Genomic DNA, 57671 nt, shown 5'->3' on the forward strand with positions numbered 1-57671 from the left:
TGGAAACGTCCTTGTCGACCATGACCCCATCGTCGTCGTGTCTATGTCCCCGGGTGAAGAGTCTGGCGGGGAAATTTATGTGAGGCACGACCCTTGGCTACGCGGGGACTATCTATGAGTCTCGTCGTTCCCGTGCGGATGGAGCCGCCCGGCGGTAAGCTGGGCATGTGCGACGGCAGCGATCTTGTCGGCGAGAGGGGCTTCGATCGCGAGTGGCACGTAGATGGCACGAGCGGCCATTGGAGTTGGAGGATCCGCAGGATTTCCGCCTCTCATCAGGGAGGACGAGGACTGGGCATCCCGAGAGAACAAGAACTGGGACTTCTGATTTGAAGACCGCGACTTCTCTCCTGGTTCGCATCTGATCCAGGCTGAGATGCGAAAGAGCGCCCCGTCTGAACTTATAGGTACTGACGGGGCGCTCTTTCGTGCTCGGAAGTCTGCGGGTCTCTCTGAGGTTCTCGCGGACGTTCGTTACGCAGTGCCGTTCAGCGGCAGGTGACTCGTGGCAATAGGCCTATTGCGCTCAGCTCGACTCGCGCGCCTCTCGTGCGGAGGCGACGTCGTCGACGATCGCGGAAATATGCTGCATGCTCGCGATCAGCGAACCGTAGAGAGCCCAAGAGTGCTCGGGCAGACCGTCATCGTCGGCCATGTTCACAGACAGCTGTTCGAGCCGCTTGAAGATCGGTTCGACTTCCGCATCGGGGTCGGCAATCGATCGACCTGCGTCCCGGACGATGGACGTCCACTGTTCGCGAAAGCGGGTGTCCCATTCGCCGTCTTCATAAGATCCCTCGCGCAGAGTCCGAGTCAGATGGCGCAGATGGGAGATGCCTTCATCCACCCGCTGCAGGATGTTCTCGTAGCTGGCATCCTTTGGCGATATCTGAGTATCCCGAGTTTCGCCCGATGGAGTTCGCTTCCGGCGCAGACGATCACGTGGATTTGCCCGTTGGCTCTCACGGGCGAACTTGACCGACTGCCACGCCGAGTTCAACTCTTGGCTCATCGATTCGGTCTGTTGGAACCAGTCATCGGCATTGGCAGTGTCCCACTCCTCGTCCAGTTCATCTGCCATGTCGACCAACATGTCGCCCATGCGCCTGTTGATACTGTCGACGTACCGTGCTGCCTGCTGATCCCGCAGGGGTGGAATCACAAGGAGGTTGACCACGATGCCGACGGCAATGCCCAAGCAGAGTTCCAAGATGCGTTCCCCAAGCAGAGGCTGTTGACTGTCGAAGCCACTGCCGAGGACGAAGATTCCTGTAGTCGCAATCGCCACGCCTTCATCGCGTATCCAGGGCAGACGCGCAGCGGCGAGCCCGACTAGCAGCGCGAGAGCAAACGTCGGGATGCTCACTCCCAGGTAGTTGCCGATGACGAAGGACAAGGCAACACCGAGAGTTGAGGCGATCGTCGACTGTGCTCCGCGAGACAGTGAGCGGTGGACGGTGGCATGTACTGTCAGCAGCGCCGCCCACGGCGCCAGGAATGGCATCGGCGAGTTCAGGACAGTATCCGACAGCCACCAAGCGGCGGTTGCCGCGATGACGGTCTTGACGATCTGAAGCAGATCGGTCACAAAATCAGGACGCTTGGCCAACAGCGGAACCTTCTGCTGAGTATCTTCCGGCATGGGTCCTCCCCTTCGAACCGAGTGCATGAAGCCCCAACCCTACAAGAAACGAAGAAGCAACCAACCTGTCGTTGTTCGTACGGGAAGTGTTGTTCGTACAGGAGCGGTAGACCTGAAAGAGATGCGGAAACGGGAGAGGTCGACACGGGTGATCGAGGAATCTCAGCGCCCAGCAGATCGAGATCGGGGACTGCGTGAGTATGGCCAACTGTGGGATCTGCTCGACCGAGTGGAGGACCAGCGGCGAACCGCCGTCGACGTCGACGAGCTGACTTCGGAGGTGGAAGGGGTTCTTCGAAACACTGGAGGCCCACTACGACACAGAGAGGGTCCCTCTCCGGCGGGCGGCACGATTCTCGAGGACCGCCTCGGCGAGGAGATCTTCGGGAACATGAAATCGCCCGACATTCCGACAGGATGGACCTGTGAAATGTCGGGCAGGAGTCTGACCTCAGCGATTCTCGCTCTGCTTAAAACCCAGCAGAGAAGAGAATCAGCCGAACGGTCTGAAGCGTCTCCAGACGGCTGTTGCGCTCAGGCAGCAGCCAGCGGCGTGATCTCACGCAGCGATGAACCGGTGAACAGCACGACGCGGCCGGTGATATCACTGATCGTGATCTTTCCGTTGCGGGTGCTGATCTTTGGATCGATCAGTCCTGCATGCTCAATGGCACGCTGGACCCATTGTGGGAACTGAGTCATCGTTCCCTCCCTTCTTGCTTACTTCGTCGAACGGCATGCATCAACGCACGTCATTCTCATTGTTTTCCTGGTGGCGACGGGGTAGTCGCCGAGGTGCAGGCAGCCACCCGAGAAAGTCGGATACGGACCTGCTGAGATGTCACCGTGGTGTGGGTTGATCCTTCACGGTGGGGGATCTGCGATTCGAAGTGAGACAGTGTCCGTGGCGAATCATTTGCAATGTCGAACCTGGATCTGAGCTGTCATCATGAGCGAAGTGTCATCGTGCTCAGTGGATCAGATGGTTCAATGAAGCCGGACGACTTCGAACGCAAGATATTAGCTTAACCGCATCCGGAATGAGAAGTCAAAACGGTGGTGTGGAAAGCCGAAACCGTGTGCAGCAGCACGACGCCAACCGTGTGCAGCAGCACGACGCCAACCGTGTGCAGGAGCACGACGCCAGGAGAAGCCGGGCTGGGGAGCGACGCAGTCTGAGTCTGTCGGGTGAGGGCGTTCAGCGGGAGGACTTGCCCCGGCGCCACCTGATCATGATGATGAGCGCGGTGAGCAGCAGCGCTGCCGCAACCGTCAGCATGCCGGCGGGGAGCAGCTTCTCATTCGAGACGCCGAAGGTCTCTGCCGAAGCCTTGGAACCGGATGCCTCTGCACCTTCGCGCGAGTCCATATCGGTGCCGACGGAGGCAGTGTCTCCGGATGCGGCACCGCCGGCATCGCTGTTGCTTTCCGAGGCCGTCGGAGCAGGACTCGGCGTGATGGTCTGACCAATCGGGATCGTCTGGAGCGACTTGGGATCCTTCTGGGCGAAGTCCCATTCGAGCAGGTCGACCGCGGCTTGGCGGGAGTTGTTGTCGATGCCCAGCAGCGTCGCGACCACACGGTGGCCGTCGCGTTCGGCAACGGCGATATAGGCACCCTTGGCATGTCGGGTGAATCCGTTCTTCAGGCCGAGCCCACCGTTGACCTCGCCGACGATCTTGGTGTGGTTCTGAATCTCATAGCCCTTGAACTTCTTCTTAGTGACCGGGTTCTTGCCACCTGGGAATTTGAAGGTTTCGGTGTCGATGATGCCCATCAGGTAGTCGTCCTCGCACACCGCCCACGCCAGCTTCATCATGTCTGAGACCGTCATGTATTGGTTCTTGTCGTCGAGACCCGAGGTGTTCGCTGCGTGAGTGTTCGTCATCCCCAGCTCCGCGGCCTTCTCGTTCATCAGCGCCACGGCCTTCTCCTGGCCACCGGCGGCCCGGCCGAGCGCGTTCGCGGCATCATTGGCGCTCGACATCAGCATCGCATGGAAGAGCAGATCGACGCTGTACTTGTTCTTCTGCATGAGACCGACCTTGGTGCCGTCGATCTCCATGTCCTCGAACTCTGCCTCGACCTTCTGCTTGGGATCGTCGAGCACGTCGACAAGAGCAAGAGCGGTCAGGAGCTTGATCGTCGAGGCAGGTGCGTGCTTCTTATCGATCTCGTGCGCGGCTTGGATTTCACCCGTGTCGAGGTCTCCCACCAGCCACGCTGTGCCCACCGGTGTCGGCGGCTTCGCTCCATCGCCGAGGTCGGCCGGAGTTTCGTAGACCTTCTCCTGCTTCTCATCCGGTTTGTGATCAGCTTGTGAGGCCCCGGGGGAGAGGACCAGCTGAGCGCCGATGAGCAGAAGCGCGAGGCCGGCGCTGACGATGAAACGCATTCCCGTGCCGAACGAACGCGGGGCAGCTGTCGGCAGTGACACAGAGGAAGGGCGGGTAGAACGCATGCGCACCAGTCTACGACTGCCGGGAAATCGATATCTTCAGGATCGACTGTGCGAAGACGCACTGCCCAGCCGGGAACGCGAAAGGCGGCCGTACACGTAAAGTGCACGACCGCCTCGGCGATTCAGATGATCAGATCAGAATGCGCGCTGCAGGACTGCCTGCTTCACCTCGGCGATGGCCTTGGTGATTTCGATGCCACGAGGGCAGGCCTCGGTGCAGTTGAAGGTGGTGCGGCAACGCCACACGCCTTCCTTGTCGTTGAGGATCTCCAGGCGCATGTCTCCGCCTTCGTCGCGCGAATCGAAGATGAAACGGTGCGCGTTGACGATGGCTGCTGGGCCGAAGTACTGGCCATCGGTCCAGAACACAGGGCACGACGAGGTGCACGCGGCGCAGAGGATGCACTTGGTGGTGTCGTCGAAGGCCTCACGTTCCTCGGCCGACTGCAGACGCTCACGCGTCGGCTCGTGGCCGGAGGTGATGAGGAAGGGCATGACCTCACGGTAGGACTGGAAGAAGGGCTCCATGTCGACGATGAGGTCCTTCTCCAGAGGCAGACCCTTGATCGCTTCGATGGTGATCGTCTTGGACGTGTCAAGATCCTTGAGCAGGGTCTTGCAGGCCAGACGGTTGCGGCCGTTGATGCGCATGGCATCGGAGCCGCACACGCCGTGGGCACATGAGCGGCGGAAGGACAGCGAACCGTCGGTCTCCCACTTGATCTTGTGCAAGGCGTCCAGGACACGGTCGGTGCCGTACATGGTGACCTTGTACTCCTCCCAATGCGCCTCTTCGTCCTGTTCGGGATCGAAGCGTGCGATCTGGAAGGTGCAGTCGAACGACGGGATCGAACCGCTGTCACCGGCCACGTGGTCGGGCAGGTCGATCTTCGAGGCCGGCTCCGGGGTTTCGGTTGAGGTATCGGTGCTCATCAGTACTTACGCTCCATCGGCTGGTAACGGGTGACGATGACGGGCTTCGTCTCCAGACGCATGCCCTTGATGCCGTCGGTCTCGGAATCAGGATCGAGGTACGTCATCGTGTGATGCATGAATCCTTCGTCGTCACGATCCGGGAAGTCCTCCCGGAAGTGCCCACCGCGTGATTCCTTACGGTGGATGGCGGCGACGGAGATGACCTCGGCGAGTTCGAGCAGGAAGTTCAGCTCGACAGCCTCAAGGAGGTCCAGGTTGAAGCGCTTGCCACGGTCCTGGATGCCGACGTTGCTGTAACGTTCACGCAGTTTCGCGATCTCGTCGAGTGCTTCGCGCAGGGTCTCATCGGTGCGGAAGACCTGGACATTGGCGTCCATGAGCTCCTGCAGATCCTTGCGAATGGCACCAATGCGTTCGGTGCCGTCCGAGGTCCGCATCTTCTCGAGCAGTGCGACGGTGTCGTTCTCGGCAGCCTCTGGCAGCTCGACGAAGTCAGCGGTCTTCGAATACTCCGCGGCGGCGATGCCGGCGCGCTTGCCGAAGACGTTGATGTCAAGCAGCGAGTTCGTGCCCAGGCGGTTCGAGCCGTGCACGGACACGCAGGCGACCTCACCGGCGGCGAAGAGGCCGGGGATGACGTTGTCGTTGTCAGCCAGCACCTCGGCGCCGATGTTGGTCGGAATGCCGCCCATGGCGTAGTGCGCGGTCGGGAAGACCGGCACGGGCTCCGTGTAGGGCTCCACACCGAGGTAGGTGCGGGCGAACTCGGTGATGTCAGGCAGCTTCGCATCGATGTGCGCGGGCTCGAGGTGAGTGAGGTCGAGCAGGACATAGTCCTTGTTCGGGCCACAGCCGCGACCTTCGCGCACCTCGTTGGCCATGGAACGAGCCACAATGTCACGAGGAGCAAGGTCCTTGATCGTCGGGGCGTAGCGCTCCATGAAGCGCTCACCCTCGGAGTTGCGCAGGATCGCACCTTCACCGCGGGCGGCCTCGGAGAGCAGGATGCCCAGACCGGCCAGACCGGTCGGGTGGAACTGGAAGAACTCCATGTCCTCGAGCGGGATGCCCCGGTTGTAGGCCACGGCCATGCCGTCACCGGTCAGGGTGTGCGCGTTCGAGGTGGTCTTGAAGACCTTGCCCACGCCGCCGGTGGCAAAGACGACCGACTTGGCCTGGAACAGGTGGATCTCGCCAGTTGCCAGTTCGTAGGCGACGACACCCGCCGGACGCCGGACCCCGTCGACCTCGGTCATGGCCAGGTCGAGGACGTAGAACTCGTTGTAGAACTCGACGCCGTGCTTGACGCAGTTCTGGTAGAGAGTCTGGAGGATCATGTGACCGGTGCGGTCAGCCGCGTAGCAGGAGCGACGGACCGGGGACTTGCCGTGGTCACGGGTGTGACCACCGAAGCGACGCTGATCGATCTTGCCTTCGGGGGTCCTGTTGAAGGGCAGCCCCATCTTCTCAAGATCGAGGACGGCGTCGATGGCTTCCTTGGCCATCACCTCGGCGGCGTCCTGGTCAACCAGGTAGTCACCGCCCTTGACGGTGTCGAAGGTGTGCCATTCCCAGTTGTCCTCTTCCACGTTCGCCAGTGCGGCGCACATGCCGCCCTGGGCCGCACCGGTGTGCGAGCGGGTGGGGTAGAGCTTGGTCAGGACTGCGGTTCGGGCGCGCTGGCCCGATTCGATCGCTGCACGCATCCCGGCGCCACCGGCACCGACGATGATGACGTCGTATTGATGTACCTGCATGTTTCTCCTTCTATGCGGCCGAGCAGAACGACGCCAGCAATGCGGGGTCGGCTCCGGCCGGGCAGGGATCGAATGTGAAGATGACGAGCGTGCCGAGCACGATGACGATGACCGAGGCGAGGTAGAGGATCACCTGGAGAGCCATCCTGGTGCCGGGCTTCTCGGCATAGTCCATGATGATGGTGCGCAGGCCGTTGGTGCCGTGCAGCATTGCCAGCCACAGCATCAGCAGATCCCAGATCTGCCAGAACGGGCTGGCCCATTTGCCGGCCACGAACCCGAAGTCAATGGCCTGGACGCCTTCTCCGACCCACAGGTTCACGAAGAGGTGACCGAAGATGAGGATGACGAGGACGACGCCGGAGATGCGCATGAACAGCCACGCGAACATCTCGAACTTCGAACGTGTTGATTTGTGGCGCGAGTAGCCGGTGCGCGGAGCCGGGATCGATGTTGTGCTCATGTCATCCTCCGAACGTGTGCATCAGCTGGCGGGGGATGAAGGCGATCATGATGATGAGCCATACGACGATGACTCCCCAGAACAGCTTCTTCTGATTTTTCGGTCCACTCTTGGAGAAGTCGACGAGAATGACGCGAAGGCCGTTGAACGCATGGAATGCGATTGCGGCAACGAGTGCGATCTCGCCGATGGCCATGAACGGGGTCTTGTAAGTTCCGATCACGGCATTGTAGGCCTCGGGTGAGACGCGAACGAGTGCAGTATCGAGCACGTGGACCAACAGAAAGAAGAAGATTCCGACGCCTGTGACGCGATGCGCGACCCAGGACCACATTCCTTCATTTCCTCGGTACAGAGTGCCCGTAGACGCTTTGGCCACGGAGCATCCTCCATCTTGGATTAATCGACTGTGTACATCAAGAAACTACGCCGAACGCCGCCTGGTTGCCAGTCGAGCCACATCTGAGCGCGGTGGATCACATTAAGTTTCTGGCAGTTCCCTCACCGCCGTCATTCTCGGATGCGGCGGAGTTCAATTACATCATAAGCGTATGTGGTAATTTTTCGCTCTGCCGGGCCGAACTGGTGAGTCGGGATCGTGGCCGAAGGTGGCCGGCTTTCCTCCGGTTCTCCTCACCCCGACACGGCGGACAACATCGGTCAGTCGGTGCCCGAACTTTGAGACACTGATGATGTGAACACACACTTCCACGCCATCATCCCCGCCGGCGGATCCGGAACCCGGCTCTGGCCGCTCTCACGCAAGGCAACGCCGAAGTTCCTCCACGACGTGCTGGGTACGGGCCGGAGCCTGATCCAGTCCACCTGGGATCGTGTCGCACCGCTCGTCGGACCCGGGAACGTGTGGGTCGTGACAGGCGAGAGCCACCGCGACCAGGTCGCCGAACAGCTTCCCGAGATGCCGGTGCACAAGATCCTTGCCGAACCGTCCCCGAAGGACTCTGCGGCCGCGATCGGCCTCGCGACCATGCTCATCGCCAAGGAGGACCCGGACGCGATCGTCGGTTCCTTCTCCGCGGACCATTCGATCACCAACGTCGACGAATTCCGGCTCGTCATCGATCAGGCCTGCATCGCCGCCGAGACCGGCGACATCGTCACCATCGGCATCATGCCCCGCAATCCCGCCACCGCCTACGGCTATATCGAGACCGGTGACCTGCTGGGTCTCGACGGCGCACCGACCGCGCGACGTGCCATGGCCTTTGCCGAAAAGCCGGCTGCGAGCACGGCACGTGCCTACGTCAACTCAGGTCGTTACCGCTGGAACGCCGGCATGTTCATCGCCAGGGCCTCGGCTCTCCTCGAGGTCCTCGAAACCGAGGATCCGACCTTGTATGCGGGTCTGTCGCGCATCGCCGAGGCCTGGGGAACCGATGCTCAGTCAGAGGTGCTCGCCGAGGTGTGGCCCGGCTTGGAGAAGCGCGCCATCGATTACGTCGTCGCAGAGCCCGCTGCCGCGGACGGTCGTGTCATCGTCATCCCCGGCGACTTCGGTTGGGATGACGTCGGCGACTTCGACTCGGTGGCCCGCCTGCGCCAGCCTGTGCCCGGAGAGCCCGCTGGGGTCATCTCGATCGGTCGAAACTGCGACCTCCTCGAAATCGACGCCTCAGGGGTCGTCTTCTCCGAATCCGAGCACCCGCGCACGGTGGCGATCGTCGGTCTCGATGACCTCGTCGTCGTCGACACCGAAGACGTCCTGCTCATCACCTCCCGCTCCCACGCACAGGATGTGAAGAAGGCCGTCTCGGCCGCCGGGGAACGCGGCCTCGACGACCTGCTGTAGGCAGGCGGTGAATTCGGTCTCCGCGCCGGGAGCTCATGCGATCCCCGAAACTTCAGTCCCCGGCGGAGTGTGTCGAATTTGGTCGCAGTGTGCCCACACGTGACGCTGAGTGTTTAACATTGCAGTCAATGTCTCAGATATCCGAACCGCGCCCCGACGGTGTCGCGCTCCCAAAAGGACCAGACGTGATCAGCTCGAGAATTGCAGAGATCGGTGCAGAACTCATCGATTTCCGCCGCGACATCCACGCGCACCCGGAACTGTCCTTCCAGGAGTTCGACACCACGGACAAGATCGTCCGACGCCTTGAGACAGCCGGCCTGACACCTCGGCGTCTCGACGGCACCGGTGTTGTCTGCGAGGTCGGTGACGGTCCCATCGCGCTGGGCCTGCGTGCCGACATCGACGCTCTGCCCATCGACGACCTCATCGACGCGGACTTCGCCTCGAGCGTGCCCGGCGTGGCCCACGCCTGCGGCCACGATGTGCACCTGACCGGACTCATCGGCGCCGGCATCGCTCTGCAGAGACTCCACGAATCCACTCCCGGCGGGCTCGGAGGGCGGGTGCGACTGATCTTCCAGCCCGGCGAGGAAGTCACCCCAGGCGGGGCGCTGCGCGTCATCTCCCAGGGCGTGCTCGACGACGTGCCTGAGGTCTACGCCGTCCACTGCGACCCCAACGTCGACGTCGGGCGGATCGGATCCCGCATCGGCGCCATCACCGCGGCCGGCGACACCGTCATCATCCGTCTGTCCGGTCACGGCGGACATACCTCTCGACCCCACCTGACCGAGGACCTCGTCTACGCGCTGGGCAAACTGGCCACCGATCTGCCCTCGACGCTGGGCCGACTCATCGACCCGCGCCACGCGATCTCCCTCGTGTGGGGCGAGATCAGCGCCGGTCACGCGGCAAACGTGGTGCCCAGCGAGGGGATCCTGCGCGGAACCCTGCGCTGCCTCGACGTCGACGGTTGGAACCAGGTCGCCGAGGTGCTCCCCGCGTTGGTCGAGAGGATCGCCGGCCCGTACGGGGTCGAGGTCGACCTCGACCATCGCCGAGGTGTTCCGCCGGTGGTCAACACCGAAGACCAGGTCGCGCTCATCGAATCCGCAGTCCGTGGCGAACTCGGTGAGAACTCCGTCCAGCTGACCCCGCAGTCCATGGGCGGGGAGGACTTCGCCTGGTACCTCACACACTGTCCCGGAGCACTGGTGCGCATGGGCACCCGCACACCCGGGGGAAAGACGTACGACATCCACCAGGGCGACCTGCTCATCGACGAAGACAGCGTCGGGATCGCTGCCCGCATCTTCACCGCAACCGCGCTGAAGGTTCTGCAGCGAAACTAGCCTCGAACACAACCAGCAGGGCGGGAGCGCAGCCACCGCACCGGAGACTCAGACAGAACCGATAATCTTGGAGACATGAGAGTGAAGGTCATGAGCACGGTGCTGGGCGCCGGCTTCAGCGCATTGAGCCTGGTAGCACTGAGCGCCTGCTCGGTGACGGCTCCCGAGCCCGTCGAAGACGCCACACTCGGGTGCATGATCTCGGCGCCCGCAGGATTCGACGACCACTCGGCCGGGGCGCTCACCCTGGCGGAGACGGAATTGGCGCGTTCGGCGGGACTGTTCTCCGCGACCTCGAGTCAACGAGTCTCGAACTCATCGGCCACCTCGGCGGCACTGACGAGGATGAGCGATCAGGACTGCGCACTGACCACGGTGCTCGGCCCCGGCGGAGCCGACGAACTCGCAGACCACGCCAAGAGCAATCCTGACGAGATCTACCTGGGGGTCGCAAGCGGGCACACAGACTTCCCGGACAATGTCCTCACCATCGACTTCGACCTCGTGCCTCCGGCCTTCATCGCCGGCTACATCGCAGCGACCGCGAGCGAAACCGGCGAAGTCGGGGCGCTCGTGTCGCAGGGGTTCCCGCAGGCGGAGAAGATCCTCGCCGCGTTCGACGCCGGAGTCGACCTCTACAACGACGAAGCCGACGAGGACGTCGACGAGGTGAAGTCCTTCCGCGAGTCCGCGGTCGATGGCCGAACCGTGGCAGACACCAGTGAGGACGGACAGGCATTCTTCGCATCGGCCCATGACTCCGACGTCGATGTCGTCGTGCCCTTCGGATCGGCGGCGGCGATGGGCGTGGTCACTGCCGCGACCGACGAACTGGCGTCGCTGCGCACGCACGAGTCCAAAGATGAGGGCGACGAGGAGAAGGTCCTGCCGAAGATCATCTGGTACGGAGCGTCCGGGGCATTTCGCAACACGATCATTGCCACGATCGAGCCGAACATCCGCCGAGGCCTGCGCAGCATGTTTGCCGAATGGCCGCAGAGCAAGAACCCCGATGAGGTCGCCAAGGCGTCGAAGGATGATCCCGTCGACAGGGGCGGGTTCCTCGTCACCGACCGTCACTACAAGGGCACGATCGACAACGGCGGGGTGGGAATCGCTGCCGAAGACGGGTTCCTCAGCCGCGTCTCCGATGCGGGCCGCAGCATCACCGATCTGCGCGAGCGGATCAAGAGCGGTGAGGTCGATCCGAAGAATTCCTGAATCGTCGGAATGCGACATCGCTGGTGCGAACCGATTCATTCATCGTTCTTCCACGCTGATCCGATAAGCTGTGCAGGTGTTGAATAATCCCGCCGGAGTCGCAGCAGACGACCCGATCCTGCAGTTGCCCAAAGTCTCCCTCCACGATCACCTCGACGGTGGCCTGCGCCCCGCCACGCTGATCGAACTGGCCGCCTCGATCGGCCACGAACTGCCTGCCACCGAACCGGATGCGCTGGCCCAGTGGTACCACGACTCCGCGAGCTCCGGTGATCTGGTCCGCTACCTCGAGACGTTCTCGCACACGGTTGCCGTGATGCAGAGCCGTGAGGGCCTGATGCGGGTGGCCAAGGAATGGGTCCTCGACCAGGTGGCCGATGGCGTGTTCTACGCCGAGGCCCGCTGGGCTCCGGAGCAGCACCTGGAAGGCGGACTCGAACTCGACGAGGTCGTCGAAGCTGTCCAGGAGGGACTCGAAGCCGGAGTGATCGAAGCATCCTCAGACGGCAAGTTCATCCGCGTCGGCCAGATCATCACCGCCATGCGCCAAGCAGACAACTCGCTGGCCATCGCGGAACTGGCGATCAGGCACCGTGAGAAGGGGTCCGAATCCGGAGTCGTCGGCTTCGACATCGCCGGTCCGGAGAACGGATTTCCGCCGTCTGCGCACCTCTCCGCGTTCAATGCACTCCACCAGGCCTACGTGCCCGTCACGATTCACGCTGGCGAGGCGGCCGGTAAGAACTCGATCCACGAGGCCCTCACCATCTGCCATGCCCAGCGCATCGGTCACGGCGCTCGCATCGTCGAGGACATGGACATCGTCGACGGTGAGGGCCAGCTGGGCAGTCTGGCCGCCTGGGTTCTCGATCAGCAGATCCCTCTCGAACTCTGTCCCAGCTCGAATCTGCAGACCGACATCGGCGGCACCATCGCCTCCCACCCCATCACCGGGCTCAAGGACTTGGGCTTCGCCGTCACCATCAACCCGGACAATCGGCTGATGTCAGCGACCTCGGTCACGCGTGAGATGCGTCTGCTCGTCGATGAGGCCGGCTGGACTCAGACCGACCTCGAATGGGCGACCGTCAACGCCGTCACCGCAGCGTTCCTGCCCCTGGACGTGCGTGAGCGCATGCTTGATGAGATTCTCATTCCAGGGTTCACTCGGGTCGACATTTGAGTTCACGGGACAAACACTCGAGGCCACCCGGCGGCTCTGCGCCCTCGGGTGGTTCGGCGATTCCAGGTGGGTCGTCGACGTCAGGTGGGTCTGCGAAACCTGCCGGTCACAGTGTTCCCACCCCACGGGCGATGCTGCTGGTCGTCGTGGTTCTCGGGGTTCAGGTGCTGGCCCTCCTCGGGACCGCTCTGTCGTTCGTCCTCACTGCGTTCAGCGCCGGGCCTCTCGCAGGTTCCCTGCTGGGCCTGGCCGTCATGTTCCTCATCTTCGCCGCCGGCGTAGCCGCTGCTGCACGGGGATCGTGGAAGCTGCATCGCTGGGCCCGGCCCGCAGCGATCGCCTTCGAACTGCTCGTCATCGTCTTCGCCTTCAGCGTCATCGGCGGATCCCTGTGGCTCGGCCTGGCCTGCCTGGTCACGGCGATTGCTGTGCTCCTGGGATATTTCCTGCCTCCGGTCGTCGACGCGTACAACCGGGCACTCGAGGGCTGAGGCCCTTAGCACTCGAGCCGGAGGCCTGCGGGTCAGACCTCCGGTGGATCCCATCTCTGCACACTGGCTGCCTGCGCGGCCGTGAGCCGCGGTGGCACTGCGGCGAAGATCGCATCACGAAGTCCCGCCAGCAGTGGAGACCGCATCTGAAAGACTGCACCGAGCAGACGTGACTTCGCGGCGATCGACTGACTGCGTTTCCTCCGCAGCCGGTCGTAGCGGCGCAGCGCTGCGTCGAGAGCTGCCGCGGAGCCGGTCGAGCTCGCGATCACCGGCGCCAGCAGCGCGGTCAGAGTGGCGGCGTCCTCGAGGGCCTGGCCGCCGCCCTGGCCCAGGTTCGGGGTCATCGCATGAGCGGCATCGCCGAGGAGGACGATGCGTCCCCGATGATAGGTCGACAGGGGAGTGGCGAGGTCCGAAATCGCGGTGCGCCGGATACGCTCGGTCGGTGTCGCCGCGATGAGTTCAGCGATCGGTGCGTGCCAACCGGAGAACAGATCCCGCACGGTCGCGTACTCATCGGCAAAGCTCGCGTGCTGGGGCATGTTGGCAACCGCGAACCAGTACACGCGTTTGTCCATGAGCGGGGCGATGCCGAAGCGCAGGCCCCTGCCCACGCTCTCACCAGCGGCTGAGTGCAGGTCGACCGGTCGTTCGGTGATCCCGCGCCAACATGAATAGCCCGAATAGCGAGGTCCGATTCCCGGCTCGACGGTTTCCCTCACCTGGCTGTTGAGACCATCGGCTCCGATGACGAGATCGAAACCTTCCAGTAGGTCCGCTTCTGCCCCAGACTCGATCGTCACCGTTCCATCGATGCTCACCGAGGTGACCAGGGCGTTGGTGCGCACCGTTCCCTCATCGAGGGCATCGAGCAGAACTCGGTGAAGGTCGGCTCGGTCGACGATCCGCAGCTGCCCGACACTGTCGCTGGGAATCTGCGCGATCCAGCGTCCGTCGGGTCGTCGTTGGCCCGCGGCGAAGGACTCGATCTGCTTGTCCGTGATCACTGCGAACTGAGGACCGAGCCCCAGCGATTCGAGGGCTCTGAGCCCATTGGCGAAGACGGACAGACCCGAACCGCCGGCGCGCACCTCGGCGGACCGTTCGAACACGGTGACCCGTGCCCCGGCTCGCTGCAGGCCTGCAGCGGCTGACAGTCCGCCGATGCCGGCTCCAACGATCGCAATCCTCATCGGGTGTCGGCCTCTCGTGCGAGATTCGAGGTGCGTGGCTTACTGCTGCAGGTACTCACCGCAGGCCTCGGTGAGGAAGTCTCCAGCGACGCCGCCCTCCTGGTTGAGACTGATTGCCGTCTTCTGGATGCCCCACCAGACCTGGGGAGAGGCACCCCACTGCTGACGGAAGTCCTCACGCTTATCGGGATCATCGGCCAGGTCCTGGGCGGCCAGCGAGATCCGGTCCTGAGCGTCATCGGCCGTGCACCGAGCCTCATCATCGGGGCCCTTCGGGTCGAGCTCCGCAATCTCATCAGAGTTCTCCGTCGTCAGGGTGTATGCGGACCCGCCGATCTCCTCAACGGTGAAGGTTCCCTGGATGAGCAGGAAGGGTGACTTCTCGGTGTCGACGTTCTTCGCCTCGACGGTGACACTGACACTGTCCGGGGTGTCGGCGGTGACGGTGGCTTCGCCCGTATCGGGAACGTCGGGGTTGCCGGTGTGGACGTAGACCTTGAGGTAGGCCTCGGACTTGTTCGCGGCCGCCTCGGCGAGGCCCTGCCACAGGGGATCGGCGTCCTTCGCGCCTCCGGGGGAGGAATCGACGATGGAGACCTCCGGAGCGTCGTCAGGGGTCTCAATCGGAGTGACCTCCTCCTCGCTGACGGAGGGGCGCGGTTCGGGGCGGGTCTCCTCCGAGGTGGCAACGCAGGCTGTCATCGTGGCCAGCACTGCGGCGGTGGTCAGGAGGGCAAGAGAGCGAATTCGCATGGTTCCTCGAGATGTGGTCGTCGTGGCGGTGCCGGGCCCGGGGCCCAGTCTCGCCTTCCAGCCTAATCCGAGAGGCCGCGGTCGACCCGGTGGACGCGCTGAGCCGGGCACGATTGCCCGGTTCGCATCGGGCTCTTGTGCGCTGTCTGCTGCGACCTGGCTACTGTGCGCGGGCCGGCATGAGATCGCTCAGGCTGACCTTCTGCGCCCCGGAGCCGTCGAAGTTGTCCTCATCGAGCCACTGCACGAAGGCGGCGCGGAGGCTGGGCCATTCGGTGTCGATGATGGAAAACCATGCGGTGTCGCGGTTGAGGCCCTTGATGACGAGGTGCTGTCGGAACAGACCTTCGAAGGTGAAGCCGAAGCGTGTCGCTGCCTGCTTCGACGGGACGTTGTCATCATCGCACTTCCATTCGAACCGCCTATAGCCGCTGGCAAAGGCAAGGTCGGCGAAGAGGAAGAGCGCCTCGGTGGCTCCACGAGTGCGTGACAGAGCCGGTCCCCACAGAATGTTGCCGATCTCGATGACGCCGTTGTTCGCATCGATGCGCATCAGCGCCTGTCTTCCCTCGGCCCGCCCGGTGCTGCGGTCGACCACGGCGAAGAACAGCGGGTCCGCTGTTTCAGACGCTGTGGCCATCCATTCGTCGAAGTCTGCACGCGCGGTCTGAGGTGTCTGCGGCAGGTACCGGAAACGGTCGTCAGCGCCGCCCGCTGAGGCGGCTGCGAAGAGCGAGTCCGAATGCCGCCTCGGCTCGAGGGGCTCGAGGTCGACATAGCGACCGTGGATCTTCTCCCGCCGAGGTGGTTGGACCCCGGCCCAATCGGTGAGGTTCGCATCGGTCACAGCGTCTCCTTCGTCATCCTTCGTCGGCGTCGAATCCGGTCGAGAGCTGCCGCAGCAGTGAGGCGAGTTTACGCCGACCAGCCGGAGTCAGGTCGCCGAGGATCTCGCGCTCCTTGACCAGCAGATCGGCCAGAGCAGAATCGACCGTGGCACGGCCGCCAGCAGTCAGACGCACGAGCACACCCCGACGATCGCCGGGGTCGGGACGTCGTTCGACCCAGCCGGCAGTGACCAGGCGGTCGATGCGGTTGGTCATCGTGCCGCTGGTGACCAGCGTCTCCTGCAGCAGAGTCGAGGGAGATAGCTGGTAGGGCTCACCCGAGCGGCGCAGAGCCGAGAGCACGTCGAAGGCCCAGCCCTCGATGCCGTAGTCGCTGAAGCTTGATTTCCGTGCCAAATCCAGTTGGCGGGCCAGGCGGGAGACGCGAGAGAGTATCTCCATCGGAGATACGTCGAGGTCCGGGCGCTCATGGCGCCACGCCGCGACTATCCGATCTACCTCGTCCATAATCTGATTTTACGTCCAGATCAAGATTCTCTGGGCCAAAGATACTTTTTCACGAGATATTTCTTACTCATTGGCGGATTTGGCCTGCACGTTTGGATGGACGGGGTCACTTGGGAATAAAGTGGTCATGGTTGTTGCATCCGTCAACGCACCTGCGGGGCCAAAAGACCCGGCAGTAGAAACGAAGGAATACACGTGGATCTTTTCGAGTATCAAGCACGTGACCTGTTCGAGAAGCACGGAGTGCCCGTGCTCAAGGCCCAGGTCGCGACGACACCAGAAGAAGCGAAGAAGGCAGCCGAAGAACTTGGCGGCGGAGTAGTCGTCGTCAAGTCTCAGGTCAAGATCGGCGGCCGCGGCAAGGCCGGCGGCGTCAAGGTTGCGAAGAACCCTGATGAGGCCGAAGCTCGCGCCAAGGACATCCTGGGCCTCGATATCAAGGGCCACATCACCGACAAGGTGATGATCGCCGAAGGCGCAGACATCGCTGAAGAATACTACTTCTCGGTTCTCCTCGACCGGTCCAACCGCACCTACTTGGCCATGTGCTCCAAGGAAGGCGGAGTGGAGATCGAGCAGCTCGCCGTGGAACGTCCGGAGGCGCTCGCCAAGATTCCAGTCTCTGCCATCGACGGAATCGATGCGGCCAAGGCCGAAGAGATCGCCAAGGAAGCAGGATTCGACGCGGAGACCGCTGCGAAGATCGCTCCTGTGCTGTCCTCGCTGTGGACCGTCTTCGAGAAGGAAGATGCCACCCTGGTGGAGGTCAACCCGCTGGTCAAGACCGGTGCCGGAGACATCATTGCCCTTGACGGCAAGGTGTCCCTGGATGAGAACGCTGACTTCCGTCAGCCTGACCACGAAGAACTGGTTGACGTCAGCGCGGAGAACCCCCTCGAGCTCAAGGCCAAGAAGCTGGGCCTTAACTACGTCAAGCTCGACGGCGAAGTCGGAATCATCGGAAACGGTGCCGGCTTGGTCATGTCGACCCTCGACGTCGTCGCCTACGCCGGTGAGAAGCACAGCAACGTGAAGCCTGCCAACTTCCTCGACATCGGAGGCGGCGCTTCCGCAGAGGTGATGGCCAACGGACTCGACGTCATCCTCGGCGATGACCAGGTCAAGTCCGTCTTCGTCAACGTCTTCGGCGGAATCACCGCCTGTGACGCAGTGGCCGACGGCATCGTCAAGGCTCTCGAGATCCTCGGCGATCAGGCAACCAAGCCGCTCGTCGTCCGCCTCGACGGAAACAACGTCGAAGAGGGACGTGCGATCCTCAAGGAAGCCGCGAACCCACTTGTCACTCTGACCGACACCATGGACGGTGGAGCCGACAAGGCCGCCGAACTGGCTGCTGCCAAGTAAGGAAAGGTCTTTACACACATGTCTATCTTCCTGAATTCCGATTCGAAGATCATCGTCCAGGGCATCACTGGCGGCGAAGGAACCAAGCACACTGCGCGCATGCTCGCCGCAGGATCCAACGTCGTCGGCGGTGTCAACGCCCGCAAGGCCGGAACCACTGTCAAGCACAACGGCAAGGACGGCAACGAAGTTGAGCTGCCCGTTTTCGGATCGGTCGCCGAGGCGATGGAATCCACCGGCGCTGACGTCTCCGTGGCCTTCGTGCCGCCAGCATTCTCCAAGGATGCGGCCATCGAAGCCATCGACGCTAAGATCGGCCTGCTCGTCATCATCACCGAGGGCATCCCGGTCCAGGACGCAGCCGAGGTCTGGGCTCGTGCGCAGGCTGCAGGCAATGCGACCCGCATCATCGGACCCAACTGCCCCGGCATCATCTCGCCAGAGGCATCGCTGGCAGGCATCATCCCGTCCAACATCACCAAGAAGGGCAAGCTCGGACTGGTCTCCAAGTCCGGCACGCTGACCTACCAGATGATGTACGAACTGCGTGACCTCGGCTTCTCCACCGCCATCGGAATCGGTGGCGACCCGGTCATCGGCACCACTCACATCGATGCCCTCGAGGCCTTCGAGAATGACCCCGAGACCGAAGCCATCGTCATGATCGGCGAGATCGGCGGAGACGCTGAAGAGCGTGCCGCTGCCTACATCAAGGACAACGTGACGAAGCCGGTCGTCGGCTACGTGGCAGGCTTCACTGCTCCCGAGGGCAAGACCATGGGCCATGCCGGCGCCATTGTCTCCGGCTCCTCAGGAACTGCTGCTGCCAAGAAGGAAGCACTTGAGGCTGCGGGCGTGAAGGTTGGCAAGACCCCGACCGAAACCGCCGACCTCATGCGCGAACTCCTCGCCTGAGTCGTTCCACTCAACAACAGCGCGGTCACTGTGCGACCGCTCAGCGCACATGCTGGGCAACTGCACCTTGGCCGCGCTGTTGTGTGTCCGCAGGACGTGCGGTGGACTGAAAGGGTGTCGCGTGTAGCTGAAGCGTCATGCGTCACGCATCACGCACCGGGAGCATCGATTCACACCCGTAGTCGCTAGTCCCCCAGTCCGTTCGACAAGGACTCCCGTCGGCATCAAATCACCCCGGTGCAACGGGTGGTTTTGGAACCAACTGTGCGTGATGATCGCGGGACGCTAATCTGAACATGTGAATGACCAGACACCGCTGTCCCAGAACCCACCGGCCGAACAGGCAACGACCCTCGACCTGCCGCCCGTTGACACCTCCCCGGCCGTCCATCCGCGTAACTTCGGCTCCGATAACTGGGCCGGCGCCCATGCCGAAGTCATTGCAGCCATCGCCGAGGCCAACGTCGGCCACACTCCCGGCTACGGCGGTGATCCTTGGACCGCGCGCTTCAGTGATGTCATGAAAGGACATTTCGGTCCGAACGCTCAAGCGTTCCCTGTCTTCAACGGCACCGGGGCCAACGTCCTCGCATTGCAGTCCGCACTGCCCCGGTGGGCTGCCGTGATCACCGCAGCCTCCGCCCACATCAACTACGACGAGACCGGCGCTCCGGAGAAGGTCGGCGGACTCAAGGTCATCGGCGCCCCGACTCCGGACGGAAAACTGACCCCCGAGATCATCGAAGGCGCGGTCCTCGGCCGCGGCAATGAACACAATGCTCAGCCCCTGGCAGTGAGCATCTCGCAATCGACCGAATGGGGCACGACGTACACAGCCGAAGAGGTCCGGGCGGTCGCGGAGACCTCGCACGGGCTCGACATGATCCTCCACGTCGACGGTTCCCGATTGGGCAATGCTGCGGCCTACCTCGGTACTGACCTTCGCGCCATCACCGCTGACGTCGGCGTTGACATCATCAGCCTGGGCGGGACGAAGAACGGGCTCCTCGGCGCCGAAGCGATCGTCGTCCTCAACCCCGAGATCGGGCAGGGGATGAAGTTCCTGCGAAAGATGAACCTGCAGCTGTCATCGAAGATGCGATTCCTCTCCGCTCAGCTCAACGCCCTCTACGATGGCGAGCTGTGGCGCACCTCCGCGAATCATGCCAACACCATGGCCAAACGATTGGCAGATGGCCTCGCCGAGGCGGTCTCGACAGGCCGTGCACCCGATATCTCGATCGTGGCTGAGACCGAATCCAACGTCGTCTTCGTGCACATGCCCGATGAGGTCGCAGCACGAGCACGGCAGAAGTTCGCCTTCGCCAACTGGCCCATGGCGAAAAATGTCGTGCGCCTCATGTGCGCCTTCGACACCACCGCCGAGGACGTCGACGCCCTCATCGCAGCCATCGTCGGGGACTGACCCTCAACTTGTTCAACGGTTGGTATGTTCTTTTCGAAGAGAACATACCAACCGTTTTGTTGCGCGCCACGAGCTGCACGCTATGCGCGGCGTGGGAGTGTGGTCCCTATTTGTTCCTGTCGGCCTTGACGGAGACGACGGGGACGTCGGAATCGAGGATGATGCGCTGGGCAGTCGAGCCCATGATGAGTTTGCCGACAGGGGAGCGGCGACGCGATCCGATCACGATCAGGCGGGTGTCTTCGGTCGCCTCGGCGAGGGCGAGGAGTTCCTCAACGGGATCATTTCCGCGCAGGAACTGCAGAATCTCATGGGAGACCTCGGCTGAGCGCAGCTCCTCTTTGAGTTCCTCCATGTCCTGGTTCGTCGCCACACCGCGTTCGTCGGGAGTCTCTCCGATGCCGGCATTGAGCACGATCACGGTGTCATCGAAGGCCTTCGCCTGATCGATACCGAACGTGACGGCAGCCTTGCCTTCGGGTGAGGGGGAATAACCGACGAGAATTGTCATGATCTCTCCTGATACGACACTGGACGAAGCACACTCAATTAGTAGCACATCTGCGTGCTGCGATGCTCCTCAGTCCGCCCCAAACTGCACGGGAAATCTGTGCGAACCGGTGGTGCAGGTCTATGGCAGAGTCGGTGGGAAGCCTCGTCGAATCCTTCGGTCCCTGCCGCGTCGTCACCGGCAACTGAGGCCAGGGCCGAGTCCGACTAGACTGTTCGAATGCCTTCATCCCTGCTGTCTCCGGATTCTCCTGCCCGCCAACGCAGTCAGGATCTGCTGGAACAGTTTCCCGAGCTCGCTGAAGTTCCGGGATTCCCTCAGGCCAGGATCCTCACCGAGTACGTGCTGGGTCGACGCAGCGGAGAGCTCGATACCTCCGGGCGAGCCACGGACGGGACGTTCGTAGCCGCCGAGGAGGTCGCAGGTATTCCGCACGAGATGGTCGTCGTCGATGACGCCCAGGGGCTGCAGTCGCGTCTGCTGAACGAGATCACACCGGTGCGCACGTACAACGACCGGATCGATGAGGCGCACACCGTCGCCGAGGTGGCAGATCGGACCAGCCCCATCGTCGATCTCGCTGCCTTCACTCCGGAACGGGATGAGGTCTGGGCAATCGTCAACGCGCCGAAGGCCACCCACGCCTTGGCCGAAACCATCGCGGCACTTCAGGCACACGTGTCCACGGTCATCGTCATCGGCCGCAGCGACTCGATGAGCCGGGCTGTGAACAAAGAACTTGCCCGTGGCTATGCTCGCGTCGATGTCTCACCGGGCGTCGGCAAACATCGAATGATCATCGGCAGCCGACCGCTGTCCTCACCCAGTCTGCCGACCTACCCCAGGCGCGGCACCATCGATCATCCGGCCACCGGACCGCTGCAGGTCAGAGCCCATGGGGCCTGCTTCTCCGGGATCAAGAGTGATGAGGGCTCGACCGCGTTGCTCACAGCGCTGGCCGCCGCAACTCAGCCCGCCCAATCTCAGCCCGCCGAGGCGGTTCCTGGTTCCCTGAAATCCGTCCTTGACCTCGGGTGTGGGAACGGATGGCTGCTCACGGCAGCGATGCGGGTGACAGCAGCGAAGAAGGGCACCGGCGTGGATGTGTCGAAGGCGGCGGTCACCTCGGCGAGGGAGACCGCGGCGGCGAACGGACTCGAGGTTCAGGCCATCCTCGCCGATGCCACGGATGTGCAGGCTCTGATTGGTGGAGACTCGCCGGTGGGCGCCGGCGGATATGATCTGATCCTGCTCAACCCGCCCTTCCACCAGGGCACGACCATCGAAACCGACACTGCTGCCGGCCTCATGGCCGCGGCGGCCCAGCTGCTTGCTCCCGGTGGGCAGGTCCTCACTGTCTACAACTCACACCTGGACTACCGCGAGACCTTGGAACGCGTCATCGGAGCCAGCGAACAGGTCGCTCGCACCAGCAAATTCACGGTCATCCGCAGCCACTCTCGTTGACGGACGTTTCCTGCGGTGAGGCCTGTTCCTAGCCCTGATTCTGCGGTGAAGCCTGCGCTTGCATCTGCGCTGAGGTGTGCAACTGGGTGTCAGCTCGGCGGGTTCTGGTCAGGAGCAGAACTGCTTCCCAGATGGCCGACGTGAGGATGAGCGGCACGGTCACTATCCAACACATGACGGCCAGCGCCGCCTTGGCCACCCAGCCCTCTTCTCCGATCTGCGACCAGACCGATACTCCGATACTCAGTATCAGGAAGACACCCGTAAGTGCGAGAACAACGAAGAACGTGACCTTGGCGGCCTTTGAGAATGGTGTCATTGCTTGTTGACTCTTCCTTTGTGACGATCGTCTGCACGGGTCCGGGAACGCGCTCTAGTCGCGGTTGCTGCTAGCCGCCGGTAGTCCCGAACCGGTCCGACAGAACTTCGGCCGTGGCACCGACGCCGGCCGTGGCCACCTCGCGGGGAGGCCCCTCGGCGACGATCTGACCACCGTCGGGGCCAGGACCGGGCCCCATATCGATGAGCCAATCGGAACCGGCGGCGAGTTCCATATTGTGATCGGCGATGAGAATCGTATCGCCCTCATCGACGATCTGGCGGAACAGCTGCCCGAGCACCCGAGCATCACTGGGGTGCAGGCCGTTGGCCGGTTCATCGAGGATGAACAGTGTGCGTTCACGTCGCTTTCTGGCCCGCATCACCGCGGCCAGGCGCAGTCGCTGCGCCTCACCACCGGAGAGCGTCGCCGAGGACTGACCGAGCAGCAGACCGCCCAGGCCAACTCTCTGCAGGACCTCGAAGTGGGCGACGAGACCCAGGCGTTCAGCGAATACCGTCGCCGCGGCATCGATGGACAGATCGAGGACATCCGCGATGCTCAATTCCTCGACGGTGACCTCGAGCGTTTCCTCGGTGAACCTGCGGCCCTCGCATGCGGGGCAGGTGCCGCTGGATGCCGGGAGGTGGACGAGGTCGATAGTGATGATGCCCAGACCCTCACAGCGTGGGCACCGACCGCGGGCCGTGTTGAAGGAGAACTGTGAGGCGGTGAAGCCACGGCTGCGCGCCAAAGGGGTCTTGGCGAAGAGGCTGCGGATCTTGTCGAAGATGCCCAGGTAGGTGCCGATGACCGAGCGCGGCGACCGGCCGATGGTGGACTGATCGAAGCTGACCACCCGGTCGAATGCCTCGAGGCCGGTCGCCTGTGCCCCGGCAGGTTCCCTTCGTCCACCACCGCTGCCGGGCACCACGGCCTGCGTCATCGTCTGCGGCTCCTCGTCACCGTCGAACGGGGATGCCCCGGCGGCCCTGGCCAGGCTCGCCACCGAGCGCAGCACGGAGCTCTTACCCGCCCCGGAGACCCCCGTCAGGGTGGTGAGACCACCGATGGGAAAGGACAGAGTCAGGTCGCCGAGGTTGTTCGCCGACAGTCCTGTGCACTGGACCCAGTCCCCGAATTCCTCCGGTGCCCGCCAGGGTTCGCTGGGTGCCTCATTGCGCAGGCGCACAGCGGTTGAACTCTCCCCATCGAGGGCCTGGGCGACGGGCCCGGAGAACATGAGCTGGCCTCCGCGGGCGCCGCCGCCGGGGCCGAGCTCGACGACCCAATCGCACCGGCGCACCAGCTCCATATCGTGTTCGACGAGGATGACCGTGTTCCCGGCATCGCGCAGCGCCTCAATATGGGTGAAGAGGTGGTCGGTGTCTTTGGGGTGCAGTCCGGTGGAGAGTTCATCGAAGACATAGACCATGCCGTGCAGGCCGCTGTGCAGGTGGGCTGCCAGGCGCAGGCGCTGCAGCTCACCGGGGGAGAGGGTGGCCGCCGAGCGATTGGGTGGAAGATAGCCGACGCCGAGGCGCTCGATGACTGCCGTGCGTTTGTCGAGTTCGTCGAGGAGCACTTGGGCAGCATCATCGGTGGCTGCGGAGAATCGTTTCGCCGTGTTGTGCTCCCGGTCGAGGTCGGCGGCGATGGCTGCGTGGATTGAAACTGCCAGGTCGTTGAGACTGCGGGTGGCCACCTCGGCGATATTGGCACCGCCGATCGTCACCGACAAGGCGGCCGGGTTGATGCGGCTGCCACCGCAGTCGGGGCAGACGTCGTTGCTGAGGTACTCCTCGGTGCGTGCCCTGACCGTCTCGCTGCCGGTCGTGACCATCGTGTCGAGGAGGTAGCGGCGAGCACTGCGGAACTTGCCCGTATATTCGCGGGCGACGTGGTCACGGATGTCGGCGGGATTGACCGTCAGTGAGGGGGTTTCCTCGGTGGTCAGCAGCCAGGTGCGGGTGGCAGCAGGCAGCTGGTTCCAAGGGATGTCGACATCGGTGCCCATGGCCTCGACGAGGTGTCTGAAGTTTCGACCCAGCCACCCTCCCGGCCATGCGTCGATCGCGCCCTCCCGGATGGTCAGATTCTCATCTGGGACCGCTGCTGCCAGGTCGATCTCGTGGATGCTGCCCTTCGCCGCACACCTCGGGCAGGCACCCTCGACGGTGTTCGGGGAGAAAGCAGAGGCGAGCAGCCGGCCCTGACCGTCCGGGTAGTCGCCGAAGCGGGAGAACAGCACCCGCAGTAGGTCAGAGACCTGGGAGAGGGTGCCCACGCTCGAATTCTCCGGAGGCGTGGACACAAGCTGCTTGACCGCTATCGCGGCAGGAAGACCGGTGATCCGATCAACCTGGGGTGCGGAGACCGCACCGAGGAGATGCCGGGTGAAGGGAGAGACCGATTCGAGGTAGCGTCGCTGCGCCTCTGCATAGATGGTGTCGAAGGCCAGCGATGACTTGCCGGAGCCCGAGACACCGCAGATTCCGATGAGCTGCCGGTGCGGCAGGGAAACGGAGAATCCGGAAAGATTGTGCTCCCGGGCACCGACGACGCCGATCTGCTCGGTCATTTGCATACCACTTCCTCTGGTCCGGGGACGGTCGTGAGACTGCTCCCGGACCAGAGTATCGCGGTCAGCGGCTCGCCCGATATGTGCGCCACGTGCTGATCTGATCCCAGATGACGATGACCCAGACCGCAACCACCGTGATGATCTGCTGGAAGTTCGCACCCGCGGCTGTCGTCAGCTCCGGATGCAGAACGTTCTGAGTCAGCAGCGCGATGGTGAGGAAAACGGCCATGGCCATATCGATGATCGCGCCGACAGCAAACAGCGAGGCAATCGCACGGCCACGGGACAGCTTCACCACCTCGACGATGGCCATGAGGGTCAGGAAGAACCAGTAGCCGAGCATCCATCCCGCCCCGAGCTCGGGGTTGATGAAGGGCTCACCGTTGTTGAGGTCACCGACATAGAAAAGAGAGGTCGGGATGAACGGGACCAGGGCCAGGAGGACGATGAAGATCAGGCCGAGGATCGCCTCGGCGCGGATCTGCTTTGCCTTCACATCCGTCGCGCGCAGCTGATCGACCGACCATGACTTCCTGGTGCCGTTGACCGTCTCGCTGGCACCATCGCTGAGACCGCGGTCGCGAAGAGCGAGGATGATCGTGATTGTCGCGAAGGTGACGAGCAGTGCGGTGACAGTGTTGCCGACGAGCTGGCCGATCAGCGCTCCGATCTGGACAGTGTCCTGCGTGGCGATGAAGGCAACGGCATTCGCGGTCACTGCGATCACCGCGACGAGGGGAATCACCCAGCGCATGGCCCAGACGAAGAGCGGATAGGTATTCGGTCCGATGAGGTGCTGCGGTGAGTTCGTGTATTCCAGTGAGAGCTGGACCGGATCGCCGAGCTCTTCGAGTACCTCGCGCTCGGCAGACGCGGTCTGCGCTTGCGCAGGATGATCCAGGCCGCCGAGGCGGTGCTCGACCATGTCGTCGATCGTGGCCCTGATCTCTGCCGCGATATCACCACGGGAGTTCTCCGGCAGGCGGCCGATTACGTTGTCGACGTAGACGTCGGTGAGCGCACTCATGGTGTGCCTTCTTTCCAGAGTTTCGTGATGCTGGTGTTGAGTTCCAGCCACTGGGAGTGGAGTGCTGCAGCGACCTCGGCCCCGCTGGTTGTGACGGTGTAGTACTTGCGGGGGCGGGCCTGCTCCGTGTTCCATTCGGCGCTGAGCAGCCCCTGCTTCTCGAGTCGACGCAACAGAGGGTAGAGGGTGTTGGCCTCTGTTGCGACGCCGGCTTCGGTGAGTGTCGTCAGCAGCGAGTATCCGTACTGTGGCTGACGACAGGCGACGAGGCTGGCGAAGACGACAGTTCCTCGTCTCAACTCTTGTTCGTGTGTCGCCAGTGCCTGCTCTGCATCCTCGTTCATGTTTCACACAATAGTGTGCGACACACACTATTGCAATAGGCGGGGTATAAGATTATCTGCGAGGGTGAAGACCGAAGAATTCCTGGGGAGACTATGACCGACATGATTCTCGATAGGTTCTGGGCGGAAGCGCGAAGTGCGGTGCCGACTCTTCCCGTTGCTGTGCCCGAGGCGTGGGCGTTCGGCGCGACTGCGGCACACGCGGACGAGCTGCTGACGCTTGTCCTTGACTGTGCGAAGACGGGAACTGCCTCGGCAATGCAGGACGTGAAGGCCGACGGTGAGCCGGTTCCGGAGGTCGGACAGGCGAGCGTGATCCTCGACAGCAGAGGCCAGCCACGGGCCGTCATCGTCACCACGGCCGTTGACATCGTGCCGTTTTCTCAGGTCAGCGCTGAGCACGCGTATTCCGAAGGAGAAGGTGACCGAAGTCTTGCGGCGTGGCGAGAGATCCATGAGAGGTTCTGGGCCGAGCATTGTCAGGGCGCCGACGGGTTCAGTGAAGATATGCTCGTCGTGTGCGAGCGGTTTGAGTCGGTGTTCGCGCCCTGATGGAATGAGGAAGCCCTATTGCTGAGCTCGAAAGCTGGGCACTCATCCACGCCGAACGTGCTCGCTTGGCGAGTTTTCTTGAGGGCCTCTCTGCAGAGCAATGGTAGGGGCAATCGCTGTGGTCAGACTGGACCGTCGAGCAGGCGGTTGCGCATCTTCGCGCCGCGGCCAACACCGGCAGGTGGGCATGGGATCGCAGCATTGTGACTGCTGGCTTCGGGCCAGCCAAGCACAGTGCCCGACTGCTGTCGCGATACCAGGGGTGCATTAATGCAGAGACTCCCAACATTTTCTGGCAGCCGCTCGCTACTTCGCGACAGAGGATTTCGCAGTCAACAGCAAGGCTGTCGTCAAGGGCTTGTCACTCGAAGCCCAGGATGCCGACTTCAGAAGTGGAAGCGGGCCATCGGTCGACGGGAAGCTTCTCGGACCTACGAGCCCTGCGGCTGTGCATCGTAGGTGAGCCAGTTGGTTTTGGTTCCGACTCGGTCATAGAGCACCTGCGCCGCGGCGTTGTCGTCCGCGGTGATCCACCGGACAACCGAGCGCCCCTCGGCCGCGGCGATCTCCTGCAATCGGGTGATCAGCGCTCGGCCCGAACCCGCTCCGCGAGCCTGAGAGTCAGTGAAGAGGTCGTCGAGCCAGATGCCGACCGTGCCGGTCGACGGGCGCGAGAATCTCCGGAAGTCGGCGATGGCGACGATTCGGCCGTCCGCCTCGGCAACCAGGCCCTGGCATTCGTGTGCGGAGTCCATAAGCCAGCCCCACACCCGGGAGACGATGTCCTCGGACTCCGGCAGGTGGTAGAACTCGCGGTAACCGCGGAAGAGCTCACGCCAGCGGGTCTCATCGGTCGATTCAACAGGGCGAACGGAAGTGGTTGACGAATCTGTCATGACTTGTTCGGGTCCTTCTTCACGTCTCTCGGGGTGCTTCGTATGATGGTATCGTACGAAATCGCCAAACGGGTTCCCAGTCGGGGGCCTCTGCCGATCTGTCAGCGGGGGCAGAGGTTTCGACTGTGCAGAACCCCTCGCGCCTGAAAGCGCAACGGCCAAACCGCCCGGCTGCTGCCCTGAAGAGCATCCCGATCAGGTAGGTGGCGATCATTGTCTGCCAACCCATGACCAGATTCCGCATGATCGCTCGACCACGCGACGGACCGCCGAGTGTGAGGCTGAATCAACCGATAAGGACCGAACTGATCGCGACGGCGGCGGCCCAGTTTCGATGCTCCCCAACAGGCAAGGGAATCGTCACAAATGGGATGAGTGCACCATCGCAAACGCGGTAATACAGGAGATGGCGGCAATCCAGGGGCTGATGGACTCTTCCTGGTCGACACCGAGTTCGACTTCCGCATGTGCGGCGACCGCATCGTTCGCAGCGAACTCCACCTCAATTGGATGCGCAAGGTCTTCTGAAAGACCATGTTGCTCATCCAGACGTACTCCCCACCGCCCATCGAGAATTCACCGACACCGACACCGACACCGACACCGACACCGACACCGACACCGACACCGACACCGACACTGACACCGACAGTATCCGCCGAGGCGATCGCGAGGGCGGTGTTCGGGGTTGTCGCTGGACACTGATGACTACACCCCCCGGTTGAAATGATCCATTCACCCGCACTGAGGGCACCGGCTCGAAATCACTTCAGACGTTGGCCAACATTATGGCAACGGGCTAGACCAGGGTGGCCGGCTGCTGAGCCGACCGTCGTCGGTTCACTCACCTTCTCGAGTGGTGTGACAGTTGAGAGCGGCAGCCTCTTTTGACGAGGATCTACGAGGGGCTCTTTCAGACCGAGGCCCGACTGCTCTGAGCGCCCCCAGAATCGCGACGAGGTCGACGACTTCCTGCAGCCAGGCCCCTAGAAGCGCTGGTAGAAAGCCGAAAGCGGCGATGAGCATGAGTGCGGCGCTGATGATGATGCCGAGCCAGATACTCTGCAACGCGATCCGCACCGTGTCTTTACCGATCTTCACCGCGTGCGGCAGTGAGGCAAGGGTGTCGTAGCGGTTCACGATGTCAGCCGACTCGCTCGCGGCGGTCGCACCCCGTGCTCCCATCGCAAAACCGATGTCCGCGGCAGCGAGCACAGGCGCATCGTTGAGGCCGTCGCCGATCATGATGAGCGGGCGGGGCTGCACTCCGCCGATGATGCGCACCTTGTCTCCGGGGCGACATTCTGCGTGTACCTCGCTGATCCCGAGATCCCGTGCAATCGGCACCGCCGTGGCTGCAACGTCTCCGGTCACCATGAGCGTGCGCGAAACGCCGAGTTCATCCAGATCACGAAGCGCCTGCTTGGCTTCGATGCGTACCTGATCGCGCATGACGATTGCTCCAGCGAAATGGGGGCCTGCTGCGACGTAGATCGCGAGTTCGCCCGGCATGAGTTCTGCGAGCACAACGTCGGAGGCGTGCTCGCGTACCCAGGAGGCCTTGCCCACTCGCACCACCGTCGCGTCCGGCGCGCGGGAGGTACGGAGGGCTGCGGCTACACCGTTGGTGGCGACTTCCTCGGCCCGTTCACTTTCAAGGAGTCCCAAGCCATATTTCTTCGCCGCCCCGACAACGGAATCGGCGAGCACATGCGAAGAGTACACCTCAGCCGAGGCCGCGAGCTGCAGCAACTCGTGTTGCTCGAAGCCCGGGGCAGGGAGGAGGCGTGCGAGTAAAGGTTTGCCAGTGGTGATCGTGCCGGTCTTGTCGAACGCCGCCGAGCGCACCCTCGACAGCTGTTCAAGGGTGCCGCCACCCTTCACAATCAGCCCGAACCGCGCGGAACGGCTCATACCCCCTAGGAACGCGACCGGCGCTGCAATCAGCAAGGGGCAAGGCGTAGCCACGACCAGTACCTCTGCGAACCTGGTGGCATCCCCGCTGAGGGCCCAGGCGATCCCGGCAACGGCGAGCGAAAGCACCGTGAACGGTACCGCATACCGATCCGCAAGCCGCACCACTTTCGCCTTGCTGCCCGCCGCCTGCTCTACAAGACGTACGATCTGCTGGTATTCGCTGTCCGAGGCGAGCGCCGCAGCACGCATGGTCACTGCTGTCGCCCCGTTCACCGCGCCACTCGATACTCTCTCCCCGGCGTCGCGTTCGACTGGCAGGCTCTCTCCCGTGAGCGAAGACTCGTCGAACACAGCGTGCTCAGATTCGAGGATGGCGTTCACGGGCACAAGAGTGCCCGGGCGGACGAGCAGCAGGTCGCCCACCTCGACCGCTTCGGCGGGCACGTCCTCGGTGACCGCGTCGGAGGAATGATTGACGCCACGGCCGTGGAGGATGCGGATGGCCTGTTGCGGAGCTTGACGCAGCAGTGCGGTGAGTTCCCGCTTGGAACGATTCTCGGCGTAGTCCTCAAGAGCTGTGCCCCCGGTGAGCATCAGCACCACCACGAGCGCTGCCCAGGGCTCGCCGACGAGCACCGCGGCGGTGATCGCGGTGACAGCGAGAATATCGAGCCCGGCATGCCCTTTGATGAGTTGTCGGATCATCCCGATTGCTTCCCAAGTCGCGATCAGGAGTGCAAACCCGCCCACGACCGGTCGCGCGGCGTCATCGGCAGGAGTCGCCAGGAGTATGAGACCGACTGCGGCGACCACAAGCGTAGCGATCACCAGCGGATACTCCCTGATCAGAAACGGAAAGCGGCTCATATCTCAATCGTCCCAGACCGACGTCCTGGCCGCACCGCAGGCCAGCCTCCCCTAGACACGAAGCAGACGTGACTCGGCGGGTTCAGAGCAGCAACAACACCAGCTCTGCCGCCACCCAGAAAGTGCTCACCTCCCGTGAGGTCGGCTGCGCGGAGTTTTCGTTCAACCTCGCTGAGGCCGATGCGTGAGCGTTCGATGATGAGGAGGGCGAAGTGAGACTACCCGCCGCGGCGTCTTGCCGATGGGATCGCCGCTTTGAAGGGACGACTCTGAAATACGCGCACGCCGCGCCACCTGCTGGAGTCAGGCGAGTACCTCAATGTGGTAAGGGAGCACCTCGGGCATTCCTTCACCACGATGAACATCTGCAACGATGTCAGCCCGACGATGCAGAAAGCCGCAGCCACCACTGCGCTCAGCATGTCGGAGAGGCGGATCATATCCTTCTGCGCACGGCACGAAGATGGCCCCCGACCTGAAGAATTGAAACCCAGGTCAGAGGCCGATTTCGATCTGTACGCGAGGGGGGACTTGAACCCCCACGTCCGCAGACACTGGAACCTAAATCCAGCGCGTCTACCAATTCCGCCACTCGCGCGCGACGTCCCTAAGATTAGCAGGGCGAAGCCACGTTGCTGAAAACGGTAGGGCGAGCCCGGCAGCCAGAGGGCAGCCGCGATCAGGTCGGGACGACGATCAGGCGGCGTCTATGCCCAGTGCCTTGCGCACACGTGCAACGTGGCCGGTGGCCTTGACGTTGTACTGGGCCAGTTCCACGGCGCCTTCGGCATCGATGACCAGCGTCGAGCGGATGACGCCCTGGACGACCTTGCCGTAGTTCTTCTTCTCCCCGAATGCGCCCCACTCCTCCATCATGGACTTGTCTGGGTCGGAGAGGAGATCGAAGTTCAGACCCTCTTTGTCCGCAAACTTCTTGAGCTTCTCCGGCTTGTCCGGAGAGATGCCCAGCACGACGAGGCCGGCAGCCGACAGCGCCGAGAGCGAGTCCCGGAAGTCGCAGGCCTCGGTCGTGCAGCCGGGAGTCATAGCGGCAGGGTAGAAATAGACGACAACCCGCTGCCCCTTGAATTCGCTGAGGGTCACGGACTTCCCGTCCTGGTTGACCAGGGTGAAATCCGGGGCAGTGTCGCCGACTGACAGTCGTGGCATAGTGTCTCCTCTTCTCGTGCGGAACTTTTCAGAAGTTCTCAGTTCAGGGACCACTCTAGTCCGAGACTCCGACACGGGCCGGACTCCCCACTGCGGGACGAGTTCACCGAAACTTCAGCCTCACTCGATGTGTGCGATGACTTCGCCGACAGCCACCATGTCGCCGACCTTCGCCACTTGCCTCAGGGCACCGGCCACCGGAGCCTGTACTCGGGTCTCCATCTTCATCGCTGACAGGACGGCGACATCGTCACCGGCGGCCACCTCGGCCCCGTCTTCGAGGAGATAGTCGACGAGGTTGCCGGGCACCGGAGCGTTCACAGCACCCGTGTCCGCAGCTCCACCTTCAGCTCCGGCCGAACCGGTTCCACTGGCAGCATCAGCGCCAGCACCACCGGCAGCGCCCAATGCAGCCAGCAGCGCAGCCGGCAGGCCCAGCCTGGTGAGCTTGCCGTCGACCTCGATGTCCATGCGCTGCAGTGACGACTCGGGCGTCGGTGCTGGCCGGTCCTGCATCGTCATGCGAGGGAGGAGCTCGGATTCGATCCACTGGGTGTGGATGCCCAGTTCCTCGGCGGTGAACGCAGGGTCGGTGAGGATCTCCAATGAACAGGGAAGCACCGTGGCCGGTCCCTCGACGTTTAGCTCTCCAGCCGCAGTCACGGTCCGGGCGATTGCGGTCGGGCGGTCTGGCCCGTGGACGATGAGCTTGGCAAACAGGGAGTCGAAGGCCGGCTGTACGGTGTCTCCGGCACGGACACCGGCGTCCCAGCGCACTCCGGGACCACCCGGTGCGGTCAGGGCATCGATGCGACCAGGCGTGGGCAGGAACCCGCGTCCCGGGTCCTCCGCGTTGATGCGCAGCTCGATGGCGTGCCCGCGCGGCTCGGGTGTTGAGTCCAGGGACAGCCCGTTCCCGAAGGCGATGCGGAACTGCTCGGCGACGAGATCGACACCGGAGACCGCCTCTGTGACGGGATGCTCGACCTGCAGGCGGGTGTTGACCTCGAGGAACGTCATCGTGGAATCGGCGGCGAGGAGGAACTCGACGGTGCCCGCGCCCCGATAGTCCACCTCGGCGCAGATAGCCTCGGCCGATCGATGCAGCCGTTCCCGCTGATCCGCGCTGAGTCCGGGAGCCGGAGCCTCCTCGATGAGTTTCTGGTTGCGGCGCTGGGCCGAACAGTCGCGATCGCCGATGGCCACGACGCGCCCCTGGCCGTCGCCGACGACCTGGACCTCGACATGGCGTGGGCGTTCGAGGAACTTCTCGACGAAGCACTCGGAGCGTCCGAAAGCCTCGACAGCCTCACGGGTCGCCGATTCGAAGGCGCCGGCGACCTCGGCGAGGTCGTGAACGATCTTCATTCCGCGCCCACCCCCACCATGGGCAGCCTTGATGATGATGGGCAGGCCATGTTCGGCGGCGAAGTCCTCGACCTCGGCGGCGTTCTCAAGCGGTCGGTCGATGCCCGGAGCCAGCGGGGCGCCGACCTTCTGCGCCAATTTGCGGGCGGTGACCTTGTCACCGAGTGCCGTGATCATCTCTGCTGTGGGACCGATCCAGATGAGGCCGGCGTCTTCGACCGCGGCAGCGAAATCGGCGTTCTCCGACAGGAAGCCGTACCCGGGATGCACGGCCTCCGCCCCTGACTTCTTGGCGACTGCGATGATCGCGTCGATGTTGAGGTAGGTCTCTGCCGCGTTGGTCCCCGGCAGGGAATAGGCCTCATCGGCCAGCTGGGTGTGCATGGCTTCGAGGTCCTGGTCCGCGTAGACCGCGACCGATGTGTGCCCGTAGTGGGAGCAGGCGCGGATGATCCGGACGGCGATTTCGCCGCGGTTGGCGATGAGGATCTTCGGCATGATTCAGTGTCCGTTCTCCGGTGAGTGGTCGGTGTGGTCGGCGGAGTTCTGCCTCGGGTTGCCGTCGTCGGTGACGAATCGGATCCTGACTCCGGGTGCCAGCTGTGCTGCCAGATCCGTGTCATCGACGCTGGCGATGATCGGATAGCCGCCGGTCAGCGGGTGGTCGGGGCCGAAGAGCACCGGCTGCCCGTTCGGTGGGACCTGCAGTGCCCCGGTGACAGCGCCCTCACTGGGCAGTTCGCCGGTGCGGGAGCGTTCGAGTGGGACCTCGCCGGCCAGTCTGAGGCCGACGCGATCGGATTCGTGGGTGACCGTCCATTCCTGGCTCAGCAGAGTCTTAACGCCCGCGAAGGTGAACCAGTCGTCACGCGGTCCCAGGGTCACCGACAGCTCGATCGTCTCCCCAGGTGCGGGCAGGTGCCGTTCGTGACCTGAGCCGCGGACCGGATCGACGAGGTGCGGTGCCGACTCCGGCGAACCGAGAATGACCGTGGTATCCGGCTCCAGACGTGCCGGACCAAGATGGGCCAGGGTATCGGTCGAGGCGCTGCCCAGGGCAGTCTCCGTCTCGATCCCGCCCCGGAAGGCGATATAGGCTCGGGTGCCGCGTTCGGTCATGCCGAGTTCGAGTTCGTCACCGTCTTCCAGTGCGAAAGCCTCGCCGAGGTGGTGCCAGAACTTGGCACCATCGGCAGACGTCACGGTGATCGTGGCGCAGCCCCCGGTCACAGCGGCCACACCATCACCGGTGATGGCCAGTTTCGCCCCACCACCGAAACTCTCCAGCCCGGCCGTGGTCTCGTCGTTGCCGACAAGGCGGTTCGCGTTCTGCAGCGCCGCACGGTCCGCGGCTCCGGCGCTCGAGACGCCCATGGCGGCGAAACCGGGGCGCCCGAGGTCTTGGATGAGCAGCTGCAGACCCGGACGGATGACCGTGAAGGCTTGTGCCGAGACGACGTCGTCCGGTTGGGCAGGCGAAATCTGCTGCGAGGACGAGGAAGTATCCGCGCTCGCCTCACCGACCGTCACCGATTCCCGGTCGGCCTGGCGGAAGGTCACGATGGTTCCAGGGATGAACAGGGCCGGTGGTTCCCGATTCAGGTCCCAGAGTGTGGCGTCGGTACGCCCGATGAGCTGCCAACCGCCGGGGGAGGCACGGGGGTAGACGCCGGTGAATTCCCCGGCCAGTGCCACTGCTCCGACGGGAACACGGGTGCGCGGTGAGGACCGGCGGGGCACGGTGAAGATCGGATCGTCACCGGCCAGGTATCCGAATCCGGGTGCGAACCCGGAGAACGCGACCTGCCAGGTTGCGCGCTGATGCCGGGTGACCACCTCGGCGGGCGACAGCGACAGAAGGTCAGCCACCTCGTGCAGGTCCTCGCCGTCGTAGACGACGTCGATCGTGACCTCGCGGGACTCGGTCGAGTCAGTCCCCGTGTGCTCGAGCCTGCGGATCCGGTCTGCCAGCACCGGCGCCGAGGTGCGGGCCGGGTTGAAGCGGATGAGCACGGTCCGTGCGGCCGGGACCAGCTCATCGACACCGTCGAGTGCGGCCGCTTCCAGCCCCTGGTGCAGGTCCATTGTGGCGGCCAGGTCGGGGCATTCGACGAGGAGATGGCGGCGGGAGGCGGTGTGGAAATCGAGGTTGTCGATCATTGTCGGTAGTTGCCTTCCGGTGCATCGGTGATGAACATCTTCCCCGGTGAGTGCGTGATCGCAAAGGGTGGGGCCGAGGCTTGAATGGCGACCTGGGGTGTGACTCCGCAGGCCCAGAACACGGGGATGTCGCCGTCTTGGATGGCGGGGGCGTCGCCGAAGTCGGGGGAGTGGAGGTCGGTGATGCCGATCTGCTCGGGTTGACCGATGTGGACGGGGCCACCGTGGACGGCGGGGAAGCGGTCGGTGATGCGCACTGCCTCGGCGACCTGGTGGGCAGGGATGGGGCGCATGGACACGACCATGTTGCCGTGGACCCGACCGGCGGGTTGGCAGGCGATCGATGTGGAGTACATGGGGACGTTGCGACCGGCATCCTGGTGGCGGATCGGGATGCCCGCGTCCAACAGCCCGGACTCGAAGGTGAAGCTGCATCCGATGAGGAAGGACACGAGATCGGGATGCTGGGACCAGGCAGCGCTGGCATCGTCGACCTCGTCGACGAGGGAGCCGTTCTCCCACAGCCTGTAGCCGGGGATGTCGGTGCGCAGGTCACTGCCTGGTGCCAGGGCGGATTCGACCTGCCCGGGCTCGAGGACGTCGATGACCGGGCACGGCTTCGGATTGCGCTGGGCGAAGAGCAGCATGTCGAAGGCCCAGTCAGCCGGGACCGCGATGAGGTTGGCCTGGAGCAGACCGGGAGCCAGGCCAGAGGTCGGGTCCGTGGACCCGGCCCGGATGCGCTCGCGGGCCTGTGCCCCAACCGACGTCTGTGCCTGGGCGTCAGTCATGTCCAGGCACCTGCACCTGCGAATGGTGCGATCGTGACACCCGAGGACTCGAGGAGCTCGCGGGCTGCACGGGCCATGTCGATCGAGCCCTGGCTGTCGCCGTGGAAGCAGATCGACTGGGCATCGACGTCGACGAGGCTGCCGTCGATGGCTTCGACCTGACCGGTTTGGACCAGGTGCAGGACGCGGGCGGCCACGGCCTCGGGATCATGCAGGACGGCATTGGGCTCTGTTCGGGAGACCAGCGAGCCGTCGGGGTTGTAGGAGCGATCGGCGAAGGCTTCGGCCGCGACCTGTAGGCCCGCCTCCGCGGCGACGCGGTTCGCCACGCTGCCGGCCAGACCGAGGAATACGAGGGTGGGGTCGATGGCCTTGACCGCATCGACGACGACCTTGGCCTGCGCCTGATCGGTCACGATCGCGTTGTAGAGGCCGCCGTGAGGTTTGACGTAGGCGACCGATCCGCCCACGGCCCGAGTCAGGCCCAGCAGCGCACCGATCTGGTATTCCACTTGCGCCTGCAGGGTCGCGGCAGGCACGTCGAGGGCCCGGCGACCGAAGCCTTCGTAGTCGTCATAGCCGGGATGGGCGCCGATGATGACGCCGGTCTTCGTGGCCGCCTCGGCGGTGGTTCTGATGCCTTCGGGATTGCCTGCGTGGAAACCGCACGAGACGTTCGCGCTGGAGACCAGGCCCAGCATCGCGGCATCATCGCTGACGACGCGCTCGGGCACGTTCTCCCCGAGGTCCGAATTGAGGTCGATGGTGGTGGCGTTCGTAACTGTGGTGTTCATTGTCATCCTCCGATTCCGATCATTGCGAAGATGGGGCCGATCGATTGGGTTGCGGTGTACCACGTGACCAGTGTTGCGGCGGTGCCGATGATGAGCAACCACTTGGGGTACGAATCGGTGCCCAGCAGTCGTGGCCTGAACCAGCCGATGTACATGAAGATCGTCAGGCCGATCGGCAGGATCAGGCCGTTGAAGCCGCCGACGAAGACGAGCAGAGTTGCCGGCGCGGTGCCGATGCTGAGGTAGACGATCAGGGACACGACGATGAAGGCGACAGTTGCAAGCTGGAGCGGCCACCCCTTGTCGAGGCGTTTGGAGAATGCAGACAGGAACGTCGCCGAGGTGTAGGCGGCTCCGATGACCGAGCTCAGTGCCGCGGCCCAGAAGATGGCGCCGAAGATGCGCATGCCGGCATCACCGAGCGCGGCTGCGAAGGCCTGGCCGGCAGGGTTGGCGACCTGGGATTCGAGGTCGATGACGACGCCGGAGGCGACGACTCCGAGAATGGCCAGGAACAGGATGTAGCGCATGACGCCGGTGACCAGGATGCCCGAGAGGGCAGAGCGCATCACACTCGGTGCGTTCTCAGGTCCGGTCTTGCCCGAGTCGAGGTAGCGGTGGGCGCCCGAGTAGGTGATGTAGCCGCCGACGGATCCGCCGACGATGGTCGTGATGGTGGCGAAGTTGATCGTGTCGGGCAGAAAGCTCTGTCGGATCGCCTCGCCGACCGGTGGGTGGGAGACGAACGCGACGATGCAGGTGAGGATGATCATGCCGACGCCGAGGACCATGACGACGATGTCGACGACCTTGCCCGCGCGTTTGAACAGGAAGATGCCGATCGCCAGCAATCCGGTGAGCAGACCGCCGAGTTTCGGGTCGATTCCGATCAGGGCGTTGAGGCCGAGGCCGCCACCGGCGATGTTGCCGATGTTGAAGGCGAGCCCGCCGATGACGATGAGGATCGACAGGAGTATGCCCGTACCTGGGATCGCACTGGATGCCAGTTGCGCGGCCCGTTTGCCCGAGGAAGTGATCATGCGCCAGACGTTGAGCTGAATAGCGATGTCGATGAGGATCGAGATGAAGATGGCGAAGGCGAAGGCCGCTCCCATCTGAGCGGTGAACGTCGCCGTCTGGGTGATGAATCCGGGGCCGATGGCCGAGGTGGCCATGAGGAAGATCGCGCCCAGGATCGCACTGCGACTGACCTTGACCGAAGACTTCGCTGTCTGGTCGTTAGGCGTCTGGTCGTGCGGTGTCTGTTCTTGTGGCTGTGGCATGGGGTCTCCAAGTTGCCTGGTATGTGGTCCGCTTCCCGCAGCGAGGGTGAGCCAACCGCTGTAGTGGTCCGCATCACCTCGGTGAAGCGTTAGACAATCTAGCATGGATTGTTCAACAACAATAGACTCACATCACATTTCGAAACGAGAGTTGTCTTCAGCTCCACGGGCTATTTGTTGCCTCTATCACTAGGATGGAATCGTGAACTACGAATCGTCCCTGGTCAATCAGCTCACAGGTCGCCTCATCGTCGGTGAGCTGCGTCCCGGCGCGCGCTTGTCCGAAGCCGCCTTGGCGAAGGAGTTCGACGTCTCCCGGAACACTCTGCGTGAGGCGTTCCGAGTACTGGGGGAGCAGGGGCTGGTCAATCACATCCCGCACCGCGGGGTCTCGGTGGCATCGCCGAACACCTCAGACGTCATCGACATCTATCGGGTGCGGCGCCATATCGAATGCTCGGTGCTGGAGAAGGCCCCGAAGAACCACCCAGGCGCCGAACAGATGCGCAGGGCCGTCGACACCGCACGCAGTGCCGCTGCCGCCGATGACTGGCTGCAGGTGGGGACGGTGAATATGGCCTTCCACAATGCGCTGGTCTCGCTGTCTGACAGTACCCGTCTGATGCGGTCGTTCGGGAACGTTCTCGCCGAGCTGCGGCTGGCCTTCCTCAAGGTCGAAGTCCTCGATTTCCTCCATGCACCGTTCGTTGATCGCAACCAAGAGGTCCTCGACACCTACCTCAACGAGAGCCCCAAGGCGGCAGCTGCGAAACTGGACGCCTACCTCGGCGACTCCGAACGTCAGGTCCTCGGCGCCTACGCTCGCGCCGGCCAGGACTGACGCTTCGGCCAGGGCAGACGCTTCGGCCAGGGCAGACGCTTCGGCCAGGGCTGAGTGCGAAAATCACAGCACAGGGCCCGTTGAGGCCCGACTGCTAGACTGGGAGAGACGTGTTTGTGCAAATTGCATACGCCCATGTCGGCCCAGGGCTGGCATGTCTAGCGGCAGATCCGACAGTGGTCGATCTGCAAGGAGTGCGCAATGAAGTATGCACCATATCTCTGTCCCGACTGCTACGGCCGTCTCATTGACACCGCCGCTTCTGCGGAGCCCGGCGACGGAGTCAACCTGAACCCCATGCTTGAGTGCGCAGACGGTTGCGGTGTTTCGGAGAGGGCGCTCAAGCCCTACAGGACCCGGATGAATGGCAAGGCCCGAACCCCAGGCAGGACGCCGGTCCGAACTGCGGCTAAGGCACCGGCTCGACGCCAGCACTAGCCGACTGGCACCTACCCAGCCGCGTGCTAGCGGAGACAAACAAGAAACCGCCGTTCGGATCATCCGAACGGCGGTTTCTCTGCTGTGCACCCCCCGGGACTTGAACCCGGAACCCACTGATTAAGAGTCAGTTGCTCTACCAATTGAGCTAGAGGTGCGAGCTGCGCACGTCGCGCAACGAGAATTAATATTACTCAGGTTCCCAGGGTTCATGCAAACCGAGAACCGTTTATGTGAGGTAGCTCGCATACCTGCAGGTCAAGTCCGGGACATGAACCCTCAACCCACTAATCAAAAGTCCCCCTGATCAGGCCTCGGCTGACCAGGCGTCAGAGGTACATCCCGGATCTCGACTGTTCCGCCGGTTCTGAGACCGCGTGGACGTCGCGCTCACGCAGGAGCACATATGCCTGCCCCTCAAGCTCCACCTCGGCGAGTTCCTCAGGATCGTAGAGGACGGTATCGCCGAGGTTGGTCTGCCGCACGTGTGGGCCGGCCGCGACGACCTTGCCCCACACGAGACGCTTCCCCATGCTGGCGGTTGCCGGGATGACGATCCCAGCCGAGGATTTTCGCTCCCCTGCCTCTTCACCCGGATCCAGGAGGATCCGGTCGTGCAGCATACGGATGGGCAGAGGGAGTTCAGCCACGCTTGCTGCGGCCGGAGAAGCCCACGATCAGTGCGGCCACGCCGAGGACGGTGCCGACGCCGAGTGCTATCGCCTCAGGCTTGACCGAACCGCTCTCTTCGTCGACGACGGTGGACTTGGCCTTGTTGGCGGCGCGAGTGGCCAGGACCTTCGGGTGGACGCGGCCCACAAGTTCATCGATGTTGTCCGCGATACGCTCTTCGCGCAGGCGAATCGATTCCGCCAGCTGTGTCGGTGACGCTGAGTCGACGGTCACATCTGAGGTGTAGACATTGTCAGTCATCGGGGCATGTCCTCCGGGTCGAGAATACATTCATGCACGTGACGGGGTGCCACAGTGCCTCGTGTCAAGCTTAACCGCTTGGTTCTCTCAGTGTCAGATATTGGCTGCGGAGAGCCGAAAAGTCACGACTTCGACACAGGCGTCCTCGGGCATGGTCGGAGAGTGATCGCGCAGGTTTGCCCTAGAGCCGTTGACGCTCGACCCGGCAATCAGTCGCAGAGTCTGCGGTGTCAGCTGACTCAGTCGGTGGGAACTTCGCTGCGGTGATGTCGATGGGAAGCGACCCGTGGTCGGTGTTGTCGAAGTAGGCCGGAGCAGGGCCTGGCTGTCCTTCCCGATGGGTGCGATCACGACCGGGGAGCCTGCACCGGCTGTGGTGATCACCTGGAGTTCTGAGTCGTAGGCGTCCATGCTGAGATCTGAGGACACCAGGGACCGGTGCGCTGGGCTCAGGTCTGCTTGTTGCGTCGCCCGACGAGCCAGATGATGAAGCCGACAGCGGCCATACCTGAGGCAGCGAGGATGAAGACCGGCCACGAACTCACAATCGTTGACACAACCGACTCACCGAACGAGGGCGTTGATGGTTTGTCGCTGCGAGGCTCTGGCGTGTCGCCTCCGGTGATGAGGTCCGTGTCGTCGTCAGGCACTGGTGTGTCCGGGTTCTGCGGGACGGGGTCCGAGTAGTCCGGAGGAGGGGCGTCGCCATTTCCGGGCATCCAATCGTTGCCGACATCTCCGGGAATCTGGTCGCGTGTATCGGACGAGCCGTTTCCGGTCGCAGGATCCGGGGTGGTGTTCTCACCGTCTGGTCCCTCATCTCCCGAGGTTGTTCCGGAACCGTCCGTGTCTGCCGAGCCTTTGTCGTCTTGCCCGCCGTCCTTGTCCGAGCTGCCGTCGTTACCGGCATCTCCTACGCTGTCGGAGTTGCCGGAATCAGAGTCGGAATTAGAGCCGTCCGAGGATGACGAGGAATTCGAATCAGAATTCTTCTTGGCCGAATCGGCGTCTGACGATGACGAAGCGTCAGCGTCTTTCGAATCGGCCTGTGCTGAGTCTGATGCGTTGGAGTCAGAAGACGCCTTCGATGAGGACTTGCTGTCCGAGGAGCTGCTCGAGTTCGCGTTCTTGCTGTCGGTCGAGGCGGTGGCGTTCTTCGAGCCGGTGTCGTTGCTATCTGCATTGGAGTCCTCGGATGCACTCTTATCCGCGTTACTGGACGAGTCTTTGTCTTTCCCATCGGCACCGGAAGCGTCGGTATTGTCGTCGGCGTTGGGGTTCTCATCCGCGTTCCCATCAGGGTCACTGTCGGCATCGTCGCCGGGATCTGGGGGGTACGACTCACCCGCGACGGTGATGTTCTTGCCGTTCGAGGTGAAGGTCCACGCGGGCTCGGGTGGACCGTCGAAATCTGTGAAGCGCATCGCTTTGCCGCTTTCGGCGTCAATAACTACACCATTTTTATTGAGCGAGTACTTGGCGGGTGCTTCTGCTGCTGCCTCAGGCACGGGGTTTCCGCTGTCGTCGGTGCTGCTATCCGACTCGGAACCGGCTGTGGTCGAATCGGAGGAGGCTTCTGAGTCGGTGCTGGTCTGCGTCGGCCAGCGCTTGCCAACTTCCTTCTGGGGAGGACCATCGAACTTTGCGCCCTCCCAGCTCTTAGGCATGTTTCCGGGTTTGCTATCCGGCGTCGCTAGCTTAAGTGTCTGCTCGTCCACGTCCCAGGTCGCTTTTAGCGGTTTGGCGGTCTTGCATGGAGGATCACCGTCGGTGAATTTTTTTTCGGGGCTACAAGCTTTATCTTTGGTCTCGTCCTCGTCTGCCCCAGCATCGGTGCCTTCGTTGCTACCAGACCCACCCGAATTCGCCGCAGACGTAGGATCCTTACCGTCGGCTGAATCTCCGGCTTCTGAATCAGTGTTCCCAGTCGCGGAAGCACTTGCCTCCACCTCCACCTCGGCAGAGGTGGAGGCCGCGGCGTTTGCAGGAACGACTGTGGCCGTGATCGGCAGGAATACCAGGGCAAGAGAAGTGCCGAGGGCGGCCGCTGTGCGGCTGAACTCGTGTCTAATTGGCACTGTGTTCCTTTGCGGTGAGGGCTCCGGCATCAAACATACAAGGGGGCATGACGGACAGGCACGTCGCCGTCCATCATAATGGCTGCGGCAAGGGTGAGAAAGTCATCGTCTACTTCTCGCCGGAGTCGGACGTCTTCTCATAGGCGCGAATCGTGGAATCGTTGCCGTCGACGATGGCGGTTGCGCCGTCGTCGGTCAGTGCCAACAGGTTGGTGTCTGTGCGGTAGGCGTGCTTGCCCGCCAACAGGCAGGAGGCCTCGCCAACGGTGCAGGGGACGATCGTGCCCCGCGGTTCAGACAGGTGGATGTCCTTGCTGGAGGTGTCCATGAGCAGCAGCCCGGATTCCAGGTCGAAGAGGTACGGGCCGATGTAGGCTCGCTTTCCGCCCTGGCCGCGCACCCATGACATCTCGCCGACGATGTCGGTCGTGGTGGTGACGGTCGATAGGATCGAGCCGTCTTCCAGGGAGTGGACGACGAGCTGGATGCGGTGACCGGAATTCGTCGAAGCACCCTGCTCACCCCACAGCGTGACCGCTTTGCCGTGGCCGGTAGAGACCCATTTGATGATTTGGAGCCCGTCGGCGGGAGCTTCGAGCTTGATGGAGCGTTCATCACCGGACTTGATGTTCTTCGCCTTGACCGGACCATTCCAGTCTGAGCTGAAGAGCTCGTCGTTCTCGATTGCCATGGGCGTCGACCCTGATTCGGGAGTCGGTACGTTCACGAGCCCGTCGGCGCCGAACGTGGACAGGCGGTTGCCCGACTTGATGAGGACGCTCGTACCGGCAGATGTGATGCGAGCATTCTCCGGGAGGTGGTAGGTCTTGGGCTTGTCTGCACCGTCGATGAGCGCCTTAGCCGTGTCACCGGCCTGCCACAGCAGCGCGGGTTTGCCGTCGATGATCGTGTCGACCGCGAACGTCGGGGCCTCGCTGGTCTTTCCGGAGTAACGGGTCTTCCCCGTCTCAGAGTCGAGGACTTCCAGCGTGTCCCCGTCGACGACGAGCACACCGCGATCCGAGGCGGTCACCGAGGCGTCCTTGGCGATCTTCGTCTCCCACTTCGGGGAATTGTCGAAGCCGGGGACGATGTCTTCGGTCTTGTCGACCGAGAGCTCGGAGGCCGGATTGATCTGCTTTTCCGATTCGATCGTCTGCGGTGAGTCCTGGGAACCGGCGGGGACGATGTTCGGGATGACGAACGCCCCGATCATCAGGATCACGATGCCGATGAGCACGAGGCCCGGCACGGTGATCTTCTTCAGCTGTTGCGGCGGGTTCCGCCGGGAGTGATTGCGTCGACTCGAGTGCTTGCGCACCCGAGTCCGCTTCACCTTCGGAGCCGAAGGAGCTGCAGGTCCGGAGAACGGCGTGCCCAGGGGGTAGTCCTCCCCGTTGCCCGCCTCAGCGTCGTCCTTGGCCTGTGACGCCTCCGCGTCGGCAGGTGCACTGTCCTTCGCCGAGGTGGTCGTGCTCTCTTCTGCCAAGGTGTTCGCGTTCGCTGGCGAAGGTGCGCTCGAAGAAGGGTCGCTCGACGAAGAATCTTCCTTCGACGTGGAGGGGGGTGGAGTGGGGGATGCAGGAGCGGCGGGCGCGATCTTGCCAGTCTCGTCCAGGAGGACGTCAACTTCCTGTTTGCCGTCGTCGATGGTCACGGGCACTTGGGTCGCGGTCTCCCTGGCATAGTCGCCAAGGTAGGTCATGGCCTGCCCGGTGTCGGAATAGCGACTCGTCGCACCATTGAGGGTGAGGTAGGTGAACCCGTCCTGAGAGACGGAGATCAGCGCACGAGCCATGTATAAGGTTCCTTGAGCAGTATCGACGGTGGGGCCGGGACAATCCTATTGAATACCAGCGGGTGCTCCTACCGTTTGGTCGAAACCGTTATACATCGCTACTGAATCGTTGCACGTCGGGAGATCTGTGTCTCATTGTGCACCATATGCGCTGTGAGTTTGCCCGGCCGCCTGAGTGAGGTTAGGATGTATCTTGCTGTCTGCACCTGTGTGCAGCGCATGTGGTGGGTATAGCTCAGCTGGTAGAGCGCCGCGTTGTGGTCGCGGATGTCGCGGGTTCAAGTCCCGTTACTCACCCCGAGCTGACAAGCCCCGGACTCCGAGAGAACTCAAGGAGTCCGGGGCTTTTCGCATCCCTGCTCCTCTGCTGGACGAGCATCGGACGGCCGTCTAGCGGACTGCACGCCTGATCGCGCGGACTGCGCAGCTGATCACAGAGCCACTCCTCTGGACTTCCGTCGGTGAAGTGACAATACTCGGTGGCAGGTGCCTTCTTCGTGAAGGACCCGATCTGTGAATCACGATTCGACGAACAGGAGACGTGCTATGAATACCCCAGAGAGCATCGCCTACACCGCAAAGGCCGAAGTCACGGGAGGCCGTGACGGTCATGGAGCCACGGACGACAAGGCACTCGACGTCGATCTGCGCAGCCCCAAGGAAATGGGCGGACCCGGTGGAGGAACCAACCCGGAGCAGCTCTTCGCCGTCGGCTACGGAGCCTGCTTCCAGGGCGCCATGGGCCTGGCCGGCAAGGAGCTCGGGGTCGATACCTCGAAGTCCGTCGTTCACTCCGAAGTCGGAATCGGCAAGGAAGGGGAGAGCTTCGGAATCAGCGTCAAGCTCACCGTGACCATCCCCGGCGCTGATCAGGACACCGCGCAGAAGGTCGTCGACCGCACCCACGAGCTGTGCCCCTACTCGAAGGCCACTCGCGGAAACATTCCGGTCGAGCTCGTCGTCAACGGCTCCTGACCAGCATGCTCTGACCATCTCGGCACCCGAGAGATCTCTCGGGTGCCGAGATGAGTGGGAGAAGAACTCATGAGTATTGACTTCGACCTCACCGTCGTCGGCAGCATCAACGCCGACATCACCGCCACCACGCACCGCCTGCCCAGCCCCGGCGAGACCGTCGGGGGAGGACAGCTCGTCTACAGCCCGGGCGCCGTCGGAACCGATGCCTCGGGGACAGCGATGCGCGAAGCCCCGACACGAGCAGGGGGCCAGCTCGATGACATTGCCGTCATCGAATCCGAGACTGGCACGGCTCTGATCATGGTCGATGGAAACGGTGCTGACCCAGCTCGAGATCTCGCTCGACCTCATCACCGAACTCGCCAGCCGTGTGAAAGGCCGATTCGTCGTCAACGCGGCTCCCGCTCTCCCTCTGCCCGCCGAGGTGGTCGATCGTGGCGATCTCATCATCGTCGACGAGACCGAGTACGCACTGCTCCCGCAGCTGAGAAACTCCCTCGGTGCCGAAGCCGTGATGGATTTCGCCGCGCAGCCCGAATTCCGCGCACTCGAACACTGCATCGCGGCCGCTGACGCTTCAGCGCCCCGCGCCGAAGCGAGTGCATCAGCCGCAGCCACCTCGACCACCAGGACGAACTCAACGTGACCGACCAGACTCCACGTACTCAGCGCTCCCTCTTCACCGGCCTGAGCGCCTTCCCACTCACGCCGATCCATGACGAGAAGATCGACGAAGCGGAGTATGTCGGCCTGCTCGAGCGCCTCGTCGCAGCCCAAGTCGACTCGATCACCCCGCTGGGATCAACCGGCTCCTACGCCTACCTGAGCACCGATGAGCGAGCGCGCGTCACCGAACTGACCGTCGCCAATTCCGGTCACACGCCCGTGCTCGTGGGCGTCGGTGCCCTGCGCACACGGGACGTGCTCGCCAACGTCGAATCCGCCCAGGCAGCCGGGGCTCAGGGACTGCTCCTCGCACCGGTCAGCTACCAGAGCCTGACTGAGGCGGACGTGTTCGAACTCTTCCGCACCGTCGCTGCCGCCACCGATCTTCCGCTCGTCGTCTACGACAACCCGGGCACCACCCACTTCACGTTCACCACTGAGCTCTACGGACGCCTGGCGGCCCTCGACGGCATCGCATCAATCAAGATTCCCGGCTTCGATGCTGCCCCGGATGCCTGGACGCAGCGTGTGGATGAGATCCGCGCCGCCGTCGGTGACCACGTGAGCATCGGAGTCTCGGGGGACGGGTTCGGCGCCGCCGGACTCAACGCCGGATGCGATGCCTGGTACACGGCCATCGGTGGCACTCTGCCGACGCCGATGGCCGACATCACCCGCGCCGCGCTCGCCGGTGAGACTGAAAAGGCCGCACTGCTGTCGGCCGCACTCCAGCCGCTGTGGGACCTGTTCTCCGACTTCGGCGGCAGCCTGCGCGTGGTCGCCGCAGTCGCCGAGCATCTCGGCCTCGTCCGCCCGCACTCCCTGCCGCTGCCGCTCCTCGGCCTCGACGACGATCAGAAGCGAAGGGTTGCCGAGGTGGTCGACCGCCTCGAACTCAGCTGAGTTCAGGCGAGGTCCGACTTCGCGGGTGCAACGGATCCGACCTTGAGATGCGGCCGGGTGCCCGCCTCGGCGGCGTATTCGTTCCCCGTCCACCGGGAGTTGGGGTATGGGCAGGACTGCGTGCCTATGAATGGATGGTTGTGGGCACAACCGTCCCACGCCCGCTTCGACCACCGGAGATCCGATGGCACATCCGCCCTCCCCGCTTCCGTCCGCACCGCACACGATCACGGCCGGACTGGCCGCACTGCTGCTGTCCACAGGAATGAGCGTGGGACTCACCGGAGTCAGCGGCGGAGCTGCGCAGGCGGCCGAGGTCCCGGATCCGATCAGCCATTCCGCCCCGGATGCGGCTCTCGAGCTCGACAGCCTGGGCTCCTACGAGACCGGCCAGTTCGATGAATCCGCGGCAGAGATCACGGCTGTCCACGGAGACACCGTCTACACGGTCAACGCGCAGGCCGCGACCGTCGACATCATCGACTTCTCCGACCCTGCCGAGCCGGAGAAGCTCGGGGAGATCACCGGGTCGGGAGTCGCGAACTCCGTCGCTATCCGCGATGACGGACTCGGCGTCATCGCACTTGAAGACGAGGACAAGACGAAGACCGGATCTCTGCTGTTCTTCGACGCCAGCACCCCCTCGGCAAAGGTGCTCGGATCCGTACCTGCGGGATCACTGCCCGACATGGTCACAGTCACCCCCGACGGCGCGCATGCGCTGGTCGCCAATGAGGGCGAACCAGCCGAGGATTTCTCCACCGATCCCGAAGGCTCGGTGACGGTGGTGGATCTGCCCGCCGAGGTGGCCGCCCCGAAGGAATCGGATGTGCACACAGCTGACTTCCACGCTTTCGAGGAGGGCGGGGCTAGGACGTTGCCCGACGATGTTCGGATCTTCGGGCCCGAGCCGCACGACGATCACCCGATCTCGCGCAATCTCGAGCCCGAGTACATCACCATTGCCGGTGACAAGGCCTACGCGACGCTGCAGGAGGCGAACTCGATCGCCGTCGTTGACATCGCCTCGGCGGAGGTCACCGATATCCTGCCCCTGGGCTACAAGGATCACGGAAAAGCCGGCAACGGTCTCGACGCCTCCGACCGGGATCCCAAAGACGCTCCCGAGACGAACATTGAGACGTATCCCGGTCTCAGGGGCGCGTACATGCCGGACACGATCTCGACGTTCTCCTCCGGTGGCACCGACTACCTGGTCACAGCGAACGAAGGCGACTCGCGTGAGTGGGGAGATTTCGTCGACGCGGCCAGGGTCAAGGACCTCGGCGATGACGGGCTGGCCCCGGTGTGCGCCGACTCGCCATTGGCCGACGAACTCAACGATGAGGATCTGGGCCGGCTCAACATCATCACCGACATGGGCCTGAACGAGAGCGGCGAATGCTATGACGAGCTCTATGCCTTCGGCGCACGGTCATTCTCCGTGTGGACCACCGACGGGAAGCTGATTGCCGATTCCGGTGACACCTTCGAGCAGATGACCGCCGAGGCGATCCCCGACTTCTTCAACTCGAACCATTCCGAGTCGAACTCCGAAGGTCGCAGCGACGACAAGGGTCCAGAGCCCGAAGCGCTGACCGTCGGCGAGGTGGGGGAGACGACTTACGCGTTCCTCGGCTTCGAACGCGTCGGCGGAATCGCCGCTTTCGACCTCAGCAACCCGTCACAGCCGGAGTTCGTGACCTACTTCAACAACAGGGACTTCTCCGTCTCGGTCGAGGACGAGATCGAGGATGCCTCAGACCCGGGCGCACTGCTCTCGAGCGCCGGTGACCTGGGACCTGAAGGACTCACGTTCCTGAACAGGGACGAGTCTCCGAGTGGTGAGGCGGCGCTGGTCGTCGGCAATGAAGTCTCAGGCACCACGAGCCTGTACTCGGTCGCCGATCTCAAGGACGACGACAGCGGGGACTCGGAAGCGGGATCGGACTCGCAGGCTGCAACGGGTGCTGATGGCGCCGCGGCAGACTCCGACTCTGAGGCCGAGGGCTCCGGCTCGGCCGCTGACGGCACGCCGGTGAGCGCAGACGCGGATGCGGACTCCGGCGGGTCCGGTTCCACGAGTGCCGGTTCGAACGGCGCGTCCGGAAGCGGTGCGGAAGCATCAGCTGAGGGAGCAGATTCGGGCAGCACCACCTCGGCGGGTGGAAGTGCCTCGGTCGAAGGGCCTGAGGGCAATGCCTCAGTCGACGACGATGGCAAGGATGACAACGGCGGCTCACTGCCGAAGACCGGTGCCGACCTCGGTCAGTACCTGCTCATCGGCGGTATCGCTTTCGCGCTCATCGCCATCGGAATCATTGCGTTCATTGTGACCAAGCGCCGTTAGATGTCACTTGACTTTGCATCAGGTCCTTCCCGGCTGCCGGGAAAGTGGTGACAGCACGACTTGCGCCTTCTCTGTGGTCTCCACATCGCACCGGTGGCCTGACTGCATACTCAGCGGCCGCATCAGACAGCCACCTAGAGTTCGGTTGTTCTCAGCCCCGAGGTTGGTGCACCCCGAGCTCGAAACCACCACCGTCCCCATCCCGCACGCGGGAATCAACCTTCGTTTTCACGATTGACCAGCGTCTCCAGCCAGTGCCGCCGATTCAGCTGGTTCGGCGTCAGTCGATCTTGCCGATGGGTTCGCGCTTCTCGGCCTGGAACTGGTCCTCGGCGCGACCGCGCGCCCAATAGGCGGAGATCGACAGCAATTCGCGTGGCACCTCGTGTTCTTTGAGCACCCGTCGGATCGTCGTGATCGTCTCCCGCTCACCATGGGCGAAGACCTGCGGAGTGCCCTCACACCAGTCGAGGCCGCGAACAGCGGCAATGAGCTCATCGTCGTTGTCGACCCAGACCACAGAGACGCCAGCAGGAGTCTCGGGAAGCAGCCGGTCGGCTTCGTCTGCGACGGCAGCGATGACGATTCCCCTCGCCTGGGTGTCCATGGCCTCAACCGCCGTGCTCACTGCGGGGATCGCAGTGTGGTCGGCGATGAGCAGGTGCCAGGGAGCGACAGGGTCGGGTTGGTATTTGCCGCCGGCGCCGACCATGACGATGGTGTCGCCTGGCTGGGCCATCGTGGCCCAGGGCCCGGCAACGCCCTCGCCGCCGTGAATGACGAAGTCCAGCGACAGCCACTTCTCGTCTTCGTTGATCTCCCGCACGGTGTAGGTACGTTTGCGGGGCAGCTTCTCGGGAGAGTTCTCCCGCAGTTCAGTCAGATCGTAGGGTGGGGTCAGCCCGTGCTGGGGATCGGCGAACATGAGTTTGACGTACTTGTCCGTCGCCTCATTGTTCGAGATCGCGTCGAAACCGTCTCCGCCGACCTTGATCCGAATGAGATTCGGGGTGATCTTTGCGACCTCTTGCACCGACATGACCGCCTGTGGGCGAGGCGGTCGAGCTGAGCGTTCGGGCGTGCTGGGAGTAGTCGACATTGAGAGCCTTCCTAAGGGATAAGTTAGCCTCACCTTAGCAAATGACCATGTCAGACCCTGTCAGACGGCTCTCTGGGACCAGTCCTCACGCAGCCGCCGCAGTCCCTTGAGCGCCTTGGGGGAGTCGACGTATTCGACATCGGGCAGGGGCGAGTTCGGACTCTTGCACAGGAGCATGTCCTCGGGGTCCATCAGCGCGATCCGTTTGCCGTCCTCTTCCAGGCGGCTCATCGCCTCGGTGAACATTCGTCTGGCCACTCCATTGATCTCGTTGACACGGCGCAGGTCCAGGACGACGACCTCGACGTTGGATTCGGGAGCATCCATGGTCCTAATGACGTTTTCGGCACCGCTCCACTGGATGAGGCCCTGCAGGCTGCAGATGCGGACCATGACTCCCTGAGAGTCCACGAAGCGGCGGTCACGGCGAATGATCGAGCGAGCAGGTTCGGGAGCGTCCATGATGTGCAGACTCAGCTCACGTGAGAGCGTCCGGAAGATATTGGCTCCGCGAACACTCGTCCCGTGTTTGTCCAAACGCGGAGAGAAAGTCGCGATTCCGACCTGCCCGGGCAGGACCCCGAAGACTCCGCCGGAGACACCGGACTTGGCGGGCACGCCGATCTCAGTCATCCAGTCACCGGCAGCGTCGTACATGCCGCAGGTCATCATGACACCGAGGACCTGTCGGTTCACACGGGGAGAGAGCACCTGCTTGCCGGTGATGGGGTTGATCCCGCCAGCGGCCAGAGTGGCGGCCATGATTCCCAGATCCTTGGTGGTGATGAGGATCGAGCATTGGGCGATATAGCCCTGGACCACCTCGTCGGGTTGGTCGGTGTAGACACCGTAGGACCGGAGCATATTGGCGATCGCGACATTGCGGTAGGCCTCACCCCATTCGCCCTCGGCCACCGAATCGTCGACGCGCAGCTGTCGGCCGGCGAACTCGGACAGACCGGCACGCACGATCTCGATCCGCTCGGCCAGTGAGGTTCCCGGCTCGCCCAGGAGCGAATGTGTGACCATGGCACCGGCATTGATCATCGGGTTGAGCGGTTTGCCGGACATCTTGTCCAGGGAGAGTTCGTTGAAGGCCTCTCCGCTGGGCTCGACGCCCACCATGTCGAGGACCGCGGCCAGCCCTTCCTGCTCGATCGCCATGCCGTAGATGAAGGGCTTCGACATCGACTGGATAGAGAACTCGAAATCCGAATCACCGGAGGTGTATTCGACCCCGTCGAGGGTGGAGAGGCAGATGCCCAGCTTCTCTGGGTCGGCCGCAGCCAGATCCGGAATATAGTCCGCGTTCGCACCGGACCGGTCTGACCTGTGACGATCGAGCGTCTCGTCCAAAAAATCAGGGATAGGGGATCGCATTGCACCTCCTGGAGTGTGATGAAGTTCGGTTGGTTGTGCTGGGGGCCGCAGTTGCCCGACTGCTATTCTCACACACCCATGCAGGTGGGGAGCCGACTGCGGCGGGGCCGCAGGCAGCTGGAGTGTGTGGCAGAACTGGCACCAGATTGTCACCGGCACCGCAACGTCGCATCATACGGTGAGAAGATGCCGAAGCCAATCAAGATCATCATCGCCGGTGCCATCGGATTCGCAGCGATTCTCGTGGTCGTCGTCATCGTGTCCTCGATGATCACTCGGATCTCCGATCTGCCGCCGGACCGGGTCAGACTTCCCCAGCAGGCGCTGACTCCTGAGGAGATCACCGTGACCGCAGCGCCGCAGGCCGATGGAACACTGCAGGTGAGTGAACGCCTGATCTTCGATGCTCCCGAAGGTGCTGACCGCCCGATTCTCTGGTATCTCGGCGGCGACTCGATCGGCTGGCCGGCAGGAGACGGCGATGTCCCGCGCTACGCCGTCATGCCACGGGCCTCCGAGGTCTCAGCCCGGGAGGTGGACACGGTTGAGGAGTCGACGAAGAACGATCCCGTCGAGGTTGCCCAACTGAACGTGACGCGTGACGATTCCGATGTCGATGATCTCTTCTACGATGACGTCGGCTATGAGTTTGCGAATCCGCATCCGCCCGGTGAGAACGTGATGTGGACCAAGGGTCGCCACGTCGTCGACGTCTCCTACGTCCTTGATGACGTGTACCTCAACGTCGAAGGACACGAGCTCTTCGTCCTGCCGTTGCAATTTCCCTCTGGCTCGAATGAAGCGCCGAGCATCCGCACCGTCTCTCTGGAAGCAGGCGGTCCGATCCGGTGCCTGCCGGACAATATGGAGTTCGAGCCCGACGCTGACTGCAGTGGGTTGGACAAGCATCGCTTCGCCGAGGGTGGGACCAGACTCACCTGGCAGGAGGACATGACCAGCAGCATCGGTGCCATCGGGTTCGCAGCCCCGGACACCTTGCAGACCGAGCCGATTCCCGTCTACGAACATCGAAGGAATTGATCATGGGGCGTAGAATTTCGAGAATCCGACCATCGAAGTGGGCAGTGGGCACGGCAGCACTCTCAGCGACTGTCCTGGCCACCTTCATGGGCGCGGTCACCGCCGATGGTGTCTTAGCCGCACCCAACCCGTACATGGGGGATGCCGCCACGCACACCATCACCATCGACTCCGATGGCAGCTATCGCGTGCACATCGACCAGACCATGGAACTGGCCCGGGACTACGACTTCACCTTCGGCGGCATGGTCCACGACGGCTTTCGCCTGCCCGACACCGAGTCCGTGCTGCCGCCCTACCTTCGTGCACAGTACTCAGACCCCGCGATGACCATGGATGGTGAACCCGCCGAGGTGGACGTTGACCATATGATCCACGCCGTCAGCATCTCCGCCGAGGACGAATTCACCGAAGGAGAGCACGAAGGCACCGTCGACTACCAGGTCACCGGCGCGGCAGTCGGTTCCGCTCAGGCGAAGACGAATGCCGGGGGAGTTGTCGTCTACTTCCGACCCTTGGTGTCCGGGGACGTGGTCGTGAAATCAGGCGAACCGATCTCCGCAGTCGAATGCGAGGACTGGCCGCCGAAGGGCGAGCCCTGCGGAACTAAGTCCGGCGACGAGTGGCTGATCGGGCGTGGCGAACTCGCGGAGACCGACGCCGTGCGGATCAGTCTCGACACTGAGGAAGCAGGCCTCATCGAGCCGACGATCGACTCGACGAAGTGAGGGTCGGCAGGCGCGAGGTTCGCCGTCGTCCTTGCGATAGTTCACACCGGATCACTGGCCTTCTCCGCTGTCTCAGCACCCGGTGGTGTCACCACCGACCTGAGTCACGCGAGCTGTGCTCCGCCTGAGCCCGCAGCCCGGCCTGAGGTTGAAACTCCGTCGAGGCGCAGCACGGTCTGAAGCAGCACCTCGATTCCGGGCAGGATGTCAGCGAGTTCGGTGAATTCCTCGGGACAGTGGCTGCGACCATCACGAGAGGGCACGAAGATCATGCCCACCTGCGTCTTGGCGGCGATGATCCCCGCGTCGTGCCCGGCACCGGAGAACATGGTGGCGCGTGTATGGCCAAGGTCAGTGGCCACCTCGGCGATGGTTGAGGTGATCGGTTCGTGCAGGGGCACGGGCGCATCGTCCGTCGTCCACTCCATCTCCACATGCACACCGCGTTTGTCAGCGTTCTGGCTGGCGGCATCGGTGAGCCGCCGCTGTGCCTCCTGCAGCCATGAACCGTCGGGGCCGCGGAATTCGCCTTCGACGCTGGCGTTGGCCGAGACGACGTTGACGGCCTCGGGTGTGAATTGGATCTGACCACTGGTGCCGCGAGTGTTCGTCCCGGACTCTGCGATCGATTCCACGGCGAGCACGGTGCCGGCGGCTGCACACCCGGCGTCGGCTCGGACATCCATCGGGGTCGTGCCGGCGTGGTCCTGGCGACCGGTGAAGAGTGCCTTGAAGTGGTTGATCCCGGTGATCGTCTCAACCACACCGATCTGTTTGCCCATCCGCTCCAGCTCCGGCCCCTGCTCGATGTGGAGTTCGAGGAACGCGGTGACCTTCGAGAAGTCGTAGCGTGCATCGAGGAAGGCTTCGGGGTCGATGCCGGAGTCGGGCAGGGCCTCGGCGAGGCTGCGGCCATCGGTGTCCGTGGCAGTCAGAGTGGTGCGGTCGACGAGTCCGGTCATCGCTCGGGAGCCGACGCAGAAGAAGCCGAAGTCGTTGGGTTCCTCGTTGAAGAAGACCACGACCACGAGGTCATGGTCGAGTCGAACGTCGTTCTCCCGCAGCAGGCGCACAACCTCGATGGCGCCGAGGACACCGGTGATCCCATCGAAGCGTCCACCACCATCAACGGTGTCGGTGTGGGACCCGAGCATGATCTCTCGCCCACCTAGGCGACCGGGCAGCACCCCGATGACATTGCCGGCACCGTCGACCCGAGTCGCCAGGCCCGCATGCTTCATCAGTGTTAGAGCGTAGTCGCGGCCGGCGATGTCGAATTCGCTCAGCGCTCGCCTCGTCCAGCCCGGTCGGTCCGAGTCGACGAGGGTCGCCAGCTCGGCGAGTTCGGATTCGAAGCGTTGTGCTACCGGGTTGATCGTGCTCATCGTTGAGCCTTTCTGATGGTGAAATGTGTCTGCCGTGGTGCGTCAGGCCTGGCCCACACCCAGGGTAGCGTTCTCTGCCTTGCGGTACCGGCGGTTCCTGCCGCCCAAGACCACCGATGCCAGCAGGGCGGCGATGACCGAGGCGCTGAGGATCGCGACCTTCGCATGATCGTGTTCAGGGGAGCCGGGGGTGAAGCTGAGTTCGGCGACGAGGAGGGAGACCGTGAACCCGATTCCTGCGAGCAGGCCCACCCCGGCCAGATCGGGCCACTTCAGGCTCTGGTCCAGTCCAGCCGACGTGAAGCGGGTGACCAGCCACGTCGAGGTCAGGATCCCCAACGGTTTGCCCACGATCAGGGCCGCCATGATCGCAAAGGTCAGCGGTTGCCTGAACGCCGTGGCCAGACCCTCGAGTCCGCCCACGGCGACACCGGCGGCGAAGAAGGCGAACACGGGGACCGCGAATCCCGCGGACAGTGGGCGCAGGCGGTGTTCGATCACCTCGGCGAGGTTGGGCCTGAGACCCTGATCTCCCTTCCGCCTGCGTGCCAGGGCGGGGATGGTGAACCCGAGCAGCACACCCGCGATCGTCGCATGGACACCGGAGGAGTGCATGAGCGCCCAGGCGATGAGTCCCAGCGGCAGCAGGATGACCCACGCTGCCCAGGCTTTATCGACGAAGAATGTTCTGAACCGGGAGGCGATGAGTCCGTAGACGATGATGACCGCAACAGCTGCCAGGAGGGGGAAGAGGGTGATGGTCTCGGTGTAGAAGACGGCGATGATGCCGATCGCCAGCAGATCATCGACGGCGGCGAGGGTGAGGAGGAAGATACGCAGCGACTTGGGCAGGTGGGAGCCGACGATCGCGAGGATCGCGACGGCGAACGCGATGTCCGTTGCGGTGGGTATCGCCCATCCGCGCAGCAGCTCCGGGTGGGAGACCATGAGCGCCGTGTAGATGAGGGCGGGGACGATGACCCCGCCTGCGGCGGCAGTGATCGGGACGATGGCTGTGCGGAAGCTGCGCAGATCCCCGTGGGTGAATTCGGTCTTCAGCTCCACTCCGACGAGGAAGAAGAAGATCGCCAGCAGTCCGTCGGCGGCCCAGGTTCCCAGACTCAGCTGCAGGTGCCAGGCAGCGATGCCGACCTCGACGTCTCTGAGAGCGAAGTATGAGTCCGCGAGCGGAGAGTTCGCCCAGATGAGAGCAGTGAGGGCGGCGAGGACGAGGAGTCCGCCGCCCACGGTGTCCTTGCGCAGGGACGTGAATAGGCGAAATCCGCTGGTGGTCGCGGTCGCTGGAGATGATGAAGTCACGATGGGTCCATTTCGTTGCCGGAAGATGTGCTTCTCCGGCCCGAAACGTATGCGGGTGCTCTGAGCGAACAGTCAGTGATCGAGCGCCGAGGCGGTCGTGCTCATGACGGTCTGCTCAGAGTATGGGCCGGAGTTGGTCTCCGGCCAGAAGTGGAGCTGTGCCCGACATCATCGGTCCCCACGAGGTGATGTACCCATTTGTGCCTGAGTGCCCAAGAACCCACACCTTCGGTGTGAATACGTCGTCGGGCATCGTGGGAGTCATCACCGTCAGTCTACGCGATTTCGGAATGTTCCGACGGGGCCGCGGGTCAGCTAACGACCTTCACACCTCAGCCCAGCGAGACGCCGGTGCCGTGGAGGCTGATCGCCAGGCCGGCATCGGTGGCCTTGATGTCCGTGAGCTCCAGGCCGGCGGGCAGGAAGTCGAGGTCGATGACGATGTTCGATATCGACGAGGTCAGAAACGAGGGAATCGAGTCGATGTCGACCTCCGCGGATCCGAGTCTGATCGTCGTGGCATTGACCACGACCCGCCGCGACTCTGCCTTCGGATCGATGCCGATGAGCAGATCCTGTCCGAGTAGTGAGCCCTTGAGGTAGAGCCCGCCGTCGATCGTGGTGAAGGACATGCCGCTGGGCAGCGAGGCATGTTCGGTGGCCAGAGCGTCGATCGTCGCCAGCGGAATCACCGCGCTCGCCTCAACCGTGCCGATCGGTCGCGAGGTGTCAGTGGGAACGTCGAAGAGCTTCGCATCGACGTCCGTGAAATCGACGTTCTCATACTGCGCCTGATCAGCAGTGACATGGACGGTGTTGAGCTTTCCGCCGGCAATCTGCGTCAGCACGGGGAAGCCCTCGACGTTGACATCGGCATCGCCGTAGGGCTCGAGGCTCGACGCGATCTTCGACTCGGTGGTGAAGTCGACGACCCGGTCGGCGGCGATGAAGCCGATGAGCAGCGTGACCACGATGATGATCGCGGTCATGATGAGTTTCGTGCGACGCTTCCTTCGCCGAGGTGGTTCGTGCGGGTACTCCAGAGTTCGAGCCGTCGTCATGGGCACCATTGTCGCGTACTGCGATTGCCCGTGTCGCCGTGGGGCCGGCTCACTCTTCGACGATGACCACGTCGAGGGTACGCGGACCGTGGACCCCCTCGACGCGTTTGAGTTCGATATCGCTTGTCGCCGAGGGACCGGAGATGAACGTCAGCGCCGCCTCCGGAGTCAGCCGCGCGATCCCTTCAGGGACGATATCGACGACGTCGGCGACGCGGACGACACACACGTGATGATCGGGCACCAGCGTGATCGCCCTTCTCCCGCACTCCGGAGACCCGTCGAGGACGATG

The 57671-nt window shown here is 63.4% G+C and carries 53 protein-coding genes and 3 tRNA genes (1 of these 56 running past the window's edge); 18 read left to right on the top strand and 38 right to left on the bottom strand.

The window, feature by feature from the left end:
- Positions 1-526: 526 nt before the first annotated feature.
- The 7 genes from BANT918_RS06885 to sdhC all read right to left on the bottom strand — a co-directional run bounded on the left by BANT918_RS06885 (position 527) and on the right by sdhC (position 7638).
- The gene (locus BANT918_RS06885) at positions 527-1642 is read right to left on the bottom strand and encodes an FUSC family protein (protein WP_101619568.1); all 1116 of its coding nucleotides are present in this window, start codon (positions 1640-1642) and stop codon (positions 527-529) included.
- 534 nt (positions 1643-2176) lie between these two features.
- Positions 2177-2344: a hypothetical protein gene (locus BANT918_RS17375; protein ID WP_167389410.1), complete on the bottom strand. Its 168-nt coding sequence runs from the start codon at positions 2342-2344 to the stop codon at positions 2177-2179.
- 496 nt (positions 2345-2840) lie between these two features.
- Entirely contained in the window at positions 2841-4103 is a 1263-nt protein-coding gene (locus tag BANT918_RS06890; RefSeq protein ID WP_101619569.1) for a D-alanyl-D-alanine carboxypeptidase family protein, read from the bottom strand.
- A gap of 135 nt (positions 4104-4238) precedes the next feature.
- Positions 4239-5036 (bottom strand): succinate dehydrogenase iron-sulfur subunit, encoded by a 798-nt coding sequence (locus BANT918_RS06895; protein ID WP_101619570.1) that lies wholly within the window; start codon positions 5034-5036, stop codon positions 4239-4241.
- A complete protein-coding gene (gene sdhA / locus BANT918_RS06900; protein WP_101619571.1) occupies positions 5036-6796 on the bottom strand; it encodes a succinate dehydrogenase flavoprotein subunit in 1761 nt (586 codons plus the stop codon). Before sdhA ends, BANT918_RS06895 begins: the two co-directional genes overlap by 1 nt.
- 10 nt (positions 6797-6806) lie before the next feature.
- A complete protein-coding gene (locus BANT918_RS06905) occupies positions 6807-7259 on the bottom strand; it encodes a succinate dehydrogenase hydrophobic membrane anchor subunit (protein WP_101619572.1) in 453 nt (150 codons plus the stop codon).
- Position 7260: 1 nt separating this feature from the next.
- On the bottom strand, positions 7261-7638 hold the full coding sequence (sdhC, locus tag BANT918_RS06910) for a succinate dehydrogenase, cytochrome b556 subunit (protein WP_035279682.1): 378 nt from the start codon (positions 7636-7638) through the stop codon (positions 7261-7263).
- Between the two features lie 315 nt (positions 7639-7953).
- Here sdhC and BANT918_RS06915 point away from each other — a divergent pair, with 315 nt between their 5' ends.
- The 5 genes from BANT918_RS06915 (at position 7954) to BANT918_RS06935 (ending at position 13319) form a co-directional block, all read left to right on the top strand.
- Positions 7954-9069, top strand: a complete 1116-nt coding sequence (locus BANT918_RS06915) for a mannose-1-phosphate guanylyltransferase (RefSeq protein ID WP_101619573.1) — start codon at positions 7954-7956, stop codon at positions 9067-9069.
- A 185-nt stretch (positions 9070-9254) separates the two neighbouring features.
- The gene (locus tag BANT918_RS06920; RefSeq protein WP_101619574.1) at positions 9255-10424 is read left to right on the top strand and encodes an amidohydrolase; all 1170 of its coding nucleotides are present in this window, start codon (positions 9255-9257) and stop codon (positions 10422-10424) included.
- Positions 10425-10499: 75 nt separating this feature from the next.
- The gene (locus BANT918_RS06925) at positions 10500-11645 is read left to right on the top strand and encodes a BMP family lipoprotein (RefSeq protein WP_233430389.1); all 1146 of its coding nucleotides are present in this window, start codon (positions 10500-10502) and stop codon (positions 11643-11645) included.
- Positions 11646-11721: 76 nt separating this feature from the next.
- Entirely contained in the window at positions 11722-12828 is a 1107-nt protein-coding gene (locus tag BANT918_RS06930) for an adenosine deaminase (RefSeq protein WP_101619783.1), read from the top strand.
- Between the two features lie 131 nt (positions 12829-12959).
- A complete protein-coding gene (locus BANT918_RS06935; RefSeq protein ID WP_101619576.1) occupies positions 12960-13319 on the top strand; it encodes a hypothetical protein in 360 nt (119 codons plus the stop codon).
- A 32-nt stretch (positions 13320-13351) separates the two neighbouring features.
- Here the strand turns inward: BANT918_RS06935 and BANT918_RS06940 are convergent, their stop codons facing one another.
- The 4 genes from BANT918_RS06940 to BANT918_RS06955 all read right to left on the bottom strand — a co-directional run bounded on the left by BANT918_RS06940 (position 13352) and on the right by BANT918_RS06955 (position 16623).
- The gene (locus BANT918_RS06940) at positions 13352-14515 is read right to left on the bottom strand and encodes an FAD-dependent monooxygenase (protein ID WP_101619577.1); all 1164 of its coding nucleotides are present in this window, start codon (positions 14513-14515) and stop codon (positions 13352-13354) included.
- Positions 14516-14554: 39 nt separating this feature from the next.
- Positions 14555-15268, bottom strand: coding sequence for a hypothetical protein (locus tag BANT918_RS06945; protein ID WP_101619578.1), 714 nt, complete (start codon positions 15266-15268; stop codon positions 14555-14557).
- Positions 15269-15428: 160 nt separating this feature from the next.
- Positions 15429-16115 carry a GNAT family N-acetyltransferase gene (locus BANT918_RS06950; RefSeq protein ID WP_101619579.1) on the bottom strand — a complete coding sequence of 229 codons (687 nt, stop codon included), beginning with the start codon at positions 16113-16115 and terminating at the stop codon, positions 15429-15431.
- 13 nt (positions 16116-16128) lie between these two features.
- Positions 16129-16623, bottom strand: a complete 495-nt coding sequence (locus BANT918_RS06955; protein WP_101619580.1) for a MarR family winged helix-turn-helix transcriptional regulator — start codon at positions 16621-16623, stop codon at positions 16129-16131.
- Positions 16624-16818: 195 nt separating this feature from the next.
- Between BANT918_RS06955 and sucC the strand changes: the two genes are divergently transcribed.
- From sucC to BANT918_RS06970, 3 genes are all read left to right on the top strand, one after another.
- Positions 16819-17988: an ADP-forming succinate--CoA ligase subunit beta gene (gene sucC / locus BANT918_RS06960; RefSeq protein ID WP_101619581.1), complete on the top strand. Its 1170-nt coding sequence runs from the start codon at positions 16819-16821 to the stop codon at positions 17986-17988.
- A gap of 18 nt (positions 17989-18006) precedes the next feature.
- Positions 18007-18903 carry a succinate--CoA ligase subunit alpha gene (sucD, locus tag BANT918_RS06965; protein WP_101619582.1) on the top strand — a complete coding sequence of 299 codons (897 nt, stop codon included), beginning with the start codon at positions 18007-18009 and terminating at the stop codon, positions 18901-18903.
- A 298-nt stretch (positions 18904-19201) separates the two neighbouring features.
- Complete coding sequence (locus BANT918_RS06970; RefSeq protein ID WP_101619583.1) at positions 19202-20329, top strand: threonine aldolase family protein; 1128 nt, start codon at positions 19202-19204, stop codon at positions 20327-20329.
- 106 nt (positions 20330-20435) lie between these two features.
- On the opposite strand, the gene BANT918_RS06975 is transcribed toward BANT918_RS06970, so the two are convergent.
- Complete coding sequence (locus BANT918_RS06975) at positions 20436-20840, bottom strand: universal stress protein (protein WP_101619584.1); 405 nt, start codon at positions 20838-20840, stop codon at positions 20436-20438.
- A gap of 219 nt (positions 20841-21059) precedes the next feature.
- Between BANT918_RS06975 and BANT918_RS06980 the strand changes: the two genes are divergently transcribed.
- The gene (locus BANT918_RS06980) at positions 21060-22307 is read left to right on the top strand and encodes a class I SAM-dependent methyltransferase (protein ID WP_101619585.1); all 1248 of its coding nucleotides are present in this window, start codon (positions 21060-21062) and stop codon (positions 22305-22307) included.
- Positions 22308-22335: 28 nt separating this feature from the next.
- Here the strand turns inward: BANT918_RS06980 and BANT918_RS06985 are convergent, their stop codons facing one another.
- From BANT918_RS06985 to BANT918_RS07000, 4 genes are all read right to left on the bottom strand, one after another.
- A complete protein-coding gene (locus BANT918_RS06985) occupies positions 22336-22626 on the bottom strand; it encodes a hypothetical protein (protein WP_101619586.1) in 291 nt (96 codons plus the stop codon).
- A gap of 70 nt (positions 22627-22696) precedes the next feature.
- A complete protein-coding gene (locus BANT918_RS06990) occupies positions 22697-25207 on the bottom strand; it encodes a hypothetical protein (RefSeq protein WP_101619587.1) in 2511 nt (836 codons plus the stop codon).
- A gap of 64 nt (positions 25208-25271) precedes the next feature.
- Positions 25272-26237 carry an HAAS signaling domain-containing protein gene (locus BANT918_RS06995; protein ID WP_101619588.1) on the bottom strand — a complete coding sequence of 322 codons (966 nt, stop codon included), beginning with the start codon at positions 26235-26237 and terminating at the stop codon, positions 25272-25274.
- A complete protein-coding gene (locus BANT918_RS07000; protein ID WP_101619589.1) occupies positions 26234-26581 on the bottom strand; it encodes a PadR family transcriptional regulator in 348 nt (115 codons plus the stop codon). The genes BANT918_RS06995 and BANT918_RS07000 overlap by 4 nt, the downstream gene beginning before the upstream one ends.
- A 93-nt stretch (positions 26582-26674) precedes the next feature.
- Here BANT918_RS07000 and BANT918_RS07005 point away from each other — a divergent pair, with 93 nt between their 5' ends.
- On the top strand, positions 26675-27133 hold the full coding sequence (locus BANT918_RS07005; RefSeq protein ID WP_233429233.1) for an ASCH domain-containing protein: 459 nt from the start codon (positions 26675-26677) through the stop codon (positions 27131-27133).
- 431 nt (positions 27134-27564) lie between these two features.
- Here BANT918_RS07005 and BANT918_RS07010 read toward each other — a convergent pair whose 3' ends face one another.
- From BANT918_RS07010 to BANT918_RS07055, 10 genes are all read right to left on the bottom strand, one after another.
- A complete protein-coding gene (locus tag BANT918_RS07010; protein ID WP_101619590.1) occupies positions 27565-28029 on the bottom strand; it encodes a GNAT family N-acetyltransferase in 465 nt (154 codons plus the stop codon).
- Positions 28030-28389: 360 nt separating this feature from the next.
- Positions 28390-28530 (bottom strand): hypothetical protein, encoded by a 141-nt coding sequence (locus BANT918_RS17990; RefSeq protein WP_324761559.1) that lies wholly within the window; start codon positions 28528-28530, stop codon positions 28390-28392.
- A 339-nt stretch (positions 28531-28869) separates the two neighbouring features.
- Complete coding sequence (locus BANT918_RS07015) at positions 28870-30813, bottom strand: heavy metal translocating P-type ATPase (protein ID WP_101619591.1); 1944 nt, start codon at positions 30811-30813, stop codon at positions 28870-28872.
- 516 nt (positions 30814-31329) lie between these two features.
- Positions 31330-31411 (bottom strand) — tRNA-Leu (locus tag BANT918_RS07025).
- A gap of 98 nt (positions 31412-31509) precedes the next feature.
- Positions 31510-31983: a thioredoxin-dependent thiol peroxidase gene (gene bcp, locus BANT918_RS07030; RefSeq protein ID WP_101619593.1), complete on the bottom strand. Its 474-nt coding sequence runs from the start codon at positions 31981-31983 to the stop codon at positions 31510-31512.
- A gap of 120 nt (positions 31984-32103) precedes the next feature.
- A complete protein-coding gene (locus BANT918_RS07035; protein ID WP_101619594.1) occupies positions 32104-33849 on the bottom strand; it encodes an acetyl/propionyl/methylcrotonyl-CoA carboxylase subunit alpha in 1746 nt (581 codons plus the stop codon).
- Between the two features lie 3 nt (positions 33850-33852).
- The gene (locus tag BANT918_RS07040; RefSeq protein ID WP_101619595.1) at positions 33853-35511 is read right to left on the bottom strand and encodes an urea amidolyase family protein; all 1659 of its coding nucleotides are present in this window, start codon (positions 35509-35511) and stop codon (positions 33853-33855) included.
- Entirely contained in the window at positions 35508-36302 is a 795-nt protein-coding gene (locus BANT918_RS07045; RefSeq protein WP_101619596.1) for a putative hydro-lyase, read from the bottom strand. Before BANT918_RS07045 ends, BANT918_RS07040 begins: the two co-directional genes overlap by 4 nt.
- A complete protein-coding gene (locus BANT918_RS07050) occupies positions 36299-37096 on the bottom strand; it encodes a LamB/YcsF family protein (RefSeq protein ID WP_101619597.1) in 798 nt (265 codons plus the stop codon). Before BANT918_RS07050 ends, BANT918_RS07045 begins: the two co-directional genes overlap by 4 nt.
- A 2-nt stretch (positions 37097-37098) precedes the next feature.
- Positions 37099-38379 carry an NRAMP family divalent metal transporter gene (locus BANT918_RS07055; protein WP_233429234.1) on the bottom strand — a complete coding sequence of 427 codons (1281 nt, stop codon included), beginning with the start codon at positions 38377-38379 and terminating at the stop codon, positions 37099-37101.
- Positions 38380-38581: 202 nt separating this feature from the next.
- Here BANT918_RS07055 and BANT918_RS07060 point away from each other — a divergent pair, with 202 nt between their 5' ends.
- Positions 38582-39220: a GntR family transcriptional regulator gene (locus tag BANT918_RS07060; protein WP_101619598.1), complete on the top strand. Its 639-nt coding sequence runs from the start codon at positions 38582-38584 to the stop codon at positions 39218-39220.
- Positions 39221-39743: 523 nt separating this feature from the next.
- Here the strand turns inward: BANT918_RS07060 and BANT918_RS07065 are convergent.
- The 6 genes from BANT918_RS07065 to BANT918_RS07090 form a co-directional block, all read right to left on the bottom strand.
- Positions 39744-39816: transfer RNA gene (locus BANT918_RS07065), tRNA-Lys, on the bottom strand.
- Positions 39817-39987: 171 nt separating this feature from the next.
- Positions 39988-40308, bottom strand: coding sequence for a GroES family chaperonin (locus BANT918_RS07070; RefSeq protein ID WP_101619599.1), 321 nt, complete (start codon positions 40306-40308; stop codon positions 39988-39990).
- Positions 40301-40591, bottom strand: a complete 291-nt coding sequence (locus BANT918_RS07075) for a DUF3618 domain-containing protein (protein ID WP_101619600.1) — start codon at positions 40589-40591, stop codon at positions 40301-40303. Before BANT918_RS07075 ends, BANT918_RS07070 begins: the two co-directional genes overlap by 8 nt.
- 93 nt (positions 40592-40684) lie before the next feature.
- Positions 40685-41002, bottom strand: coding sequence for a hypothetical protein (locus tag BANT918_RS07080; RefSeq protein ID WP_145996954.1), 318 nt, complete (start codon positions 41000-41002; stop codon positions 40685-40687).
- A gap of 38 nt (positions 41003-41040) precedes the next feature.
- Positions 41041-42258, bottom strand: a complete 1218-nt coding sequence (locus BANT918_RS07085; RefSeq protein ID WP_101619602.1) for a hypothetical protein — start codon at positions 42256-42258, stop codon at positions 41041-41043.
- Between the two features lie 520 nt (positions 42259-42778).
- On the bottom strand, positions 42779-44467 hold the full coding sequence (locus tag BANT918_RS07090; protein ID WP_101619603.1) for a hypothetical protein: 1689 nt from the start codon (positions 44465-44467) through the stop codon (positions 42779-42781).
- A gap of 224 nt (positions 44468-44691) precedes the next feature.
- Here BANT918_RS07090 and BANT918_RS07095 point away from each other — a divergent pair.
- From BANT918_RS07095 to BANT918_RS07115, 5 genes are all read left to right on the top strand, one after another.
- Positions 44692-44764 (top strand) — tRNA-His (locus BANT918_RS07095).
- A 249-nt stretch (positions 44765-45013) separates the two neighbouring features.
- A complete protein-coding gene (locus BANT918_RS07100) occupies positions 45014-45442 on the top strand; it encodes an organic hydroperoxide resistance protein (RefSeq protein ID WP_101619604.1) in 429 nt (142 codons plus the stop codon).
- A 310-nt stretch (positions 45443-45752) separates the two neighbouring features.
- Positions 45753-46091, top strand: a complete 339-nt coding sequence (locus BANT918_RS17540) for a hypothetical protein (RefSeq protein WP_208618047.1) — start codon at positions 45753-45755, stop codon at positions 46089-46091.
- Positions 46088-47014 (top strand): dihydrodipicolinate synthase family protein, encoded by a 927-nt coding sequence (locus BANT918_RS07110; protein WP_101619605.1) that lies wholly within the window; start codon positions 46088-46090, stop codon positions 47012-47014. Before BANT918_RS17540 ends, BANT918_RS07110 begins: the two co-directional genes overlap by 4 nt.
- A 184-nt stretch (positions 47015-47198) precedes the next feature.
- A complete protein-coding gene (locus BANT918_RS07115) occupies positions 47199-49364 on the top strand; it encodes a choice-of-anchor I family protein (protein ID WP_145996955.1) in 2166 nt (721 codons plus the stop codon).
- Positions 49365-49644: 280 nt separating this feature from the next.
- On the opposite strand, the gene BANT918_RS07120 is transcribed toward BANT918_RS07115, so the two are convergent.
- Both BANT918_RS07120 and BANT918_RS07125 read right to left on the bottom strand, forming a co-directional pair.
- A complete protein-coding gene (locus BANT918_RS07120) occupies positions 49645-50463 on the bottom strand; it encodes a siderophore-interacting protein (RefSeq protein WP_101619606.1) in 819 nt (272 codons plus the stop codon).
- 60 nt (positions 50464-50523) lie between these two features.
- Positions 50524-51843 carry a glutaminase gene (locus tag BANT918_RS07125; protein WP_101619607.1) on the bottom strand — a complete coding sequence of 440 codons (1320 nt, stop codon included), beginning with the start codon at positions 51841-51843 and terminating at the stop codon, positions 50524-50526.
- 186 nt (positions 51844-52029) lie between these two features.
- On the opposite strand from BANT918_RS07125, the gene BANT918_RS07130 reads away from it, so the two are divergent.
- Positions 52030-52884, top strand: a complete 855-nt coding sequence (locus BANT918_RS07130; protein ID WP_145996956.1) for a hypothetical protein — start codon at positions 52030-52032, stop codon at positions 52882-52884.
- A gap of 2 nt (positions 52885-52886) precedes the next feature.
- A complete protein-coding gene (locus BANT918_RS07135) occupies positions 52887-53612 on the top strand; it encodes a hypothetical protein (RefSeq protein ID WP_145996957.1) in 726 nt (241 codons plus the stop codon).
- Positions 53613-53716: 104 nt separating this feature from the next.
- Here the strand turns inward: BANT918_RS07135 and BANT918_RS07140 are convergent, their stop codons facing one another.
- From BANT918_RS07140 to BANT918_RS07155, 4 genes are all read right to left on the bottom strand, one after another.
- Entirely contained in the window at positions 53717-54997 is a 1281-nt protein-coding gene (locus BANT918_RS07140) for a M20 family metallo-hydrolase (RefSeq protein ID WP_101619610.1), read from the bottom strand.
- Between the two features lie 42 nt (positions 54998-55039).
- Positions 55040-56317, bottom strand: coding sequence for a Na+/H+ antiporter NhaA (gene nhaA / locus BANT918_RS07145; protein WP_233430390.1), 1278 nt, complete (start codon positions 56315-56317; stop codon positions 55040-55042).
- Positions 56318-56649: 332 nt separating this feature from the next.
- On the bottom strand, positions 56650-57378 hold the full coding sequence (locus tag BANT918_RS07150) for a DUF2993 domain-containing protein (RefSeq protein ID WP_101619612.1): 729 nt from the start codon (positions 57376-57378) through the stop codon (positions 56650-56652).
- A gap of 49 nt (positions 57379-57427) precedes the next feature.
- On the bottom strand, positions 57428-57671 hold the 3' end of the coding sequence (locus tag BANT918_RS07155) for a LutC/YkgG family protein (RefSeq protein WP_233429238.1). 524 nt of this gene lie beyond the right edge of the window; only the last 244 of its 768 coding nucleotides appear in the window; the start codon falls outside the window, past its right edge — the gene reads right to left on this strand; the stop codon is at positions 57428-57430.

The organism is Brevibacterium antiquum CNRZ 918 (assembly GCF_900169145.1).
Taxonomy (GTDB): domain Bacteria; phylum Actinomycetota; class Actinomycetes; order Actinomycetales; family Brevibacteriaceae; genus Brevibacterium; species Brevibacterium koreense.

Coding starts and splice junctions, on each gene's coding strand:
- BANT918_RS07085 (WP_101619602.1), bottom strand. CDS start 42,258: ATGCCTAAGAGCTGGGAGGGCGCAAAGTTCGATGGTCCTCCCCAGAAG.
- BANT918_RS06935 (WP_101619576.1), top strand. CDS start 12,960: ATGCTGCTGGTCGTCGTGGTTCTCGGGGTTCAGGTGCTGGCCCTCCTC.
- BANT918_RS06995 (WP_101619588.1), bottom strand. CDS start 26,237: ATGAGTGCGCTCACCGACGTCTACGTCGACAACGTAATCGGCCGCCTG.
- BANT918_RS06990 (WP_101619587.1), bottom strand. CDS start 25,207: ATGACCGAGCAGATCGGCGTCGTCGGTGCCCGGGAGCACAATCTTTCC.
- BANT918_RS07090 (WP_101619603.1), bottom strand. CDS start 44,467: ATGGCTCGTGCGCTGATCTCCGTCTCTCAGGACGGGTTCACCTACCTC.
- BANT918_RS17375 (WP_167389410.1), bottom strand. CDS start 2,344: ATGACTCAGTTCCCACAATGGGTCCAGCGTGCCATTGAGCATGCAGGA.
- BANT918_RS06890 (WP_101619569.1), bottom strand. CDS start 4,103: ATGCGTTCTACCCGCCCTTCCTCTGTGTCACTGCCGACAGCTGCCCCG.
- BANT918_RS07015 (WP_101619591.1), bottom strand. CDS start 30,813: ATGAGCCGCTTTCCGTTTCTGATCAGGGAGTATCCGCTGGTGATCGCT.
- BANT918_RS06895 (WP_101619570.1), bottom strand. CDS start 5,036: ATGAGCACCGATACCTCAACCGAAACCCCGGAGCCGGCCTCGAAGATC.
- sdhA (WP_101619571.1), bottom strand. CDS start 6,796: ATGCAGGTACATCAATACGACGTCATCATCGTCGGTGCCGGTGGCGCC.
- BANT918_RS07140 (WP_101619610.1), bottom strand. CDS start 54,997: ATGAGCACGATCAACCCGGTAGCACAACGCTTCGAATCCGAACTCGCC.
- BANT918_RS06885 (WP_101619568.1), bottom strand. CDS start 1,642: ATGCCGGAAGATACTCAGCAGAAGGTTCCGCTGTTGGCCAAGCGTCCT.
- BANT918_RS07045 (WP_101619596.1), bottom strand. CDS start 36,302: ATGACTGACGCCCAGGCACAGACGTCGGTTGGGGCACAGGCCCGCGAG.
- BANT918_RS06905 (WP_101619572.1), bottom strand. CDS start 7,259: ATGAGCACAACATCGATCCCGGCTCCGCGCACCGGCTACTCGCGCCAC.
- BANT918_RS17540 (WP_208618047.1), top strand. CDS start 45,753: ATGGAAACGGTGCTGACCCAGCTCGAGATCTCGCTCGACCTCATCACC.
- BANT918_RS07100 (WP_101619604.1), top strand. CDS start 45,014: ATGAATACCCCAGAGAGCATCGCCTACACCGCAAAGGCCGAAGTCACG.
- BANT918_RS07040 (WP_101619595.1), bottom strand. CDS start 35,511: ATGATCGACAACCTCGATTTCCACACCGCCTCCCGCCGCCATCTCCTC.
- BANT918_RS07130 (WP_145996956.1), top strand. CDS start 52,030: ATGCCGAAGCCAATCAAGATCATCATCGCCGGTGCCATCGGATTCGCA.
- BANT918_RS06925 (WP_233430389.1), top strand. CDS start 10,500: ATGAGAGTGAAGGTCATGAGCACGGTGCTGGGCGCCGGCTTCAGCGCA.
- BANT918_RS07050 (WP_101619597.1), bottom strand. CDS start 37,096: ATGAACACCACAGTTACGAACGCCACCACCATCGACCTCAATTCGGAC.
- BANT918_RS07120 (WP_101619606.1), bottom strand. CDS start 50,463: ATGTCGACTACTCCCAGCACGCCCGAACGCTCAGCTCGACCGCCTCGC.
- BANT918_RS06975 (WP_101619584.1), bottom strand. CDS start 20,840: ATGACAATTCTCGTCGGTTATTCCCCCTCACCCGAAGGCAAGGCTGCC.
- BANT918_RS07080 (WP_145996954.1), bottom strand. CDS start 41,002: ATGGACGCCTACGACTCAGAACTCCAGGTGATCACCACAGCCGGTGCA.
- sucD (WP_101619582.1), top strand. CDS start 18,007: ATGTCTATCTTCCTGAATTCCGATTCGAAGATCATCGTCCAGGGCATC.
- BANT918_RS06985 (WP_101619586.1), bottom strand. CDS start 22,626: ATGACACCATTCTCAAAGGCCGCCAAGGTCACGTTCTTCGTTGTTCTC.
- BANT918_RS07075 (WP_101619600.1), bottom strand. CDS start 40,591: ATGACTGACAATGTCTACACCTCAGATGTGACCGTCGACTCAGCGTCA.
- BANT918_RS07005 (WP_233429233.1), top strand. CDS start 26,675: ATGACCGACATGATTCTCGATAGGTTCTGGGCGGAAGCGCGAAGTGCG.
- BANT918_RS07010 (WP_101619590.1), bottom strand. CDS start 28,029: ATGACAGATTCGTCAACCACTTCCGTTCGCCCTGTTGAATCGACCGAT.
- BANT918_RS07055 (WP_233429234.1), bottom strand. CDS start 38,379: ATGCCACAGCCACAAGAACAGACACCGCACGACCAGACGCCTAACGAC.
- BANT918_RS06945 (WP_101619578.1), bottom strand. CDS start 15,268: ATGCGAATTCGCTCTCTTGCCCTCCTGACCACCGCCGCAGTGCTGGCC.
- BANT918_RS07150 (WP_101619612.1), bottom strand. CDS start 57,378: ATGACGACGGCTCGAACTCTGGAGTACCCGCACGAACCACCTCGGCGA.
- bcp (WP_101619593.1), bottom strand. CDS start 31,983: ATGCCACGACTGTCAGTCGGCGACACTGCCCCGGATTTCACCCTGGTC.
- BANT918_RS06980 (WP_101619585.1), top strand. CDS start 21,060: ATGCCTTCATCCCTGCTGTCTCCGGATTCTCCTGCCCGCCAACGCAGT.
- BANT918_RS07125 (WP_101619607.1), bottom strand. CDS start 51,843: ATGCGATCCCCTATCCCTGATTTTTTGGACGAGACGCTCGATCGTCAC.
- BANT918_RS07115 (WP_145996955.1), top strand. CDS start 47,199: ATGGCACATCCGCCCTCCCCGCTTCCGTCCGCACCGCACACGATCACG.
- BANT918_RS07035 (WP_101619594.1), bottom strand. CDS start 33,849: ATGCCGAAGATCCTCATCGCCAACCGCGGCGAAATCGCCGTCCGGATC.
- BANT918_RS06955 (WP_101619580.1), bottom strand. CDS start 16,623: ATGGACGAGGTAGATCGGATAGTCGCGGCGTGGCGCCATGAGCGCCCG.
- BANT918_RS06940 (WP_101619577.1), bottom strand. CDS start 14,515: ATGAGGATTGCGATCGTTGGAGCCGGCATCGGCGGACTGTCAGCCGCT.
- BANT918_RS07135 (WP_145996957.1), top strand. CDS start 52,887: ATGGGGCGTAGAATTTCGAGAATCCGACCATCGAAGTGGGCAGTGGGC.
- BANT918_RS07000 (WP_101619589.1), bottom strand. CDS start 26,581: ATGAACGAGGATGCAGAGCAGGCACTGGCGACACACGAACAAGAGTTG.